Below are 53,760 nucleotides of genomic sequence, written 5' to 3' on the forward strand. Positions count from 1 at the left end.
CGATGCCGAGCCCGTGACCGAGGCGCCCGCCGTCGAGGCCGGCGAGGACAAGCCGAAAAGGGCTCGCCGCCGTCCGCGCGCCCGCAAGAAGGAAGAGGAAGAGGGCGAGGGTGCGGCCGCGCCGACCCCCGAGGCGCCGTCCGGCGAACTCGTGATCGAGCCTGTGCCGGAAATGGCCGAGGAACCCGCGCCGACGCCGAAGCGCAGCCGCCGCAAGAAGGCCGAGCCGAAATCCGAGGCGCCCACCGAAGTGGCTCCCGCCCCGGAAGCAGCGCCCCAGGCGGCCAACGACAGCGAAGAATCGGCCGAGAAGCCGAAGCGGCGGAGCCGCGCCAAAAAGGCGCCGGAGCCGTCCCCGGAAGCGCCGATGCTCGAGCGCCAGTCGGCCGACATGAGCGCGGGCGCTGGTGAGGAAATCGACGGCGAGGAAGGATCGCCGCGACGCGGCTGGTGGCAGCGCACCTTCGGCGGTTGATCGCCTGACGGTATGATCGGGTCCGCGCCTCTGCTAAGCCGGGGGCCGGCCCGTTTCATGTCGGGTTCAGGCGTGGATGAGGATAGGGCGAGCCATGGCTGACGCTTCCCAGACGTCGCGCAAGCGGGGCAATTTCCTTGGCCGGCTGCTCATGCTGCTGGCCCTGAGCTTCGCCATGGTCGTCCAGCCCGCGATGGCGCAGTCCGTGCTGCGCGACGCCGAGACGGAGGCGTTCTTCCGCGACATGTCCCGGCCCCTCAAGGAGGCCGCCGGACTTCAGCCCGACAACGTCCAGATCGTCCTGCTCCACAGCGACGACATCAACGCCTTCGTCGCCGGCGGCCAGGTTGTCTATGTTTTTTCCGGCCTGGTCACCGCCGCCGAGTCCGCCAACGAGGTGCAGGGCGTCATAGCGCACGAGCTCGGCCATATCACCGGCGGCCATGTCGTCCATTTCGGCGACAATATGAAGGTCGCCACCAGCATCACGCTGCTTTCGCTGCTCCTCGGCGCGGCGGCGATGGCGGCGGGCGCCGGCGAGGCGGGGGCCGGGATCATGGCGGCGGGCCAGCAGGCGGCGATGACCCAGTTCCTCGCCTACAGCCGCACGCAGGAATCCTCGACCGATCAGGCGGGGGCCAAATATCTGTCGAAGGCGGGCATCAGCGGCAAGGGCTCGCTCTCCTTCTTCCGCCGGCTCCAGAATATGGAGTTCCGCCTCGCCATCCCGCAGGACAACGCCTACGCCCGGACCCACCCGCTTACCGGCCAGCGCATCAGCGTGCTGGAAAGCATGTACCAGAAGGATCCGGCCTGGGACACGCCGACCGATCCCGCGCTCGAGGCGCGTTTCCAGCGGATCAAGGCGAAGCTCGCCGGCTATGTCCTCGATCCGAAGCAGACGTTGATCCGCTATCCGGAATCCGACCAGAGCATTCCCGCCCGCTATGCCCGCGCCTATGCCTGGCACAAGAGTGCCTACCCCGACAAAGCGGAGCACGAGATCGACAGCCTGCTCGCCGAGAAGCCCGACGATCCCTATTTCCTGGAGCTGAAGGGTCAGATCCTGCTCGAATCCGGCAAGCCTGAGCAGGCGCTGGCCTCGCTGCGCAAGGCGGTCGAGATCGCGCCCAGGGAACCGCTCATCTCGGCCCTCCTCGGCCACGCTCTGATCGCGACCGAGGACGGCGACAATTTCGAGGAGGCCAAGAAGGTTCTGAAGACCGCGGTGGTGCGCGACAACAGCAATCCCTTCGCCTGGTATCAGCTCGGCATCGTCTACGACCGCGAGGGCGACCATGCCCGTGCCTCGCTCGCCACCGCCGAGCGGCATAATCTCGAAGGTCGGTCGAGACTGGCGCTTGTCAGCGCGGAGCAGGCGATGCAGGGCATTCCCCAGGGCACGCCCGACTGGATACGCGCACAGGACATCGCCATGGTCTCCCGCACGGCCGTCGAGAAGGAAAAGAAGAGATAGTGGCCGAGATTTCGGGCGAGCCGCGCGGCGCGGCCGAAGGCAGTTCATCGGCATGGCGAAAGAGCCTGGGAGCAGGTCTCGTCGGCTTGCTGATCGGCGGCGCGGTGGTGGCGCTCGCGACCCAGAGCGGCAGGCTGTCCTCGGACCCGGACCGGGAGCGGGTCGAGCGGATCGTCCGCGACTATCTCCTGGCCCATCCCGAGGTCATCCCCGAAGCCATCGAAAAGCTTCAGCAGCGGCAGTTCGCGCAGGCGATCGGCGCCAACCGTGCGGCCTACGAGACTCCCTTCGCCGGCGCCTGGGCAGGCGCGAAAGACGGCGACGTCGTGCTGGTCGAATTCTTCGACTATGCCTGCGGCTTCTGCCGCCAGAGCAATCCCGATATCGAACGCCTGCTCAAAGAGGACGATAATCTGAAAGTCGTGTGGCGCGAGCTTCCGGTTCTGGGGCCGGGCAGCGAGGCGGCTGCCGCGGTCAGCCTCGCCGCGGCGAGGGGAGGCGATTTCGGCGAATTCCATGACACGCTCTTCGAGCTTGGTCGTCCCACCGAGGCCAATATCGCGAAGGCGAAAAAGGCGGTGGGCGTGACGGCGACCGTTTCACCCGCCAACGTCCGCGCCGAGCTCGAAAAAAACTACCAGCTGGCCCGCGCCGTCGGCGCGACCGGAACGCCGACCTTCGTCGTCGGCGACCAGGTGTTGCAGGGTGCCGTCGGTTACGAGGCGCTGAAGACGGCCATCGGCGAGGCGCGCGCGAAATAAACGCCGTCCTGCCGGACGGCTCTGTCGATGGAGGGATCATGGCGAGGGAGCATCGCTACGGCGTCGGGCTGACCTGGACCGGCAATGAGGGCAGCGGAACATCCTCCTATCGCGCTTATGGCCGCGCTCACCTGTTGAGCGGCGGAGGCAAGCCCGATATTCCCGGTTCGTCCGACCCGCATTTTCGAGGCGATCCCTCGCGCTGGAATCCGGAGGAGCTGCTGGTCGCGGCGCTGTCCGCCTGCCATCAGCTCGCCTATCTCCACCTCTGCGCCACGGCCGGCATCGTCGTGACCGCCTATGAAGACGCGGCCGAGGGCGTGATGATGGAGGAGCCGGGTGGGGCCGGCCAGTTTTCGAGCGTCGTGCTCCGCCCGAAGGTCACGGTCGCGGCGGGCGCCGATGCCGAAAAGGCGAACGCCCTTCATCACGAGGCGCATGCGGTCTGCTTCATCGCCCGCTCGGTGAACTTTCCGGTGACGCACGAGCCGGTGATCGAGGTCGAGGAGGTGGCATGACACGATTGCTATTGAAGGACGCGGCGACCTGCCCCTGGTCCGGTAATCCGGTCGCCGAGGATTCGCTCACCCGCTATCGCGGCCATGTGGTCGGCTTCTGCAACCCTGGCTGCCGCGACAAGTTCGAACGGGCGACGGCGGCGTTCGACAAGGTGATAGGAAGGTAGCCGTTATCCGCCCTTGAATCCCTGAGCGACCACATACCATTCCGACGAGCCCTTTCGGCTGGCTGGCGGCTTGGCATGCTTCACCGTCGCGAAGTTGCGCTTGAGCTCGGCCACCAGCGCGGAATCCGCACCGCCCGCCAGAACCTTGGCGACGAAAGAGCCGCCGGGCCGCAGCACCTCGGTCGCGAACAGCAGGCCGGCCTCGACGAGGCCCATGGTGCGCAAATGATCGGTCTGCGGATGGCCGACGGTGTTGGCGGCCATGTCGGAGAGGACGAGGTCGGCCGGGCCGCCGAGCGCTTCCTTGAGCCGATCGGGCGCCTTTTCGTCCATGAAGTCCATCTCGAGGATCGTGACACCGTCGAGTGGATCGGTGGGGAGAAGGTCGATGCCGACCACGCTCGATTGCGGAAGCCTTTGCCGCACGACCTGGCTCCAGCCCCCCGGCGCGATGCCGAGGTCGACGACGCGCTTCGCGCCCTTCAGAAAGCCGAACCGCTCATCTAGCTCGATCAGCTTGTAGGCCGCCCGCGAGCGATAGCCTTCCGCCCGGGCGCGCTTCACATAGGGATCGTTGAGCTGCCGCTCCAGCCAGCGGGTGGAGCCGACCTTTCGTCCCTTGGCCGTCTTCACGCGGGTCTTGAGGCCGCCGCTCCTTCCGGAGGCGCTCATATCTTGTGGCCGTCGCGCGCCATCAGCGAGCGCAATATGCCCTCGCGGATGCCGCGGTCGGCGACGCCCAGCGTCTTGGCCGGCCAGATGTCCATGATCGCTTCCAAGATCGCGCAACCGGCGACGACCAGGTCGGCGCGCTCATGGCCGATGCACGGCAGGCCGGAACGCTCCGCCAGCGACATGCGCGACAGCATCGTGCTGACCTCGCGCATCGAATCGGCCGGCACCATCAGCCCGTCGATCGCCTTTCGGTCGTAGCTTGGCAGGGCCAGGTGCACGCTCGCCAGCGTGGTCACCGTGCCGCTCGTCCCCATCAGGCGGATATTCTCCTTGTCGGCCGGCAACAGCTCGACGAAGCGGCGGAAGGCGTGGCGCACGCGCTCGCGCATCCGCCCATAGGCGGCGAGCCGTTCCTCGGCGTCGGTAAAATCGCGGCCCTCGCTCTCGGTCAGGGAAACGACGCCCCAAGGTGCGCTCCACCAGCATTTTATGCGGGGCGTGTGGCCGCCGTCCGTGTCGATCAGCACCAGTTCGGTCGAGCCGCCGCCTATGTCGAAGATCAGGGCCGGACCGTCCCCCGGTTCGAGGAGCCGGTGGCAACCGAGCATCGCCAGCCGCGCTTCCTCCTCGGGCGCGATGATGTCGAGCGCGATCCCTGTCTCGTTATAGACCAGTTCGACGAAATGGCGTCCGTTGACGGCGCGGCGGCACGCCTCGGTCGCCACCGACCGGGCGAGCGACACGCGTCGGCGGCGAAGCTTCTCGGAGCAGACGGACAGGGCGGAGAGTGCGCGGTCGATCGCCGCTTCGCTGATCCGGCCGCTGGCGGCGAGGCCTTCGCCGAGCCTCACGACCCGCGAAAAGGCGTCGATGACGGTGAAGCCGTTCTCCACCGGTCGCGCGACCAGAAGCCGGCAATTGTTGGTCCCCAGATCAAGCGCGCCATAGGTGTGCCGAGGGGAATACCGCCGCTGGAAAGGGCGGGCTGGGGCCGCTTGAGCCGGCACGGGTCCCGGCGTTTGCGGAGCCGTGGCGGCCATTTGCGCCATGCTCGAAACCAATCTTATGTTCTCGTTCAGGCGACGCATTGCCGCCCTTGACTTGCCGTTAAATTACATGGGTTGCCGCGTCGGGGCAAGCGCGTGGCCTATGGGCACCGGCAAGCAGCGTTGACAGCCCCCGCCGCGCCGCCTATTTCGCGCCCCTCTCTGCCCCGTCGTCTAATGGTAAGACTACGGACTCTGACTCCGTCAATCGTGGTTCGAATCCACGCGGGGCATCCAGCCATCTTCGCGTTGCCGGTGCTGGCCGATTTCTTGAGCATCGACTATCGTCCTGTCCTTCGGCAGGAGATGTGGGCGCGTGCCAATTCAGCGGTCCTGCGCCGCCTGGGCGGCGACCGACATCGGCCTTGTCAGGGCGGGCAACGAGGATGTCTGCGCCGTTCCGGGATGGCGATCGGGTCCGGAGCGGGAGCGCTGGTGCGGCTCCCTCTCCGCGAATGGCGGCTGGGCCCTGGTCGCCGATGGCATGGGCGGGCACGCGGCGGGCGATGTGGCGAGCGCGTTGGCCGTCGAGGCGTTGGCGCCGTGGATGCTTGGGCTCGCCGATCGAGACCAGGTCGCCGCCGCGCTCGATACGGCTAATGCGCGCCTCTATGGCGCGGTCGCGACGGCGCCCGCGCTCGCGGGCATGGGCACGACGGTCGCCGGTGTCGTGCTCCACGACAATGAAGTGCTGGCGTTCAATGTCGGCGACAGCCGGATATATGCGTTGACCGGTACCGGGCTCGTCAGGATCAGCGAGGATCATGCCCTCGGCGGCGGAGTTTTGACGCAATGCTTAGGCGGTTCGCGCCATCCGATACCTCTCGATCCGCTGGTCGCGAGAGTCAGATGGGAGGATGTCGACCTCATCCTCCTTTGCTCCGACGGGCTCACCAACATGGTGGACGATGCCGGCATCGCCGGGCTCCTCCTCGCCAGGCCGGAAAACCCGGCGGATGCGTTCGTCGAGGCGGCGCTGGCGGCGGGCGGGATCGACAATGTCACCGTCGTTGTCATCGAACCGCCGCGCTGACCCCCTCCACTGCACCCGAACAGCCGTTGCCGCGTTGGTGGAAGCGGAAAAGCCGTGCCGCCGCCGTTCCAATTCGCGCGCTGGGCCGCTAAGCCGCTGACAACGAACTTCGAGGAGAGAGTCCATGCGTAAAGCGATCCTGGCTCTGCTGATGGTAACGACAGCGGCCTGCACGACGACCCCGCCGGTCGAGAACCCGCCCTTGCCGCCCGCGTTCGAAGCGCAGCCGGCTCCCGAGGCGCCGCCGCCGGGCGAGGAGGCGGGATACGATCTTGCCGCGCAGCGCGCCAAGATCGCTAAGATCGAGATGAACCCGGACACCAGCTTCCTCAGTGCGGAGGAGCGGCAGGTGGTGAACCTGCTCATCCAAGCGGCCGACCTGATGAATCCCATCTATCTTCGCCAACGCTATGTCGAGAATCCGCAAATCCGGACCGCGATCGAACGAACGCGGCGCGCCGACCAGGCGCTTCTGCTCGACATGTACGACCTCCATTTCGGGCCGTGGGACACGCTCGCCGAGAACCATCCTTTCTGGGGGACGACCGAGTGGCCGGAGGGCGCGGGCTTCTATCCGACCGACCTCACCAAGGCCGAGTTCGACGCCTATCTCGCCGCGCACCCGGACCAGAAGGAGGCGCTGACCAGCGGCTACACCGTGGTGCGCCGCCAGGGCGACCAACTCGTCGCCGTGCCGTACAGCGAGGAATATAAGCAGTGGCTGGAGCCGGCGGCGAAGCTCCTCGAACAGGCGGCGGCGATCACCGGCAACGCCAGCCTCAAGAAATTCCTGACGCTCCGCGCCGAGGCGTTCCGGACGAACGAATATTATGAGTCCGAGCTCGCCTGGATGGACCTCAAGGACACGCCGATCGAGGTCGTGGTCGGGCCGTACGAGGTCTATACCGACCGTCTCTACGGCACCAAGACCGCCTTCGAGGCCTTCGTCACGGTCAAGGACCCCGAAGCGAGCGGCGACCTGGACAAATACAAGGCCATGCTTCGCGACATGGAGGCGAATCTCCCGATCGAAGACCGCTACAAGAATTTCGAGCGCGGCTTTGAATCGCCGATCATCGTCGCCGACCAGGTCCAGGGCGGCGGAGACAATGTGCCCGGCGTCCAGACCATCGCCTTCAACCTGCCGAACGACGAGCGCGTACGCGAGGCGAAGGGCGCGAAGAAGGTGATCCTGGCGAACGTGCTCGGCGCCAAATACGACCGCATCCTCGCGCCGATGGCGCCGTTCATCCTGGTGCCGGAACAGGCCAAGCTGGTCAGCAAGAAATATATGACCAACGAAACCTTGTTCCATGAGCTGTCGCACAGCCTCGGGCCGGGCACGATCACGGTCGACGGGCGCGAGACGACGGTCAACGCCGAGCTGAAGGAGGTCTATTCCGCCAGCGAGGAGGGCAAGGCGGACGTCATGGGCGTCTACAACATCCTCTACATGATGGAGCGGGGCGAGCTCCCCGCCGCCGAGCGCGAGCAGGCGCTGGCTACCTATTTCGCCGGCATCTTCCGCGCCGTCCGCTTCGGCATCGACGAGGCGCACGGGCGTGGCGCCGCCGTTCAGTACAGCTACCTGAAGGAGAAGGGCGCCTTTACCTGGGACGAGGCCCAGCAGCGCTACCGCGTCGACTATGACAAGATGGAGGCGGGCATCGGCGACCTCGTTGCCGAACTCGTCCGCCTGCAGGGCAATGGCGACTACGAAGGCACCAAGGCCTTCTTCGAACGCTACGCCCGGCTCGACGAGAATGTCGAGACAGTGCTGGCCAATACCAGCGACATCCCGGTCGACATCCAGCCCATCTATCCGGAGTCGGTGTAGCGGGTGGCCGGTTCCACGGAAGCGTTGACCTTCGACAACGGCCGGGGCGCCCGCCTCGCCGCGCGGTTGGAGAGGGCGGGCGGCGAGGTGCGGGGCGTGGCGTTGTTCGCGCCCTGCTTCACCTGCGGAAAAGACTATATCGCCGCGGTGCGGATCGCGCGGCGGCTGGCGGCGCTCGGCATCGCCACGCTGCGGCTCGACTTCACCGGACTCGGCGACAGCGAGGGCGATTTCGGCAAGGCAGGTTTCTCAGACCATGTCGAGGATTTGATCGCCGCCGCGTCATTCCTGGACTCGCGCGGTGACGCGTCGGCGCTGCTGGTCGGCCATAGCCTCGGCGGCGCGGCCGTCATCGCGGCGGCACCGCGCATCGCCTCCGCGAAGGCCGTCGTTACGATTGGCGCCCCGTTCGACGTCGAGCATGTGCTCGAGCATTTCGGCCCCGCGCTCGAGCGGATCGAGGCGGAGGGAGAGGCGGAAGTCAAACTGGCTGGCCGAGAGTTTCGGGTCAGCCAGGAGTTCCTCGCCGAGACGCGCGGGCACGACCAGGCGGCGCGGTTGGCGGAGCTGGGCCGCGCCCTCCTCATCCTCCACGCGCCGACCGACGAGGTGGTCGGCATCGACAATGCCGGCGAGATATTCCAGGCAGCGCGGCACCCCAAAAGCTTCGTCTCGCTCGATGGTGCCGACCATCTTCTGACCGGGTCGCGCGACGCCGATTATGCGGCCGACGTCATTTCGGCCTGGGCGGGGCGCTGGCTGTAGCCGTCATTCCGGCGGCGGAGGCACATCTTCATGTTGAGGCGCCGGTTCGCTAGGCTGGTCGGTGAAGCCTTCGATGCCGGCGAGCTCCTCGACGTCGCGGCTGATTTCCACGTCGCTGGCCGCGTAAAGCACCGTCAGCTCGGCCAGCGAATTGAGGGCGTGCATGTGGATGCGCTCATAGCCGTGGCTGGCGTCGATGCCGAAGGTGATGAGCGCGGTGCGAACGTCCGCGCCGCCCTCGAGCGCCGAGGCGCTGTCGGAGCGATAGTAGCGGAAGACGTCGCGCTGGTGGTGGATGTTGTTCTGCTCGCAGAGGCGAATGAGCTTGCGCGTCAGGTGATAATCGAAGGGCCCGACCTGGTCGGCCATGGCGATGGTGGCGCCGAATTCGGAGCTGTTCTGCCCCGGCGCGGTGGTGCCGTTGTCGATCGAGACCATCGAGACGACGTGGTCGAGCAGCACCGATGAGGCGCCCGAACCGACCTCCTCGGTGATGGTGAAGATGAAGTGGATGTCGACCGGCGTTTCGATCTCGCCGTCGACCATCGCCTTCAGCGCCGCCAGAGAGACCGCGCAGCCCGCCTTGTCGTCGAGATGGCGCGAGACGATGTAGCCGTTGTCGAGAAACTCCGGCTGCGGATCGATGGCGACGAAATCGCCGACATTGATGCCGAGAGCCTCGGTGCTGCCGCGATCGTAGCTGTCGGCGTCGACGCGGACCTCGACCTGGCTCCAGGCGACCGGTTGCGTGTCCACCTCGACATTGAAGGTGTGGCCGGAGGCTTTCAGCGGCAGGATGGAGCCGCGCAGGGAGCCCTCGTCGGTGAAGAGCGTGACCCGTGCCCCTTCGGCGAAGCGGGACGACCAATGGCCGATCGGCACCAGCTCCAGCCGGCCATTCTCCTTGATCCGCTTCACCGTCGCGCCGAGCGTGTCGAGATGGGCGACGACGGCGCGCGCGCCTTCAACCTGCTTGCCCCGATAGCAGGCGAGGATCGCGCCCCGGCGGGTGACGCTATGGCCGATGCCGAGCCGGTCCAGCTCCTCGCTGACATGGCGGACGATCGTGTCCGTGTAGCCGGTCGGGCTGGGAATGGAGAGGAGTTGCTTCAGCTGCTCCTTCAGATAATCGCTATCAATGTCCGGTGACGGCATCGTGCCTCCTTGCATGGTCGCGTGCGGCCGCCGGCATGCTCATCGGGAAGAGCAGGTCGATGAAGCGCTCCGCCGTCGGTTGAGGTTCGTGATTGGCGAGGCCGGGGCGCTCATTGGCTTCGATGAAGACATAGGCCGGCTCGGCGGGGTCTTTCACGATGAAATCGACGCCGACGACGGGAATGTCGATCGCGCGCGCCACCGTCACCGCCGCCTCGACGAGGCGCGGGTGGACAAGCTCGGTCACGTCGTGGATCGTGCCGCCGGTATGGAGGTTGGCCGCCTTGCGCACGGGAAAGCTTACGCCTTCGTCGGGCACATCGTTCAGCCGATAGCCCGCCTTGGCGACGCAACGCTCGGTTTCCGGGTCGAGCGGGATAGTGGATTCGCCGCCGGTCGCGGCGGAGCGCCTGCGGCTTTGACGCTCGATCAGCGCCTTCACGCTATCGCGGCCATTGCCGACGACCTCGGCCGGTCTTCGGATCGCGGCGGCAACAAGCTTGTAAGCGATGACTATCAGCCTCAGGTCATCGCCGTTGTGGAAGCTCTCGACGATGACGCGATCCGAATGGGCGGAAGCGTTGGTGATCGCGGTCTCGACGCTCTCCATCGTATCGAGATCGACGGCGACGCCGCGCCCCTGCTCGCCGCGCGCGGGCTTCACGACCAGCGAGCCCCCGCGTTCGAGGAGCGCCTGCACCGCTTCCCTGTCGTCCGCCTCGACCTGTTCCGGAACGCTCACGCCGGCGGCCTCGACGATACGCCGGGTCATGGGCTTGTCGTCGCAGATGGAAAGGGCGACGGCGCTGGTGAGTTCGCTCAAGCTCTCGCGGCATTTGATGACGCGGCCGCCCGAGGAGAGCTGGAAGAGGCCGCCGGCCACGTCGAGCACGTCGACGCCGATGCCCCGGCGCCGCGCCTCGTTGATGATGATCCGGGCATAGGGGTTCATGTCCTTGGCCGGGTCGTGGCCGACGAACAGCCGTTCGTTGATGACGTTGCGGCGCTTGACCGAGAAGAGCGGGAGGCGGGTGAAGCCGAGCTTTTCGTAAAGCGCGATGGCGCCTTCATTGTCGTGCAGCACCGAGAGGTCCATGCAGCCGGCGCCGCGGGCGATGAAATGCTCGGCCAGCCAGCGCGTCAGCGCCTCGCCGACAGCGGCGTGGCCGGTCTGCGGGTCGACCGCCAGGCACCAGAGCGATGAGCCCTTCTGCGGATCGTCGAAGGCACGGATATGATCGACGCCCGTGACGGTGCCGATCACGGCGCCGGTCTCTTCGTCCTCGGCGACGAAATAGACGAGCTCGCGCCGCTCGCCGCGGCTTTCGAAGAAGTCGGGGCGGACCTGGACCATGTTGCCGAGCGCATAGAGGCGGTTCACCGCTTCGGCGTCGGCGTCCGCGATCATCCGGCGGATGAAAAAGCCCGACGGCTTGCGCGCCCAGCGCCGGTAGGTGGCGAGGTTGAGCCGGTAAGTGTGCGAGGGATCGAGGAAGAGCTCGGCCGGCGCGGTGCCGATGAGGACATGCGGGTCGCTGACATAGATGGCGATGTCGCGCTGCTCGGGGCCCTCGGCGCGGATTTCGGAGACGAGATGATCGACATCGTCGAAGGTGTTGGCGAAGAGCAGGCGTCCCCAGCCGCAGTCGACGATGGCATTGGGCTCGGGCCGCTCGCCCTCGACATAATGATGCTGGCGGTGCACCCGCTCCAGCCGGGCTTCGCTCTTTCGCTGCCGCCGGCGCATCAGCCGACGCCCTGTTGCTGGAGCCAGAGTTCGAGCAGGCCGACCTGCCAGAGCTCCGAGCCCCGCAGCGGCGTGATGTGGCCGCTCGGATCGTCGAACAGGGTCTGGAGATAATCGCGGTCGAACAGGCCGCGCTCCTTCGCCGCCTGGCTGGTGAGGGCGTCGCGGACCAGGTCGAGATAGGGCCCCTCGATATATTTGAGCGCGGGAACCGGAAAATAGCCCTTGGGCCGGTCGATGACCTCGGCGGGGATGACCTTGCGCGCGACGTCCTTCAAAATACCCTTGCCGCCGCCGGCGAGCTTCAGGTCGGATGGAATGCGCGCGGCGAGTTCGGCCAGCTCATGGTCGAGGAAGGGCACGCGCGCCTCCAGTCCCCACGCCATGGTCATGTTGTCGACCCGCTTCACCGGATCGTCGACCAGCATCACGTTGCTGTCGATGCGAAGCGCCTTGTCGACCGGATCGTCGGCGCCGGGGCCCGCAAAATGGGTGCGCACATATTCGAGCGGCAGGGTTCCGTTCCGCCATTCCGGCCCGAGTTGCCGGTGCAGCGCGGCGGCGTCGCGATCGAAGAAGGCTTTCGCATAGGTCTCGACCGGATCGTTGGCGCCGGCCATCGGCGGATACCAGTGATAGCCGCCAAAGACCTCGTCGGCGCCCTGGCCGGACTGCACCACCTTGATGTGCTTCGCGACCTCGCGGGAGAGGAGATAGAAGCCGACATTGTCGTAGCTTACCATCGGTTCGGCCATCGCCGCGATCGCGCCGGGCAGTTCCTTCAACAAGTCGGACGAGGGGATGAAGAGCTGGTGGTGGTCGGTGCCGTAATGGTTGGCGATCAGGTCCGAATATCTGAACTCGTCGCCCTTCTCGCCATGGGCTTCCTCGAAGCCGATCGAGAAGGTGGAAAGGCCGTGCTGGCCCATCTCGGCGAGGAGGCCGACGATCAGGCTGGAATCGACCCCGCCGGAGAGCAGCACCCCCACCGGCACGTCGGCCACCATCCGCCGTTCGACGGCGGTGCGGAGGCCGGCGTGGAGCAGTTCCTCCCAATCCGCGGTCGTGCGAACGGCATCGTCCGCCGTCGCGCCGAAGGGCGGATCCCAATAGACATGCTCCTGGCTGCAGCCGTCCGCTTCGATCACGCGCACCGTGGCGGGCGCCATCTTTCGAACGCCCTTCAGGATCGTCCAGGGCGGCGGCACGACCGCGTGCCAGCTCATGTAGAATTGCAAAGCCTCGGGGTCGATCGAGGTGTCGACGCCGCCCGCCGCGACGATGCCCGGGAGGGTCGAGGCGAAGCGCAGCCGTTCCGGCGTCTCCGAATAATAAAGTGGCTTGATCCCGAACCGGTCGCGGGCGAGCACGACGCGCCCGCTCTCGCGCTCGTGGATGGCGAAGGCGAACATGCCGTGGAAGCGCTTCACGCACTCCGTGCCCCAAGCGTGAAAGGCCTTGAGGATCACCTCCGTGTCGCCGCCGGAGAAGAAGCGGTAGCCTTGTCCCTCCAGCTCGTCGCGCAGCGCCTGGTAATTGTAGATGCAGCCGTTGAAGACGATGTCGAGCAGGAGGTCCGGATCGCTCAGGGGCTGCGCCGACCGGTCGGAAAGATCGATGATCTTGAGCCGCTGGTGGCCCAGGCCCACCCGGCCCCGCATCAGCTGGCCGCAGGCGTCGGGCCCGCGACGCTCCTGGCTCGCCATCATCCGGGCGACAGCGCCGGCGTCGGCGTTGCCGCCGTTGAAATGAATCTCACCCGCTATGCCGCACATGGGCAGCGGGACTCGTCGATACTATGGAGCATGCCTTTAAGGGTAAGGATGTAGACGGTCATTACAACCGCAGGGCCCCAATTGGCTCCCGCTTTGCAAAATCGACGCGGCTCTGGGACAAGGTCGATATGGATATCGAGACCATCCTCGCCGACGTCGCCGCCGCCGTCGAACCCCATCGTGGCGCGGGCAAGGTCGCCAGCTACATCCCGGCGCTCGCCGAGGTCGATCCGCGCAAGTTCGGCATCGCGATCGTCGACGGGCAGGGGAAATGCCACGGCGCCGGCGACTGCGACGAGCCCTTCTCGATCCAGAGCATCTCCAAGGTCTTCACCTTCGGCCTGGCGCTGGAGCGCGTCGGCCCCGCGCTGTGGAAGCGGGTCGGGCGCGAGCCTTCAGGAAGCCCGTTCAACTCCATCGTCCAGCTCGAGCGCGAGAGCGGCGTTCCGCGCAACCCGCTGATCAATCCCGGCGCGATGGTCGTTACCGACCAGCTCATCGGCGATGGCGCCGCCGATGCGTTCATCGACGACTTGCTGGCGCTGCTGAGAGAGGAAGCCCAGGACGACGGTATCTTCATCGACAGCCGCGTGGCCCTGTCGGAATCGGAGACCGGCTCCCGCAACCGTAGCCTCGCCTGGTTCATGAAGGCATTCGGCCGGCTCGACAACGACGTGGAGACCGTGCTCTCCGCCTATTTCCGGCACTGCGCCCTGGCCATGTCGTGCCGCCAACTCGCCCGCGCGGCGCTGTTCCTCGCCTTCGACGGCCGCGACCCGGTGACGGGTCGGCGCGTCGTCGCCTCGCGCCGCTGCCGCCGCATCAACGCCATGATGATGCTGTGCGGCCATTACGACAATTCGGGCGAGTTCGCGTTCCGCATCGGCCTTCCGGGCAAGAGCGGCGTCGGCGGCGGCATCCTCGCCATCGCGCCGGGCAAGGGCTCGATCGCCGTGTGGTCGCCGGGCCTCAACAGTGCGGGCACGAGCCAGGTCGGCGCGCTCGCGCTCGAAAAGCTGGTCGAGCGCACCGGCTGGTCGGTGTTTGGCTAACCCGACCTACAAGCCTTGGAATTACTCTCGTTCGCCCCGAGCGAAGTCGAGGGGCGTGTGTGATGAGTTCGTGCCAGCGCCCCTCGACACGCTCGGGACGAACGGAGATGTAGCTAGCACCCCCGCTAGAAAATGATCGCTCCCGCCAGGAACGCGACGGCGGCGATGATCCAGTCCCGCTGCTGCATGCTCTTGATGAAATCCATGACACACTCCTTTTGACGGCGAAACGAAGGAGGTTGGTCATGGTTGCAGCCGCCGCAAGCGCGGCGCCGCGAATAACAGCCGATCGGGGTGGATATCCGCGCCCGATGGTTTAGGAAGCGCCGAACCGTTGGAGATCATGCACGGTGACGGACGCTGAGACGGCCCTTCTGCTGGCGCGAATCCAGTTCGCGTTCACCATCTCGTTCCACTTCATCTTCCCCGCTTTCTCGATCGGCCTCGCTTCCTATCTGGCGGTGCTCGAAGGGCTGTGGCTGAAGACGGGAAAGGAGGTTTACCTCAACCTCTTCCGCTACTGGATGAAGATATTCGCCATCGCCTTCGCGATGGGCGTCGTCTCCGGCATCGTCATGTCGTACCAGTTCGGCACCAACTGGTCGGTCTTCTCCGACAAGGCCGGACCGGTGATCGGGCCGCTCATGGCCTATGAGGTGCTGACCGCCTTCTTCCTGGAGGCGGGATTTCTCGGTGTCATGCTGTTCGGCATGAACCGTGTTGGGAAGGGTCTCCACTACTTTGCGACCCTGATGGTCGCGGCCGGCACATTGCTCTCCGCCTTCTGGATCCTGTCGGCGAACAGCTGGATGCAGACGCCGGCCGGGTGGGCGATGAACGAGCAGGGGCAGTTCGTGCCGGCCGGAAGCTGGATCGACATCATCTTCAATCCGAGCTTTCCCTACCGGCTCGTCCACACCGTCATCGCGGCCTTCCTGACGACGGCGTTGGTCGTGGGCGGAGTAGGCGCCTGGCATCTCCTCAAGGGCCGCGACCTGCCGGATGTCAGGAAGATGTTTTCGATGGCGATGTGGATGGCGGCTTTGGTGGCGCCCATCCAGATAGTCGTCGGCGACCTTCACGGCCTCAACACGCTCGAGCACCAGCCGCAGAAGGTGATGGCGATGGAGGGCCATTTCGAAAGCTATCCGAACGGCGCGCCGCTGATCCTCATCGGAATCCCGGATTCTGAGGAGGAGACGGTGCATGCCGCGATCGAGATACCGAACCTCTCATCCCTCATCCTCCACCACGGACTACACGAGCCGGTCGAGGGGCTGAAGACGATCCCGCGCGATGAGCGGCCCCCGGTGGAGATCGTCTTCTGGTCGTTCCGCGTCATGGTCGGACTCGGCTTTCTCATGCTCGCGCTCGGCCTCTGGAGCCTTCTCGCCCGCGCCCGCCGGCGCCTCTACGACTGGCGCTGGTTGCACCGCTTTGCGTTGGTGATGGGCCCGGCGGGATTCGTCGCGGTCATCGCCGGCTGGATCACCACCGAGGTCGGCCGCCAACCCTACGTGGTCTACAATCTGCTCCGCACCGAGGACGCCGTGTCGCCGCTCGCCTCGCCCGCCGTCGGTGCCTCGCTCGTCGCCTTCGTCATCGTCTATTTCACCGTCTTCGCGGCCGGGACGCTCTACATATTGAAGCTGATGGCCCATCCGCCGCACCCGGGCGAGCCCGAGCCCGCCGAGGCCCCGATCCGCACCGCCGGCATCACCCCCGCCGCCTCGGTCGGCCATGGCGGCGCGGATCAGCGTCCGGACAGAAGCGAGGGAGCGGAAGGATGAGACGGACTCTAAATCCTCCCCGGCACGGGGAAGGGGACCATGCGAAGCATGGTGGGGGGCCCCGATTGCCACGCGCGGAGCCCCCTCCACCACGCCGCTTCGCGCCGCGGTTCCCGTCCCCGTCCCGGGGAGGATTGTGGAGGCTGTGCTCATGAATCCCGACCTCACCGTCATCTGGGCTTTCATCATCGCCTTCGCCGTGGCGGCCTATGTGGTGATGGACGGATTCGATCTCGGCATCGGCATTCTCTTCCCGCGCTTCACCGTCGGCAAGGAGCGCGACCAGGCGATGAACGCCGTCGCGCCGGTCTGGGACGGCAATGAGACCTGGCTGGTGCTCGGCGGGGGCGGGCTGATGGCGGCTTTTCCGCTTGCTTACGCCATCATCCTCCCCGCCCTCTACGCGCCGCTCATCGCGATGCTGCTGGGCCTGGTCTTTCGCGGCGTCGCCTTCGAATATCGCTGGCGTGATCCCGGTCACCGCAAATGGTGGGATGCAGGTTTCTTCCTCGGCTCCCTCGTCGCGACGTTCGCGCAGGGTATTACATTGGGCGCCCTGCTCCAGGGTATCACCGTCGAGGGCCGCGCCTATGCCGGCGGCTGGTGGGAATGGCTGTCGCCCTTCAGCCTGCTGACCGGCGTCAGCCTCGTCATCGGCTACGCCCTGCTCGGCGCCACCTGGCTCATCTGGAAGACCGAAGACCGCCTGCACGAAGACGCGCGCCGCTTTGCCCGGTGGCTGATGCCGGCCCTGCTGGTCGCCATCGGCCTCGTCAGTCTGGCGACGCCGTTCGTCGAGCCGAAATATTATCTGCGCTGGTTCGATTTCCCGGGACTTTTGGTGGCGGTGCCGATGCCGCTCTTTTTCGGCGCGGCGGCGCTAACCTTGTGGTGGAGCATCGGGCGGGGGAGGGACTGGATGCCGTTCCTGTTCACGCTCGTCATTTTCGCCCTGACGATGGTCGGGCTCGCCATCTCGATGTGGCCGGACGTCATTCCGGGCCGCGTCTCGATCTGGGAGGCGGCCGCGCCGGAAAGCAGCCAGATATTCATGCTCGTAGGCTCGGTCGTGCTGATCCCGCTGATCCTCGGCTACACCGCCTGGTCCTACTGGGTCTTCCGCGGCAAGGTCGGCGAGGATGGTTATCATTGAGCGGTGCCGCGCCCGGTCCGCTGTGGAAGCGCCTCGCCTGGTTCATCGGCCTGTGGACGGCGAGCGTCGCCGTGATCGGCACGGTGGCGTGGTTTCTCAGATTGTGGATCGCCTGATCGGACTTACGCGCAGGCCCTGCGGTCGGGACTGCCCTCGCCCTGGCGCTCGCCGAATTCCGCAAGCGCGGCCGCCATGCTGTCCGCGAACTGGTCGCCGACTATCTCGGCGTAACAGGCGACGGACTCGCCGCTGCTGCGCAACTGCGCGTCGATCAGCGGCAACAGCTTCCGGCGCCGGGCTTCGTCCGTGACGAGATTCAGGATGCGATCGCGGTAGCCGGCGCGGACGGCGTCGGCCTCCAGGCGGCCATTCCGGCCTTCCCGGCCGGGCAGCCGCGATATCGCGTCGAGCGCGCCGACGCGATCCAGGATGCGCCATCCGGGGAACGGTTCCCGATCCTTGAAATCGTGCAGGATCACCGGATGCTCCGTCCCGGCCGCGAAGGCGGAAATATAGCGGCCATGATCGAAGCAATAGCACCAGTAAGGCGTCGCCCTTTCGCCCGGCGACGGATCGAGGATCATCATCATGCCGTCGCGCAACACCTCGCACAGCATGGCCAGCGGATCGGCGAACACATGATGCTGGAGCTGCGCGTAGAGGCTGGCGAAATATTCGCCGGGATCGCGGACGCAGATATGCCATTCGATCCCCTCCACGCCTGACGCGAGCGCCGCCGCCTCGATCGATGCGGCGGTCCCACGGTCGAATATCGCACCCTCAAGATCCTCGGACGACAGGATGATGGTGTGGCAGCCGGCGATGCGGGCCTCGCCCACCATGGTTTCGATCGCGGACGTGTCGCCGCGCAATATGTCCCAGGCGCCGAAGTGGTGCGCGGGATAGCCGGGCTGCTTCTGATAATAGACGCCGCGGCCGAGCAGCGCCTCGTGATTGTCGTTGAAGATGTGCTGCAGGTAGGTCGAGCCCGTCTTGTGAAGACCCATATGCACGATCAGCCGCATGTTCACTTCCCCCGCATCATTACCGTGCATCAGTGAGACAGAATAGCTAACGCGGCGTTAACCGAGAGGAGCAGAGGCCATGTCCGGAAAATCTATCCTTCTCGCCGGCGCGCTCCTCGCCGCGACCGGTGTGACGCTCGGCGCATTCGGCGCCCACACCCTTGGCGATACGCTGGGAGAGCGGCAAATGGGCTGGTGGGAGACGGCCGTCCAATATCAGATGTGGCACGCGGTGGCGCTTGTCGCGATCGCGGCCTTGCCCATGCGGCGCACGGGGCTTGCCGCCGCCTGCCTTGCGCTGGGCGCCGGCATCTTTTCGGGGACGCTCTACGTGATGGCGCTGACCGGATTCCGCTGGCTCGGCATGATCACGCCCCTCGGCGGCATCCTGATGATCGCGGGCTGGCTGCTGCTCGCCTGGCGTGGCTTCTTCACTCGGCGGTAGTGGGATCGATCGTCGCGCGCACCTGGGCGATGCTGTTGGCGGGGAAGCCCGCGGTCTCGGCATGCCGCCGGATGAGATCCTCGCTCGGCGCGCGGTAGATGCAGTAGATCTTGTCGTCGGTAACGTAGCTATGGACCCACTGGATTTCCGGGCCCAGGTCCCGCAGCACGCTGCACGAGCCCTGCGACGCGCCCTTGAGGTCGTCCTGGCTCAATTGTCCGGCGCCCGGCATCTCTCGTTCAATCACGAACTGCGGCATCGTTTTCGCTCCCTTTCCGAAGGAGCGCCAGACTTGCGCCCGTTCGCGTCCCGAGTCCATAATGTCTATTCGCGCCCGAAACGTGCCCTTGTTGCGGCGCAATATCGCGCGTATAGGCGCGCGATATTTCGCTCCATCGGGAATTTTTGAATGAGCCTCCGCAACGTGGCGATCATCGCCCACGTCGATCATGGCAAGACGACGCTTGTCGACCAGCTTTTCCGCCAGTCCGGCACCTTCCGCGACAACCAGCGCGTGGAAGAGCGCGCCATGGATTCGAGCGACCTGGAAAAGGAGCGCGGGATCACCATCTTGGCCAAATGCACCTCCGTCGAGTGGGAGCATGACGGCCAGACGACCCACATCAACATCGTCGACACGCCCGGCCACGCCGATTTCGGCGCCGAGGTGGAGCGGATCCTGTCGATGGTCGACGGCGTCATCCTACTCGTCGACGCGGCCGAGGGGCCGATGCCGCAAACCAAGTTCGTCACCGGCAAGGCGCTGGCGCTGGGCCTGAAGCCGATCGTCGTCGTCAACAAGATCGACCGCCCCGACGCGCGGCCGGCGGAAGTGCTCGACGAATGTTTCGAGCTGTTCCTCAGCCTCGACGCCAATGACGAGCAGCTCGATTTCCCGACCCTCTACGCGAGCGGCCGCAACGGCTATGCCGGCCTCACCGACGACGTCCGCTCGGGCGACCTGACGCCGATGTTCGAGACCATCGTCAGCCACGTCCCCGCGCCCGGCCTCGATCCGAAGGGCGAGTTCAAGATGCTCGCGACCCTCCTCGACCGCGACCCGTTCCTCGGCCGCATCCTCACCGGCCGGATTGAGAGCGGCAAGCTCGACGTCAACATGCCGATCAAGGCGATCGACGTCGACGGCAACCCCGTAGAGGACGGCCGCGCCACCAAGGTCTTCGCCTTCCGCGGCCTCGACCGCGTGGCGGTGGAAAGCGCCCAGGCGGGCGACATCGTCGCCATTGCCGGCCTCACCAAGGCTACGGTCTCAAACACTATCGCGTCGCCGACCGTCACGGTCCCGCTCCCGGCCCGCCCGATCGATCCGCCGACCCTGGCGATGAGCTTTTCGGTCAACGACAGCCCCTATGCCGGCCGCGACGGCGACAAGGTGCAGAGCCGCGTCATCCGCGACCGGCTGGAGCGCGAGGCCGAGGGCAATGTCGCCATCCGCATCACCACCGCGCACGATAATGACAGCTTCGAGGTCGCCGGCCGCGGCGAGCTTCAGCTGGGCGTCCTTATCGAGACGATGCGCCGAGAGGGCTTCGAGCTGTCGATCAGCCGCCCCCGCGTCCTCTTCCGCGACGGCCCCAATGGCCGCGAGGAGCCCTACGAGACGGTCGTCGTCGACGTCGACGACGAGCATTCGGGCACGGTCGTCGAGAAGATGGCCCAGCGCAAGGGCGAGATGACCGACATGCGTCCCTCGGGCGGCGGCAAGACGCGCCTCACCTTCTCCGCGCCCAGCCGCGGCCTCATCGGCTATCACGGCGAGTTCCTCAGCGACACGCGCGGCACTGGCATCATGAACCGCCTGTTCGAGAAATACGGCCCCTACAAGGGCCCGATCCAGGGCCGCCAGAACGGCGTCCTCATCTCGATGGAGCAGGGCGAGGCGGTCGCCTATGCCCTCAACGCGCTGGAGGATCGCGGCATATTGTTCATCTCCCCCGGCGACAAATTGTACGAGGGCATGGTGATCGGCGAGAACGCCAAGCCGCAGGACCTGGAGGTCAACCCGCTCAAGTCCAAGCAACTCACCAACTTCCGCGCCTCGGGCGGCAAGGACGACAGCATCCGCCTGACTCCGCCCAAGCGCATGACCCTGGAACAGGCCATCGCCTACATCCAGGACGACGAGCTGGTCGAAGTGACGCCGAAGGTTATTAGGATACGGAAGCGATATCTGGATCCGCATGAACGCAAGCGCGCGTCGCGGAAGTCGGAGGCGGCTTAGGCTCAGGATCTATTAGGGGATTCTGCTGGGCGCGATGATCTGATTCAATGGCGGCGTCAGGAGGCGTTGCCATGAGTGATCTGTTTTGGTTGTCGGAGGCGCAGATGCGCCGGATCGAGCCGCATTTTCCGTTGTCGCATGGAGTGCCGCGGGTCGACGATCGGCGGGTGATCAGTGGGATCATCTTCGTGATCCGTAACGGGCTGCGCTGGCGGGATGCGCCCAAGGATTACGGCCCGCACAAGACGATCTACAATCGCTTCGTCCGCTGGAGCCGGCTGGGCGTGTTCAACAAGATCTTTGCTGCGCTCGCGGCCAAGGGCGGCAAGCCGGATCGGCTGATGATCGACGCCACCCACCTCAAGGCGCACCGCACCGCCGCCAGCCTGTTAAAAAAGGGGTTGTTGCCCGACGTATCGGGCGCACCAAGGGGGGCTGAACTCGAAGCTGCACGCGATCTGCGACGGCCACGGCCGACCGCTGGTGATGTTGCTCAGCGAAGGCCAGATGAGCGACTACACGGGCGCCGCGCTGATGCTCGACGCGCTGCCCAAGGCCAGGGCACTGCTCGGCGACCGGGGTTACGATGCCGACTGGCTGCGGCAAGCCCTGGCTGATCGTGGGATCGAGCCGTGCATCCCGTCCAAGACCAACCGCAAAGCGCCGATCCCTACAGCCGCTCTCCTGAGTCATATCCTGGCCGATTCGCCACCAAGCCAGGAGACTCGCCATGCCTGTCCTGAGCAGCGCCGGACCGCAGACGACCGCAGGTCGCTGGCCAGTTCCGGCGAGCCTCCGGAAATCTCCCTTCGCGGCTTTGCGTCTTCGCGTGCCGAAAAAGGGAGTTTGTCTCACGCAAAGACGCGAAGACGCCAAGAAGGACGGGGTTGCAGCTTCGCTGAAAGGCGGGCGGTGCTAGCCCGCCATCTTGAGGATCGCCTGCCATTCCTCATCGCGTACCGGGCTCACCGACAGACGGGACTGGCGGACGAGCTCCATCTTGGCCAGGCTGGGCTCGGCCTTGACCTGCTTCAGCGTCACCGGAACGAGCGGCTTTACCGGCTCGACGGGGACCTTGACCCAGGCGCCGTCCTCGCCGTCGGGCTTGCCCTCGCCGGCGATGCGCATGATGCCGACGACGGCGCGCTCGTTGCCGCTATGGTAGAAGAAGGCTTCGTCGCCCGGCTTCATGGCGCGCAGGTGCAGGCGGGCGGCGTTGTTGCGGACGCCGTCCCAGTCGGTCGCGCCGTCGCGGACGAGGTCGTCCCAGCTGTAGACGTCAGGCTCCGATTTCATCAGCCAGTAGGCCATGCGTGTCCTTTAGTTGACGGGGACGGTGGGCGTGCCGTCGCGTTCGCGCAAGGGCGGCATGCGGCCTTCGGCGCGGGTGCGGTCGAAGAACTGGTGCTTGAGCGCGGCCGCCACGTGGAGGACGATGAGGGCGATGGTGATCCTGACCAGCGCCTCGTGGATGCCGCCGATGGTCTCGCCGAGCGCTTCGGAGATGCCGGGGATGAGCGGGAGCGGGATTCCGCCGACGAGGCTTGTCGTCGCCTCATCCGCGCCGCCCGAGACGGCGAGGAGGCCGGTCAGCGGCAGGACGATGAGCAGGAAGTAGAAGATACGGTGGTTCCAGACCGCCGCGATGCGCTCCCAGCGCGGCAGCTCGATCGGGAAGGGCGGCGGCTTGTGGGCCAGCCGCCAGGCGAGGCGGATGAGGGAGAGAATGAGGATCGTCGCGCCGATCGTCTTGTGCCAAGTGAACCACTCGCCGCGCTCGGGGCCGGGCTCCATGCCGTGGAAGGTGAAGCCGACATAGACCTGGGTCAGCAGCAGGACGACGGTGGTCCAGTGGATGGCGACGGCGACATTGTTGTAGCGCAGAATGGTGTCCGGCTGCGGGACGGCTTCGGGCACGGTCGTGGTCATGGACGAATCCTTTCGCCTCGTTGCGTGGACAGAACATTCATCGGGCGCGGTCGTTCCGCAAGGGTAGATCTGGCCGCAAGCCCCGCACTGGATTTCCGCCGCCGTACCCGCCAGAGTGCGGGCATGCGCCGCTTTCTCCTCCTGTCCCTGGTCGGCCTTTCCGGCTGCGGCGAGCCGGTCGAGGACAATCACTTCGCCAACAGCATCGAGCTGGAGCGGCCGGAGCCGTCGCCGGTGACGGTGGACACGGTGCCGGTGCGGATCGGCGAGCTGGGCGCCAGCTTCAACGCCTGCAACGCCGCCGGCACGACGCGCAACCTGGCCGAGGGCGGCAGCCTCCCGGTGCGGGCGGCGCCGTTCGACGCGGCGGAGGAAACGGGGGCGATCCCGGCCAGCGCCCGCTTCTTCGTCTGCACGCGCTCGCACGACCAAGGGTGGATGGGGGTCGTGTTTCATGAGGGCGGCACGCTCGATCCTTCCTGCGGCGTCTCCGGTCCGGTGACGACGGCCCGAGCCTATGACGGCCCCTGCCGCTCCGGATGGATCGCCAGCGCCTTCGTGAAGCTGGTGGCCGGCTAGTCGGCGAGGCGCCGCAAAGCATCGACAAATCAAATAGTTCCGTCGAGTCACCGCAGGATTCGGCTCGACTCGCCGATTAGTGGGTCTAGGCCGATTGATATATTATGCCCGCCCGGCCAAATGATGCTCACAGCACTTGACTGAAAGAGCGGGGGCCGCCGGTAAGACCTTTTGGGGCACGCGGCCATGCAAGTCGGGGGGTGGATCCGGATGCGTCCTGCATCCAGCGGGTCGGCCGACCGCACATATTAGAGAATTGATGATCAATATGCTTCGTGCCGGCGGCACCGCCGCGGCCGCGTTCGTCCTTGTCGCGACCGCCACCTTCGCCGGCCCCTCGTTGGCTTCGCGTGTCGATGCGGCGCCGACGGTCCATCCGGTCGCCGCCCACACCGAGGCCACGATCGAGGCCGGCGCTTATCGCGCCGACGCCGTCGCGGCGGCGCAGCAGATGGTGCAAGTCGCCGGCACCGCGGTGCCGCGTCCGCGCGGCCTGGAGGAACTGGTGAGGGCCTATGCCAGCGCCGAGACGTCGGACGCGGAGCAGGAATGTCTCGCCGGCGCCGTCTATTTCGAAGCCCAGGGCGAGCCGCTCACGGGCCAGTTGGCCGTCGCCGAAGTGGTGCTGAACCGCGCCGCTTCCGGCCGGTATCCAACCACCCTGTGCGAGGTCGTCATCCAGCCCTGGCAATTCTCGTTCGTCAACGCCACCGGCCGAATCCCCGAGGTCAACCGGGGCAGCGAAGCCTGGCGCGACGCCGTGGCGATCGCCCGCATCGCGACCGACAAGCTGGCGGGCAACCTGGACGAGGATGTCCTGTGGTATCACGCCGATTATGTCGCGCCCTCTTGGGGCCGTCGGCTCGACCGCGTCGACAAGATTGGGGCGCATATCTTCTACAGCTAGAAGACCGGCTACATTCAACCGGTCGGTTTACAGTGACCCTCCCGGCGGTTAGCCTGTCACCATGGTCGTTCAAAGCTCCGCCTCCCTCGACGCCATCTTTCACGCGCTGTCGGATCCGACCCGCCGGGTGATGCTGCGCAGCCTGGCGCTGGGCGAGCGCACGATCGGCGAGCTTGCGGCGCCCTTCAGCATGTCCTTCGCCGCCGCCTCAAAGCATGTGCGGGTGCTGGAGCGGGCGGGGCTGGTCAACCGTCGCAAGATGGGACGATCCTATATCTGCCGACTCGAACCGGCTCCGTTACGGGTTGCCGATCAGTGGATCAGCTTTTACGAAGGCTTCTGGGACGGGCGATTCTTGGTGTCGAGCGATTGACGCGAAGGCGGCCTGATCCGCTGGGGCGATCCGAAATAGGCGCGACTGCCGTACTCACGGCACCCGGTCGTTAACCTAACGATAACTTTGCCACGGCACCGTGGTTTTCTGCAGTGGTCCGTTGGGGGTAGAGTCAATGGAGTCCAATCAAAGCTATTACGCGCGCAGAGCCGTCCAGGAAGCCAAGGCGGCAGCGCGCGCGATGACGCCCACCGCCCAGGCGTGGCACCGGCAGCTCGCCGAGGAGTTCAGCAAGCGAGCGTACGAATCGGAACAGATGACCGCGACCGCCTGACGGCGACGGGTTATCAGCCCGCGGGTGCAAGGTAAGCACCCGCCAAGTCCTTCTACCCAACCCCATTTCCCGACATTTCGTGGGAGCCGTTCGGCCCGCCGGCGCGTTGTTGCACCGTGTCCGCAACGCCAGATCGTTCCTTGCTTTGGCGCCGATTGAAAAGCTTCGGCGCGCTGGCCATCCTGACGCTCGCCACCGGCATTCCCGCCCACACTGAACGCGAACTCGATTACGCCTCCGCCCGTGCCCGGCTGGTGGACTCGATCCGCGGCTATGCCCGATCGATGGGCGCGCGCGCCGATCCGCGTGTGCTCGCCGCCATGCGGACAGTGCCCCGGCACCAGTTCGTGCCGGCGGGGCAGCGCGACGAAGCCTATCGCGATTATCCGCTGCCGATCGGCGAAGGGCAGACGATTTCGCAGCCGACCATCGTCGCGATGATGACGCATCTGCTGAAGCCGGAGCCCGGCGACGTGATGCTCGAGGTCGGGACCGGCTCCGGTTACCAGGCGGCGGTGCTGTCGCGGCTGGTGGACCATGTCTATTCGATCGAGATCGTGGAGCCGTTGGCGCGGCGGTCGGCGAAGCGGCTCGATGCGCTTGGCTATGACAATGTCACGGTTCAGCATGGCGACGGCTATGCCGGGTGGCCGGCCCATGCGCCGTTCGACGGCATCATCGTCACGGCGGGAGCGAAGCATGTGCCGCCGCCGCTGGTCGAGCAATTGAAGCCCGGCGGGCGGATGGTGATTCCGGTGGGCTCGTCGCTCGGCACGCAGGAGCTGAAGCTCATCATGAAGGACGGAAAGGGGCGCGTGACCTCGCGGACTATCACGCCCGTCCGCTTCGTGCCGCTGACCCGGGAGGAACGGGATTGAGCGCCTGAACGGCAGGTTAATAGGGCGTTTTCAGGCGGTTCATTCGTGGAGGAGAGATTCGTCTTTCAGGAGTCGGAAATTCGAAGGAGCGGGTCGACAGGAAAGGAGCACGGCCCATGAGAAACTGGATCAGCAAAGGCATTCTTGGCGCGGCCGCGGTGGTGACCATAGCGGCCACGGCGGCACCGGCCGAGGCGCGGCGCTGGCGTCACCGCGACGATGACGACATCGGTTGGGCGATCGGCGCGGGAATCCTCGGTCTCGGCATCGGCGCCGCGATCGCCTCTTCATCGCGTGGCCGCTATTACGACCGCTACTATGATCCTTATTATGGCGGCGGATATTATGGCGACCCCTATTATGGCGGGCCCTATTATCGGGGCCGGCCCTATTACCGGGGATATGGCGGCTATTATCGACCGCGCTGCTATACCCGCCGGGTGTGGGATCCCTATTGGGGCCGCCGGGTGAGGGTGCGCTATTGCCGCTGAGGCTCAGCGGGTGAGCTTTTCACCCGCTTCGGCCTTGTTCGTGAGCAGCTTGGACAGCGAGAAGTCGCTGCCGAGCCGCTCCCTCTGGCGCTCCAGGCCGGCGACGATTTCCTTGAGGCCCACCGTGTCGGCCCAGAACATCGGGCCGCCGCGATAGACGGGCCAGCCATAGCCGTAGACCCAGACGACATCGATGTCGGAGGCGCGCTGGGCCATGCCTTCCTCCAGGATTTTCGCGCCCTCGTTGACCATCGTGTAGATCGTGCGCTCCATGATCTCCTGGTCGGTTATCTCGCGCTTCTCAATGCCGGCCTTCTGCCGGAATTCCTCGATCACCTCGGCGACGACGGGCGAGGGGGAGGGGCGGCGCTTGTCGTCATAATCGTAGAAGCCGGCGCCCTTCTTCTGGCCCCAGCGTTCCATCGCGCAGAGCTTGTCGCGGATATTCTCGATGCGATTGGGATCGCGGTGCCAGCCGATGTCGATGCCGGCGAGGTCCGCCATCTGGAACGGCCCCATTGGCATGCCGAACTCGACATGGACCTTGTCCACCTGTTCCGGGGTGGCGCCTTCGAGGAGGAGCTGCATCGCCTGCATCTGGCGCGGGATCAGCATGCGGTTGCCGATGAAGCCGTAGCAGACGCCCGCGACGACGGCGACCTTGCGGATCTTCTTGGCGAGCTGCATGGCGGTGACGAGGACGTCCGGCGCGGTTTTGGCGCCTCGCACGATTTCCAACAGCTTCATGATGTTGGCCGGCGAGAAGAAGTGGAGGCCGAGCACATCCTGCGGGCGCGAGGTGGCGGCGGCGATCTCGTCGATGTTGAGATAGGAGGTGTTGGAGGCGAGGATGGCGCCGGGCTTGGCGATCTTGTCGAGGCGGGTGAAGACGTCCTTCTTGACGTCCATATTCTCGAACACGGCCTCGATGATGAGATCGCACTCGGCCAGCGTCCCGAAGTCGAGCGTCGGGTTCAGGAGGCCCATCGCGCCCTCGACCTGCTCGGCCGTCACCTTCCCCTTGGAAGCGGTCGCCTCGTAATTCTTGCGCATGATGCCGGTGCCGCGATCGAGCGCGGCCTGCTCCATCTCGACGATGGTGACCGGGATGCCGGCGGAGAGGAAATTCATCGAGATGCCGCCGCCCATCGTGCCGGCGCCGATGACGCCGACGCGCTTGATGTCACGCGGCTTCGTATCTTCGGGCAGCCCCTCGATCTTGGAGGCCTTGCGTTCGGCGAAGAAGAAATATTGCTGGGCGCGGGCCTGGGTGCCGGTCATCAGCTCCATGAACAGGCGGCGCTCGTCGAGCACGCCCTCGGCATAGGGCTTGGCGACGGCGGCCTCGACGGCCTTGATCGTGGCCTCTGGCGCGTCGAAGCCGCGGAATTTCTTCGCGTTGGCCTTGCGGAACTCGTCGAACAGGGCCGGGTTGGCGCGCGCCTCGGCGAGCTTGTCGTCGCGCTCGCTGCTCCTGGGGATGGGGCGGACGTCGCGCACTTCTTCGGCGAAGGCTACGGCATGCTGCGTGAGATCGCCTTCGATCAGTCGGTCGACCAGACCGAGATCGTGGGCCTCCTTGGCGCCGATCGGATTGCCGGTGGCGACCATCTCAAGCGCCTTGGGCACGCCCACTACGCGCGGCAGTCGCTGGGTGCCGCCGGCGCCGGGGAGGATGCCGAGCTTCACCTCCGGCGTGCCGAGCTTCGCGTCCGGAACGGCGACGCGATAGTGGCAGGCCAGCGCCACCTCCAGCCCGCCGCCGAGCGCGGTGCCGTGAATGGCGGCGACGACCGGCTTGGTGCAGGCCTCGATCCGGTCGACCACCATCGGCAGCATCGGCATCTGCATGGGCTTGCCGAACTCGCTGATGTCGGCGCCGGCGAAGAAGGTGTTGCCCTCGCAGATGACCACCACCGCCTTTACCGTTTCGTCCGCGTCCGCCTCGTCCATCGCCTTCACCAGCCCCTCGCGCACCGCATGGCCGAGGGCGTTCACCGGCGGGTTGTTGGACGTGACGATCAGGATGTCGCCGTGACGCTGGGTGGTGATCGGGCTCATCAGGGTCTCCGGGTTTGGCGGTTCGGCCTCCGGATAGGCGTTAGTTTACGTGAACGTCAACTGGGGCGCTTCCGTCTTCTCCGTTGGGCTCGTGAGCTTTCTGGTCTCACGCGAAGACGCAAAGACGGACGGACGTGCCGTTCAATCATCTCCATGCGACTGTTCTGCCATCCGAGTTTTGCGGAACCCAAAGTCCTTATTCCGGTCCGCCTCCGTCTTGTAGTAGCCCTCCGCCGGGTAAATGGCCCGGAAACATCTCTCGACGTCTCCTCGCGGCAATATGCCAAGCACGCGGGCAAGGGCATCCGACCTGTTCTCGACCTTCATCCACGTGCCCGGCGGGATGAAAGCCGTTCCTCCAGCCCCGACAGTGTGGACTTCGTCGTCGAGAGTAAGGGTGATCTCGCCCTCGAGAACATAGAGCACCTCTTCGTCGACCTCGTGGAGGTGCGCCGGGGTCTCGGTCCCCGGAGGTACGATCCCGCTGCCCACATATAACTGCGAGGCGCCGGTCGAGATGGAGCCTACCTTGATGAGGGTGATAAACCCGTTCTCCCCGACGCTGCCAACGCCTCCTCGGCCGCGATCACGCGCGGCTGCGGCTCCGTCGTCTGGCTCATGGCAATGCTTGGTGTCAGGAGCGAGGCCAAGACAAGCGGTGTCGCGACAGCCTGGAATATTCTTCCGGTTCTCATGTGCCCACCGTTGCTTGGCAAGGTACGCACAACCACTGAGACAAGACGCTATACCTCCACTGGAAGGCCGTCCACCTGGCCGCTGCCCTCCGGCCATCCGCATTTAGCGGACCTGCGATCGGAGTGAGGGACGGTCCCTCGTGACCGTTTTCACAGCTATGCTGAGGTGATGCCCCAGCCTTGGCGGTTGTAGGGGTGCGACACTGAAAGGCCGCCGTCCACCACCAGCGCTTGACCGTTGACGTAGCTGCTCTCCTCTGACGCCAAGAAGAGGGCGGCTTGGGCGATTTCGTGGGGCTCGCCGCCGCGCCTCAGGGGGTTGAGGTGGCCGAGGCGGTCTTGCTGGCCGTTGGCGCGGGCGTGGTCGTAGAAGGGCTGGGTCATACCGGTTTCGATGAGGCCGGGGCAGAGGGCGTTGACCCGGACGTTGGAGCCGGCGAGCTGGGTGGCGGTGACCTGGACGAGGTTGATGAGACCGGCCTTGGAGGCGGAATAAGCCGGGCCGCCGGCGCCGGCGCGGAGGCCCGCGACCGAGGCGGTGCAGATGATGGAGCCGCGCCCTCGTTCCCTCATCAGCGGCGCGGCGTGCTTGATGGCGAGGAAGGGGCCGATGAGGTTGACGCGGAGGATTTCCTGCCAGTCCTCCGGCGTCTGCTCGAAGATCGAGGCGAGGCCGCCGGAGATGCCGGCATTGGCGAACACAATGTCGAGGCCGCCGAAGCGGGCGGCGGCGCCGCGGACGAGGTGGGCGACGTCCTTCTCCTGGCCGGCGTCGCAGCGCATGGGGATGGCGGCGGGGCCGATACAGGCGGCGGTTTCCTCCACGGCTTCGGCGGTGTCGGCGAGGATGAGGTAGGCGCCTTCCCTGGCGAACAGCTCGGCGGCGGCGCGGCCGATGCCGGAGCCCGCGCCGGTGATGATGGCGATTTTGTTGGCGAGGCGCTGGGTCATGCGTGTTCCCCGGCGGAAGCCCGGGTCCAGTACGGACTCCGAATCTGGGCCCCGGCTTTCGCCGGTGAGCAGCAGGTCACAGTCCCACTCCGATCGTGCTGCCGCCATCCACCACCACCGTCTGCCCGGTCATAAAGGTGGAGGCAGGGGAGGCCAGGAACACGGCGGCGCCGGCGATTTCGTGGACTTCGCCGATGCGTTGCATGGGGGTGTGGCGGGTGACGGCCTTGAGGGTGTCGGGATTTTCCCAGATGGCGCGGGCGAAATCGGTGCGGATGAGGCCGGGGGCGATGCAGTTCACGCGAACGCCCGCGGCGCCGAACTCGGCGGCGAGATTGCGGGCAAGCTGGAAGTCGGCGGCCTTGGAGATGTTGTAGGCGCCGATCATCGTTGACCCGGTCATGCCGCCGATCGACGAGATGAGGATGATCGAGCCGTCCTTCCGCTCCAGCATCCCCGGGGCGACCATCGAGATCAGCCAGTGGTTGGCGATGACGTTGTTTTCGAGGATCTTGCGGAACTGGTCGTCGCCGATGCCGGCCATCGGGCCGTAATAGGGGTTTGAGGCGGCGTTGCAGACGAGGATGTCGATGCGGCCGAGCTGGCGGTGGGTTTCGTCGACGAGGTGCTGGAGATCGTCCTTCGACGAGATGTTGGCGGGGATGGCGATGGCGGTGCCTTCGCCGTGCTTGGCGTTGATGGCCTGGGCGGCTTCGGCGCAGGCGTCGGCCTTGCGGCTGGAGATGACGACCCTGGCGCCCTGATCGGCCATCGCCTCGGCGATGGCGCGGCCAATGCCTCGGGAGGAGCCGGTGATGACGGCGACTTTGCCGGTGAGGTTGAAGAGGTTGCTCATGCCTAGCCTCATTCGTCCCGAGCGTAGTCGAGGGGCGTGTGTGATGAGGTGGTGCCAGCGCCCCTCGACTTCGCTCGGGACGAACGGATCAGGTTGTCAGGTCGCAGGCGCATATTTGGCGAACTCCATGAGGGCGATGCTGCGGTTGTGGACCTCATCTGGACCATCGGCGAGGCGGAGGGTGCGGATGCCGGCCCAGCTGGCGGCGAGGTTGAAGTCCTGGGAGACGCCTGCACCCCCATGAGCCTGGACCGCGTCGTCGATGATGCGTAGCGCCATGTTGGGCGCCTGGACCTTGATCATGGCGATCTCCAGCTTCGCGGCCTTATTGCCGGCCTTGTCCATCCTGTCGGCGGCCTTCAGGCAGAGGAGGCGCGACATCTCGATGTCGATGCGCGCCTGGGCGACGCGCTGCTCCCAGACGCTGTGGTCGGAGAGGTGCTTGCCGAAGGCGGTGCGGGACTGGAGGCGCCTGACCATGGCTTCCAGCGCCTCCTCGGCCGCGCCGATGGTGCGCATGCAATGATGGATGCGGCCGGGGCCGAGGCGACCCTGCGCGATCTCGAAGCCGCGCCCTTCACCGAGCAGCATGTTGGAGGCGGGGATGCGGACATTGTCAAGCGCGATCTCCATGTGGCCGTGGGGGGCGTCGTCATAGCCGTAGACGGTAAGCGCCCGCTCGATGGTGACGCCCGGCGCGTCGAGGGGCATCAGGACCATGGACTGCTGCTGGTGCTTGCCCGCGTCCGGATCGGTCTTGCCCATGACGATGGCGACCTTGCAGCGCGGATCGCCGGCGCCGGAGGACCACCATTTGCGGCCATTGATGACATATTCGTCGCCGCCTGCCCCGGACCCCGATCCGGGGTCGCGGCGGATTTCGCACTGGATGTTGGTGGCGTCGGACGAGGCGACCGCCGGCTCGGTCATCAGGAAGGCGGAGCGGATTTCACCGTTCATCAGCGGGCGGAGCCATTGTTCCTTCTGCTCGCGCGTGCCGTAGCGGTGGAGAACCTCCATGTTGCCTGTGTCGGGGGCGGAGCAGTTGAAGACTTCCGCCGACCAGAGGATGCGACCCATCTCCTCGGCACAGAGGGCATATTCGAGATTGGTAAGCTGGGTGCCTTCGAACTCGAACGTGTCGTCGACATGGGCCAGCGCCTGGCCGGGCGGCATGAAGAGGTTCCAGAGGCCGGCCGCCTTCGCCTTCGGCTTCAACTCCTCGATGATGGGAAGCGGCTGCCAGCGATCGCCGGCCGCGAGCTGGTCCTTATAGTCCTGGAGCCGAGGGCGAATCTCGGAATCGATGAAGGCGCGCACGCGGTCGCGGTGGAAGGCCTCGCGTTCCGTAAGGTCAAAGTCCATGCCGGCGGTTTCCCCTTGTGCGGCTGCGTCCCTTCCCTGTCAGAAACGGCGGTTTCTCGCCAGTGTTCTTCCCTTTCGTCGGAGCCGTTGTTACCAACCCCGCCGGGAGACAGTATCGATGCGTTCTTTGCCTTTCGCCCTGCTGGCCGCGGGCCTCCTCGCCGGATGCGCCGGGGGCAATATCGCCGACCGGATCGGCCCGACCGCCGGCATCGTCACTGAGCAGCTAACCCGCTACGGCCTCGATCTTGGCCAGACCCGCTGCGTCAGCGAGGCGCTGGCGGACCGGCTGACGCCGCTGCAGATGCGGCGGCTGGAGCGGCGGGCGCGGTCGGTGACGCAGGGTTATTACGACCCCAGCCGGCTGACCGTGCGCGACCTCACCTATGTCGCCAGCACGATGCAGGACGCGGTGGTGGAGCGCGAGCTGGTGCGGGCGACCGTCGCCTGTGATGCGATCCCGAAGGTGGTCGTGGCGGTCCCGGCGCCCGTGCCCGAGCCCGAGCCGCGTCCGGCTGTGTGGCTCAATTTGGGCTCGGCGCTTTCGGGGCAATCGATCGCGATCGATGCCTCGACGCTCGAGGAGGATGAAGGTCTTCGCCAGGCCTGGTTCCGGATGACCGATCCGGGAGGGGAGGGCCCCAGTGAGGACATCTTCCTGCTCAAGGTCAATTGCGCGGGCAAGACGATCAACGCGACGGAGCGGCGCAAGCTTGGCGCGGACGGCGAAGTAGTCGAGAAAGTCGAATATCCCGACAACCCGCTTCCCGCGGAGGACGGGACAGTGATGCAGATCGCCTATCTCGCGCTCTGCACCTGAGGCGCGGGAGGCGGTTGACCCCACTGGCCGACTCCTGCCATTGACGTTTACGTAAAGGAGAGGAGCCGCATGGCCGACCTGGAGACTTTCCGTCGCGAAACCCGCGCCTGGCTGGCGGCCAACTGCCCCGCCGAAATGCGCGAGCCGGTGCGGGACGAGAGCGACTATTGCTGGGGCGGGCGCAACCCCGCCTTCAAGACCGACGCGCAGAAAAGCTGGATGGAGTTGATGGGGGCACGCGGATGGACCGTGCCCGAATGGCCGAAAGAATATGGCGGGGGCGGACTCTCTCCGGCCGAAACCAAGATCCTGCGTCAGGAGATGGCCGCGATCGACGCACGCAATCCGCTCATGAGTTTTGGGATTTCCATGCTGGGGCCGGCGCTCCTCAAATACGGCACCGAGGAGCAGAAGAAGCGGTTTCTCCCAGAGATCGCGCGGGGGGAGATACGCTGGTGCCAGGGCTATTCGGAGCCCAATGCCGGCTCCGACCTCGCTTCGCTCCAGACGAAATGTGAGGACAAGAGCGACCATTGGCTCGTCAACGGCCAGAAGGTCTGGACCAGCTACGCCGACAAGGCGGACTGGATCTTCTGCCTCGTACGAACCGATCCGGCCGCGCCCAAGCACAAGGGCATAAGCTTTCTCCTCTTCGACATGGCCTCGCCCGGCGTCTCGACGAAGCCGATCCTGCTCATTTCCGGCTCCTCGCCTTTCTGCGAGACCTTCTTCGATGACGTGAAGGTGCCGAAGGAGCAGGTGGTCGGCGAGGTGAATAGGGGCTGGGACGTCGCCAAATATCTCCTGGGTCACGAGCGCGAGATGATCAGCGGCATGGGGCTGGGCGGCACCGGCGAGAGCCTGGGGGCGGCGCTGGCGGCAAAGCTGAAGGACGATCCGGTCCTCCGCGCCGATGTCGCCCGGTTCGATGTCGATGCGATGGCGTTCCGGGCAATGTCGGAGCGGTTCATCGACGAGCTGAAGGCGGGGCAGGCGCATCCGGCCCAGCCGTCGATGATGAAATATGCCGGGACCGAGCTCAACAAGGCGCGGCACGAGTTGATCATGGCCGCGGGCGGCTCCGGCGCGCTCGAATGGGAGAGCGAGCGTTCCAAAGCCGGCAAGGCGGCGCGGGAGTGGCTGCGCACCAAGGCCAATTCGATCGAGGGCGGGACCAGCGAGATTCAGCTCGGCATCATCGCCAAGCATATCCTGGAGCTGCCGGGGACGTGAGTGGGAGCCCCGATCTCGTTCGTCCCGAGCGTAGTCGTGGGGCGCAAGTGATGACTCGGTGCCAGCGCCCCTCGACTACGCTCGGGACGAACGGATTCTTCAGTTAGGATATACGGATGCCGCTCTACCTTACCGACGATCAGGTCATGCTCCGCGACAGCGCGCGGGAGTTCATGGCGGCTGAAGGGTCGATCGCGAAACAGTATCGCAAATATCGCGACATGAATTGCAAGGACGGCTTCGGGCATGGCTTGTGGAAGCAGTTCGCCGAGATAGGCTTTACCGGCATTCTGGTCGACGAGGCGGATGGCGGAGTGGGCCTCGGCCATGTCGAGGCCGGGATCGTGCTGGAGGAGGTCGGGCGGAACCTGACGCCTTCGCCCTTCCTGATCACGGCGGTGGCGGTGGTCGAGGCGCTTCGGGATACGAGGCATAGGGAGCGCTGGTATCCCGGCATATTGGCCGGCGACACGGTGGCGGCCCTTGCCATCGACGAAGGCTCGAAGCATCGGCCGGAATCGATCGCCATGATCGCCGAGCGGTCCGGCAACGGGTTCCGCCTCAGCGGCCGCAAGCAGTTCGTCGTGCAGGGCGCGTCGGCCGATTTCTTCGTCGTCGCCGCCGCGACTCCCGACGGGCTGACCCTGTTCGCGGTCGAGAAGGGGGTGAAGGGGCTGGAGGTCGAAGGCGTGCGGCTGGCCGACGCCAGCATCGGCGCGCGGCTGGAATTCGATCGGGTGGAGTTGGACGCCGATGCGGTGATCGGCGAGGTCGGGCAGGGCGGGCCCTTGCTCCACCGGGTGCTGAACGCGGGGCGCGTGGGCGCGGCGTCGGAGCTGGTCGGCGTCGGATCGGCGGCGACGGGGATGACCGTCGACTATTTGAAGCAACGCAAGCAGTTCGGGCGGCTCATCGGCGAATTCCAGGTGCTGCAACACCGGGCTGCGCACCTCTATTCCGAGCTGGAGATCGCGCGCGCGGCAACCCTCAAGGCGCAGCAGTTGCTGGACGAAGATGCCGACGAGGCCGACATGATGGTGTCGGTCGCCAAGGCCAAGGCCGGGTCGGCCTCTGCCCTCGCCGTGCGGGAAGGCGTCCAGATGCATGGCGGTATCGGCATGACCGACGAATATGACATCGGCCTCTACATGAAGCGCGATCGGGTGCTGAGCGAACTGTTCGGCGACGCCGCTTATCATGCCGACAGGGTGGCTCGGCTCAACGATTATTGAGGCGCGTCAAAGGCGCGGGCGTCAGGTGATCCCGGCCCCCGGATCGCTGTTCAGCGGCGGACTCTCGCCATTGCCGTGCTTGATGAAACTGATCTTGCCTTCGGGTTCCAGGATCGCCCAGGCGACCTTGTCCATGTGGGAGATACCCGCCAGGCGCATCTCGGATTCCACTTCCGCGCGGGTCATGCGGTCGCGGCGCAGATTGCCCTCCAGAAGCTCGCCGTCGCGGATGATGATGCGGGGCGCTCCTTCGATATAATCCTGGAGCCGGGGAAACAGATAGCCCGACCAGGCCAGAAGCAGGCTCCAGAACGCGAAGGTCACGACCGCCAGGATCGCGCCGGTGACGCTGAAATCATTGTGCGTCACGCCCTGCTGGATGAGGTCGCCCATCACGATCAGCACGACGAGCTCGAACGGCGTCAGCTGGCTGAGCTCGCGCTTACCGAGCAGGCGGAGCAGCCCGTAGACCACGAAGAACATCGCGGTGGCGCGAAGGACTATGTCCATCAGGGACGAACCTTGGTGCTCAGCGGCAGCCGGACCAGCTCCCTGTCGCCATCGAACACGGCCACCACGCCCCGGTTGGTGCCGATCATTGACGGATTGATCTGGAAGTCGATCTTGACAACGAGCGGCTTGCCGGGCTCGGCGGGTCCGTAGGAATAGCGGAAGAAGCCGTTCTCGAAGCTCTCCTCGGCCGCCGCCGGGATCATCGTGTTCTGGGTAAAGTCCCGCCATAGCGAAGGCGTCACGGCGAGCGTGAGATCCGAGACGGGCCGCTTCGGCATGATCGCGATCTCGGCTTCGAAATACATGCCGGTGCGGATGACGTCGGGACTTTTGACCGACAGGCTGGCTTCGTCCGACGTGGCGGTGAATTCCGGGCGCGGTCCGCCACCGAAGAATCCGGCGAGCGCGACCGCCAGGAACGCGCCCAGCAGGATGACCGAGACGGGACTGGCGTGACGGCCGAGCACCCCTCTTTCCGAGAGGTGGGCGTGTTCCAGCCCGTCGGGAAAGCGCTGTCGGTGCTTGCGCAATGTCATGAATCGATCTTTGATCGAAGTGCCGGAACTCGTCAACGCGGCCCGCCGGGTCCCTCCCGCCGCAGCAGCAGGTTCATGTGGGCGGCCGCGATCGGCTTTTCACGGTCCTGCTGCCAGGCATGGGCCTCGACATTGGCGACGCGGTTGCCGAGGCGGGTAACGACCGCGGAAGCATAGGTTTCGTGGTCGATGCCGCCGCGCATGAAATCGACGGTGACGTTGATCGGCTTCACGATGACGCCCTCGCGAGATCCGAGTGCGTCATAGAGCGTTCCCAGCGCGGCGAATTCAAGAAGGCCTGCGATGGCGCCGCCGTGGAGATAGCCGGGGCGGCCGACGACCTGCTCTCGGAAAGGCATGACCCAGACGAGTTCGCCGCCGTCGCCGCGGTTCATGCTGAGGCCGAGCAGCCGGGCGTAGGGCGGGAGTTCGTCGGTCACGGACGCGCTTATAGCCGGCCGCGCCGGCCGCGCTAGCTTTGGCAGGGTGTGCCGCGGGGAACGAAGTGAAGGTCGGCGAAGGCGGCGCGGGCGCTGCCGTTGGTGTTGTCGGTATCGGTGGCGATGGCGATCCGGGTCGGCTTGCCGGGTTTCCCTTCGAAACCGCGGGCGAAATCGGCGGCGACGTCGGCGCGCTCTTCGACCCATTTTCCGGCGCCGGCCGCGCCGGTTTCGGCGACGATCATCTGGGCGCGGTCGGTGTAGGCGCTCTTGCGGCGGGTGCCGACGGGGTTGCGATTGTCCCAGACATAGGTGACCGCCGCGTCGGGCACATCCCGGCCGAACAGGCGGCGGGCGATGCCCAGCTTGAAGCGGGTGCCGGCGCTGAGAGCGCTGCTGGGCATGTCGAAGGCGACATAGACCCGGGCGGCGTAATCGTCGCCGCTCTTCTTGCGCATGTCGGCGTTCGCGACCGGCGCGTCGACATACCAGCGCCAGCAGAGGATGGGCGTGGCGGCTAGATCGATCGAGATGGGGCGGGCAAGGATGGCCATGCTGTCCTTCGACCGCGCCTCGACCGACGTGACGCCGGCCGTGGTCGTCACTTGGTAGCGCGTGGGCGCCACATCATCGTCGAGCCGCACGACCCGCCAGGGCGAGGGCGGCGCGCCCGGCCCGTTGAACCTGCCAACCCAGATTGGCCCGCCGGCGGCGAGGGCTGCGGCAACGAGGGCGGTGATCATGGCGGCGTGTCTCCCAGGATGGAGAGGTCGGCGGGCTCGTCTATGTCGCGCAAGGTCTCGCCGATGTGCAGCGACCAGTCCAGCGCCTTGATACGCTCGATGGTCTGCCGGGCGACCGCGTCGGTGCTCCAGGCGATATCGGTGAAGAGCGATCGATCGAGCCTGTTCAGCCCGAGCAGCGCATAGCCGCCATCTTCGGCCGGGTGGAGGATGGCGTCGTGGTCGCGCAACTGCTCGGCGGCGGCTTTTAAGCGCTTACGGTCGAGATCAGGACAATCTGTGCCGATAAAGAGAAGCGGGGTCTCGGCCCGACGAGCGGCGCGCCAGAGGCGGTCTCCGAGGTCGCCTGCGCCCTGGTCGGTCAATTCCACGCCACGCGGGATTTCCTCGTCCCAGTCGAGATGATGGGCGAGGCAGAGCTCCACCGGACCAACCCCGGCCGCCAGGGCTTCGCGGCAGGTATCGAACAGCATGCGCCGGGCCAGTTCGGCGGCGCCTTCGGGGCCGAGGGCGGGGATGAGGCGGGTCTTGGCGTGGCCCGGTACGGGCGCCTTGGCGAAGATGATGATGCGGGCCCCGGTCATCCGCGTCTCCAGCCATGATAGCGCTCGACCCAGCGCAGCAGCCGCTCGGGCTTGCGGGCCTTTTTCCACTCGCCGGCGGCATATTTGTTCGCCTCCGCCATGGTCGGGTAGGCGTGGATCGTGCCGAGCAGCTTGTTGAGGCCGATGCCGTGCTTCATCGCCAGCACGATCTCCGCGATCGTCTCGCCGGCATTGTGCGCGACGATGGTGGCACCGAGAATGCGGTCCTTGCCGGGTGCGACCAGCAGCTTCACGAAGCCGCGGTTCGCGCCCTCGGCGACGGCGCGGTCGAGGTGGCCAAGATCGTGGCGGGCGATTTCAAAGGCGACGCCCGCCTCTCTCGCCGACTGCTCATTGTGGCCTACATGGGCGACCTCGGGATCGGTGAACGTGACGCGAGGAATGATCGAGTAGTCGGCGCGGTAGCGGCGGAGCGAGCCGAACAGCGCGTTGACGGCGGCATACCAGGCCTGATGCGCGGCGAAGTGGGTGAACTGGTAAGGCCCGGCCACGTCGCCGACGGCGAAGATGTTGGGATAGAGCGTTTCGAGATAGTCGTTGGCGACGACGGCCTTGTCGGTTTCGATGCCCAGGTCTTCCAGCCCGTAGCCGGTGAGCCGGGCCTTGCGGCCAACGGCCAGGATCAGGTCGTCGAATGGGATTGAAACCTCTCCGCCGGCCGCGCGGGCGATCAATGTCTTGCCCTCGATGCCGATGGCTTCGTGACCGGTGAGGATGTCGACACCTTCCTGGCGCAGCTGTCCGGCGACGAAGTCGGAGACCTCCTCATCCTCCTTGAGCAGGATGCGCGGGCCGTACTCGACCTGTGTGACCTTTGAACCAAGGCGAGCGAACGCCTGCGCCATTTCGGTGCCGATCGGGCCGCCGCCGAGAATGACGAGCCGTGCGGGCATCTCCTCTCGGTGGGCGAGTTCGTCCCACATCGTGTCGCTGGTGAGATAGCCCGACTCCGAAAGGCCGGGGATGTCGGGGATGTCGGGTTCCCCGCCGGCGGCGATGACGATGGCGCGGCCGGTGAGGCGTTCCGCGCCGTCTATTTCTACCGTCCAGGGATCGACGATTTTAGCGTAGCCGAGGCGGACGTCGACGCCGAGGCTTATATAGCGCTCGACGCTGTCGGCAGGCTCGATGACCTTGATGATGGTTTGGATACGCTTCATCAGCGCCTTGAAGTCGAAGGCGGGCTCGCGCGGATCGAGACCGTACCAGTCGGCGGTGCGGATTTCGTGGGCGAGGCGGGCGGTGCGGATCAGCGCCTTGGAGGGGACGCAGCCGGTGTTGAGACAGTCGCCGCCCATCTTGTTCGCCTCGATCAGCGTCACCTTGGCGCGGACGGTGGCGGCTATATAGGCGGTGACGAGCCCGCCGGCGCCGGCGCCGATGACGATAAGATTGCGATCGAAGCGGCGGGGGCGTTTCCAGCGGCGATAGACGCGTCGCCGCTTCCACCATCCCACCGCCCATTTGGCGATCAGCGGGAACAGGCCGAGCAGGACGAACGAGCCGATCAGCTCGGGCGAAAGAATGTCGGCGGTACTGTCGATCGTCGCGAGCTGGGTGCCGGCGTTCACATAGACGATGGTGCCGGGCAGCATTCCGACCAGGCTGACGAGGGCAAAGGGCAGGACGCGCATCGCGGTGAGGCCCATCGCCAGGTTGACCAGGAAGAAGGGGAAGAGCGGCACCAGCCGCAGGGTCAGCAGGTAGAAATTGCCGTCGCGCTCGACGCCGCGGTCTACGGCGCCCACGGCCTTCGGAAAGCGCGCCCGAACCCAGTCCCGCGCGACGAATCGCGACGCCAGCATCGCCAGGGTCGCGCCGATGGTCGAGGCCAGGCTGACGATAAGGGTGCTTTCGACCAGCCCGAACAGTGCCCCGCCGGCCAGCGTCATCGCGGCCGCGCCCGGCAGCGACAGGCCGGTGACGGCGATGTAGGCGAGGGCGAAGGCCAGAGCCGAGGCGATCGGCCAGGCAGCGACGACGCGCAACAGGGCATCCCGATCTTCCTTGAGCCCGCTTAGGCTCAGGCGATCCGCGCCGCCCGACCAGAGGAACAAGGCGACGGCGGCGACGATCAGCAGCAGCAGGCCGAGCTTGCCGAGCTTCATCGCTTTCGTCTCCGCGGGATCGTCCTCACGCCAGGTTCAACTGCCACGACACGCCGAAGCGGTCGTTCAACCATCCGAAGCGGCGAGAGAAGCCGTAATTGTCGAGTGGCATCAGCGCCTGCCCGTCTTCCATGAGGCCCGCGTAGAGCCGCTCCAGCTCCGCTTCATCCTCGCATTCGACGAACAGCGAGACGGAGGGCGTGAAGGTGAAGGCATGGTGCACCGGACTGTCGATGCAGATAAGCTCCTGGCTGGAGAGGCGGAGCGTCGCGCGCCTTACCGATCCTTCGGTGCCCGCCTCGTCGGGCCCATATCGGTCTATGGCGGTGATGGCGGCGCCTTCGAACAAGGAGGCATAGACGCCCATCGCTTCCTCTGCTTTGCCTTCGAACATCAGGAATGGGGTGACGCTATGAGCCATGCTGTTGCCTCTCCTCTGGCGGAGGTGTGGCGAGAGGCGTAGCATGACCTTGTCGCCGCGCCGAGGGAGAAGCGCCATCGCCACCGTCATAGAGGAACCGCCCTCTCCCTTCCTCGATCCAGAAGCGCGTCCGGTCGACCCGGGCAAGTTTCGCGATCCGCTGGTGACGGCCAAGGACGAGCCGAGGGCGCATGTGGGACTGGAGCGGCTGGAGACGTTGTGGATCAACACCGGCACGCTCTGCAATCTCACCTGCAAGACCTGCTATATCGAAAGCTCCCCGACCAATGACGCGCTGGTCTATCTGACCTTGGCCGAGGCCGAAGGCTATCTCGACGAGGCGGAGCGGATGGGCACGCGCGAGATCGGCTTTACCGGCGGCGAGCCCTTCATGAACCGCGACATGATCGCGATGATGCAATCGGCGCTGCGACGCGGTTTCGACGTGCTGGTGTTGACCAACGCGATGCGGCCGATGCGGCGGTTCGAGGCCGAGCTGGTCGAGATGGCACGGGCATCCAGGGATCGGCTGACGATGCGGGTCAGCCTCGATCATTACACCAGGGGCACCCACGAGGCGGAGCGTGGCACCGGAACTTGGGACAAGGCAGTCGACGGATTGAAATGGCTGTCCCGCAACGGCTTCAGGCTGGCCGTCGCCGGGCGTCTGCTTCCCGGCCAGAGCGAGGCCGAGGAACGCGCCGGCTATGCCCGGCTGTTCGACGAGCTGGGCGTAATGGTCGAAGGGGGGTTGGTGCTTTTCCCGGAAATGGACGCCGCCGCCGACGTTCCAGAGATCAGCGAGGCCTGCTGGGGGATATTGGGCGTGTCGCCTTCCACCATGATGTGCGCGACCAGCCGGATGGTGGTGAAGGCAAAGGGCGCGGCCCGGCCGCACGTCGTCGCGTGCACGCTCCTTCCCTATGACGAGCAGTTCGCGATGGGCGAGACGCTGGCGGAGGCGCGGCGCGAGGTCAGGCTCAATCATCCCCATTGCGCCCGTTTTTGTGTGCTCGGCGGAGCGAGCTGCTCCGGCTGATGCTGTCCATCGTCATTCCAACCCTGAACGCGGACGATCATCTTCCCGCCTGCCTGGACGCGGTGCGGGGCGATAACGAGATCGTCGTGGTCGATGGCGGATCGGCGGACGCCAGCGCTGTGGTCGCCGAAGCGGCCGGAGCCCGCGTCGTGCGGACGGCGAGGGGGCGCGGCACGCAGCTCAGGGCCGGCGCGGAGACCGCGCGGGGAGACTGGCTGCTGTTTCTTCATGCGGACACACGTTTGGGTGCGGGTTGGCGCGAGACAGCGGCAATGTACATGGCTTCGCGACCGGGCGCGCCAGCCTGCTTCCGCTTCCGGCTCGACGACGATGCCTGGCAGGCGCGGATCATCGAACGAGGCGTAGCGGCGCGGGCGCGGCTATTGGGCCTGCCCTACGGCGATCAGGGCCTGCTGGTTTCACGAGAACGTTATGAGGCGGCGGGGGGCTACCGGGACCTGCCCCTGATGGAAGATGTCGATCTGGTGCGCCGGCTTAGGCGCGTGCGGGTGCTGGATGCGGACGCCATCACCAGCGCGGCGCGATGGCGGCGGGACGGCTGGTTCAGGCGGTCGGCGCGCAATGCAGTGTGTCTGGGGCTGTATCGTGCCGGGGTGCCCGTCCATCGGATCGCGCGGGTCTATTCGCCCTCCTGACGGGCCAGCACTCTCCGGCAGACCGCGTCCAGCTTCGCCATCAATGTCGCACCGCGCGCGTCGGGCGGGGTGATGAGGGCCGTGTCGAGCACCGTGTCGATCGGGGAGGGCGGACGCTCTCCTGGAAGAGCCTTGGCGAGTTCGACAATCAGTCGTTGCGCCGTGGCCGCATTGGCCTGGAGCTGGGCGAGGATTTGGGTGATGTCGACATCGTCGCCGTCGCTTCGCCAGCAATCATAGTCGGTGACCATGCCGATCAGGGCGTAGGGAAGCTCGGCTTCGCGGGCGAGGCGGGCTTCGGGCATGGCGGTCATGCCGATCACGTCGGAGCCCCATTGGCGGTAGAGGCGGCTCTCGGCGCGGGTGGAAAGCTGCGGGCCCTCCATGGCGAGATATGTGGCGCCGCGGGCGACGTCGGCGCCGGCCACCTCGGCTGCGTTCGCCGCCAGGTCGGAGAGACGGGGGCAGACCGGGTCGGCCATCGGGACGTGAGCGACGACGCCGGGCCCGAAGAAGCTCCGATCCCGCGCGAAGGTGCGGTCGATGAACTGGTCGACGACGACGAAAGCGCCGGGCGTCAGCTCCTCCTTCAGCGAGCCGATGGCGGAGAGGGCGAGGATGTCGGTGCAGCCGGCGCGCTTCAAGGCGTCGATATTGGCGCGGGCGTTGACGTGGCTCGGCGGCAGGCGGTGGCCGCGCCCGTGGCGGGGGAGGAAGGCGAATTTGACGCCGTGGATGCGACCGACGAGGAGTTCGTCGGAAGGCTTGCCCCAGGGCGTGTCGACGGCGATCCACTGCGCGCCCTCGAGCGAATCCGTTGCGTAGAGGCCGGAGCCGCCGATGATGCCGATCGTCCATTCGCTCATATGGGGTCCTTAGGGATCGACGAGGATGACGCGCAAGTCGTTGACGTTGGTGCCGGTGGGGCCTGTGACGAAGGCGTCGCCCAGGACGGCGAAAAAGGGGCCGCTGTCGTTGGTGGTGAGCACGGAGGCGGGGTCCAGCTTCAGCGCCCTGGCACGGGCGAGGGTGGTGGGATCGATGAACGCTCCGGCGGCGTCGCCCATACCGTCGATGCCGTCGGTATCGGCGGCGAGGCCGGTGATGCCGGGAGCGCCGCCCAGCGCCAGGGCCACGGCGAGCGCATATTCGCGATTGGGGCCGCCCCGCCCGTGGCTGCTCACCGTCACCGTCAACTCGCCGCCCGAAATGAGGGCGGTGCGGCGATCGATCCGCTTGGCCAGCTCCGCATGTTGGGCCGCGACCAGCCGGGCTTCGCCTGTCGCATGGACGTCGATCACCTGAGGTTCCCAGCCGAGCCCTGCCGCCTCGGCCGCGGCGGCTTCGATCGCGCTCCGGCCGCCGGCGATGAGGCGGTAGTCGGCGTTCCATTCCGCCGCCTCGTCCGGCTTTACCGTTTCGCTCCAGCCCGAGCGAGGCGCGGCTATCCCGTATCGGTCGAGGATCGCGCGGGCGTCGGCGAGGGTGGTCGGGTCCGCGACCGTCGGTCCGGAGCCAATGTCTTCGGGCCGGTCGCCGACCACGTCGGAGATGGCGAGCGTAACGATCCGCGCTGGCTGGGCGGCGCGGGCGAGGCGGCCGCCCTTGATGCGGGAGAGGTGGCGGCGGACGGTGTTGATCTCCTCGATCGGCGCGCCGGAGTGGAGGAGGGCGCTCGTGAGGGCCTGCTTGTCGGCGAGCGCCAAGCCTTCACCGGGGAGACAGGCGAGGGCCGAGGCGCCGCCGCTCAGCAGGACAAGGACGAGGTCTTCGACACCCGCCTCTTCTGCGAGGGCGAGAAGGTGTCCGGCGGCGGCGACGCTGGCCTCGTCCGGCACCGGGTGGCCTGCTGTGATGCATTCGATCCGCTCCAGCGGCTCGGCGGCGCCGTGCGGAACGACGGCCAGGCCGGAGAGCGGCGCCTCCCAGTTCTCCACCACAGCGCGGGCCATGCCGCAGGCGGCCTTGCCCAACGCGAGGACGAAAGTGCGGCCTCTCGGCGGCTCGGGCAGTTGCGCCGGGACGACGCGCGAGGGATGGCAGGCCGCGAGGGCCGCGAGGAAGATGCTCTCAAGGTCCTGGCGCGCCGTCACACGCCGATGATGAGGGCAAGCGGGCGCTTGCTCAACCCTGTTCCCCGGCTTTCGCCGGGGAACAACTGGCTCTACTCTCGCGCCGATGGCGATGCGGGCGAAATGGCGACGGGTGGGACGACCGCTCCTCAAGGGGCTGGGCGCGCTGGTGCTCGTACCGCTGCTCTACTTCCTGGCGGTAGCGATCGGAGGGACGCTGACCGCCAATGCCGACTGGCGGGAGCCTGACGAAGGCGTCACCCTCTTCATCCGCACCAACGGCGTCCACACCTGGATCATGGTGCCGACGGTGACGGCTGAGATGGACTGGCGGCCGCTCGCCCCGGCCAGTCACATCAAGGAGCCGCGCCTCGCCGGCACCTACCTCGCCTTCGGCTTCGGCAACCGCGACTTTTACCTGACCACCCCAACCTGGGCGGACCTCACCTTCAAGACCGCCTTCGCCGCGGCGATAGGCGGCGGGCCGAGCCTGATTCATGTCGACCATGAGACCGATCCTGTGGAAGACGAATATACAAGGCGGATGGTCGTGACGCCGGAGCAGTATCGGCGGCTGGCGCGCTATATCCGGGAGAGCTTCCAGCTCGACGAGGCGGGCCGGTCGATGCCGCTGATCGGGCGCGGCTATGGCTGGTCCGACGTCTTCTACGAATCCCGCCGCGCCTATAATTTCGTGCGCACCTGCAACGAGTGGACCGGCGAGGCGCTGCGGACCGCGGGCATTCGCGCCGGCGTCTGGACGCCTCTGGCGCAAAGCATCATGTGGCGGCTCGAAGCCGCGCCGGCCGAATCCGCTACCTAGGCTTCCGGTTCCGCGCAGATGGCAAGACCGGCCCGGTCGAAGTCGTCTGCCAGCGCATTGGTCAGCACGGTCAGATTTCCCTGGATCTCCGGCACCCATTTGAAGGTGAAGTCCACGGCCGGATCGTCATCGTTGTAGGGAATGCGGTTTGCCCCGGAAATGAGCGCCGTTGCCAGGGCGGGCATGCCCATGCGGTCCACCCTTACATAGGCCGACGCCGGATCGGTTCGGATATCGAAATTCCGGCCCAGTCCCTGGTCGAGGGGCGGATTGCCCTGCGGAGGAGCCAGCCACGGAAATTGGGATCGGAACGGGCGATCGTTGGCGGGCGGACCGAGAGGAATGCTGTGCAGGGTAGTAATCGGATGCACGGTCAAGTCGAGGAACAGCGCCGCCAGCGTGTAGTCGATCACCGGATCGGGCAGGGCGCGGCCGTTCGGGAAGAGAGACGGCTGGGAAAAGTCGAGCTTGAGCGTGTCGGGAATGAACAGGATCGCGACGGTGACGCCGGGACGCACCATCTGCGTGAGGCAGGGCTCGACGTTGAAGGTCGCGCCGGTGGGAGGTGGTGTGGGTGTAGGCGTGGGGGTCGGTGTCGGCGCGGAGGTGAAGCTGCTCCCCTCCTGGCAGGAGGCGAGGGCGATGGCGCCGGCGAACACCAGGGCCAGCGTGGAAGGGCGCGACATCATTCGAGCTGCCCACCGAAACGGGCCGTTTCCGACCAGACGTCGATCTGCCGGTTTCCGTCCTGAATCATCGGCCTTGGAATCTGGACGACGACGCCGGTGATATTCTGGTTGGCGAAGAAGTTGCGCTGGTTATCGAACGATAGGGTCCCCGTCTGACGGGTTTCACTCAGGCCCTGGAGATCGAAGAAGAACGGGTCGTCGAACAGGCCGGCGCGGGCGAGAATGCCATCCTTTTCGAGATTGGTTTCGACCGGTCCCACCATGGTTACGCCATTAGGCAGGCCGGTGACCGAAAAGCCGGCGCTTGTCCCATCATGGCCGAAGCGGAATTCGATCGGAAATTCAGTGGTTCTGGGGTCGCCGTCGTTCGACACGTTGAGCCGATAAAGAACGTCGCGGTCGTAGGTGGCGGGAAGGCCGGTCCCCTGCGGTCCCGAGAAGGTCAGCGCCAGGACGAGATCGGTATCGGTATAAAAGAGGTAGACGTCGGCGATATCGGCGGCCGCATCGGGCAACGGATCGACTTTGGGATCCGTCAGCGTCGGAGGATCGAAATGGTCGGCCGCGTCGATCGCTCGCTGAGCGACAAGGAACAGCGCACCGAAGGCGGCGAGCGACGTTATGGCGATCGCGGCTGTACGGACGTCGAACGCCACCTGCGTTCCCCCCATGACCGATGCCATCCTAGCATCGATGTCCATATTAAGGAAGGGGCGCCTCCTCGATCCGGATCGCCACGGCGCGAGTCCGGGCGGTGCGCCACGGCGAAGCCAGGACCTGGTCGATGGCTTCGCGCGCTTCGGCCAGGCGGCCCGAGCGGAACAACGCTTCGGCGAGCAGGACTTTGGCCTCGCCATAGGAGCGGTTGGCGTGATTCCGGCGGGCAAGATCGAGAGCGCAGTCCCATTTTTCGGTGGCGAGGCAATGGTCGATGGCATGGCCGTAAGCCGCCTCCGGAAGCAGGCGGAGCCGCCGCGTCCATTCTCCGGCGGCGCGGTGGCTCCATCGCCGGGCGCCGGCGGTGTCGCCTTGCCCGCGGGCGAGGCCCGCCAGGGCGTCCATGAACTCGGGATGGCCGGTGCTGCCGACTATGTCGCGGTAGAGCCGTTCGGCGGTCTCGATGTCACCCTTCAGCGCCAGGACTTCGGCGATATGTTCCTCGATCAGCCAATGGCCGGGGAAGAGGCGATCGGCGGCGCGAAAACGGATTAGCGCCGCGTCCCAATGGCCCCGGTCGAGATCCAATATGCCGCGTTGAAGTTCGATATACGCCGCCGCCTGTGGCGTGCGGAACGGCGTACCGGCCGCGGCCCGCTCGAAATAGCGGTCGGCGAGGTCGGGACGGCCGGTCATCGAATGATAGACGGCGCGGCGAAAATCGGCGGAGCCGGGCGCGATCACGTCCGCTTCGGCATAGGCCGCCAGTGCCTCGGCATAGCGGCCGCGATAGAAAGCGATGTCGCCGCGCATGGCGATCATCTCCGCCCGCTCGATCCGTCCAGGCGGGACGGCGTAAGCATCCATGCTGTCGAGCGCACGTTCGGCGCCGGCGAGCCGGTGGAGCGTGAAATCGAGCATCGCCTGCGTTGCATGCGGACCGGTGCCGGGCCGCGCGACCGCGAATGCTCGGGCGAGGGCGGCGTCGGCGGCGGCGTAATCGTCGAACGATCCGGTGAGACGGGCCCGCGCGAGATAGCGCCGTGCGAGAACCGCGTGCATGAGCCATTCGCCGCTCCGCTCCTCGGCGCGCTGACGGGCACCGGCGAGGGAAGCATCGATTCGCGACAGGGCTTCTTCGTAGCTTTTCGGCCCCCCGACGAAGATCGGCGGAGGCGCCGGGGCGCGGGGCACGTTCGGGGCGCCGGGGCCGAATGTCCGTTCGAGGGCTAGCAGCGCCAGTGCCGCCAGCACGAAGGGGAAGAGCCATCGGATCAAGCTCGCCCGGGATATCGTTCGATCGGTCGCCATGCCGCCCCCGACTCTATCCCGGACCATAGGCCGACAAGGGAACATTCGCCAGACGGTTCCCCACGGAAGCGCCGCGATGCTAAGGGGGAGCCATGACATCGAAACTCGCCGAGCGGCGCACCAGCATTTTCGAACGTATTTCCGGCCTCGCGCGGGAACATGGCGCGGTGAACCTGGGGCAGGGCTTTCCCGATTTCGGCTGGCCCGAGGATGTCGTCGAGAAGGCGGCGGAGGCCTTGCGGACCGGGTCAAATCAATATCCGCCGATGCGCGGGCTGCCGGTGCTGCGGGAAGCGGTGGCGGAGCATTATGGGCGGCATCAGGGGCTGGCTGTGGCGCCGGACGCGGTGACCGTGACCTCGGGCGCGACCGAGGCGCTGGCGGCTTCGATCCTGGCGCTGGTGAAGCTCGGCGACGAGGTGCTGCTCTTCCAGCCGCTCTACGACGCCTATCTGCCGCTGGTGCAGCGCGCGGGCGGCGTGGCGAGGCTGGCGCGGCTGTCGCCACCGGACTGGCGGCTGACGGCGGAGGTGATCGACGAAGGCTTCACCGAGCGGACGCGGGCGGTGGTCTTCAACAATCCGCACAATCCGACGGCGCGGGCGTTCGATGCGGAGGAGCTGGGCCTGCTCGCCGAGGCCTGCGTTCGCCGCGACGTCGTCGCGATCAGCGACGAAGTCTGGGAGCATGTGCTGTTCGACGGCCGCCGGCACATCCCGCTGTCGTCGCTGCCGGGCATGGCGGAGCGCACGGTGAAGATCGGCTCGGCGGGCAAGATATTCTCGCTCACGGGCTGGAAGGTCGGCTGGACGATCGCGCCGCCGCCGCTGTCGGAGGCGATCGCCGACGCCCATCAGTTCCTCACCTTCACCACCGCGCCCAACCTCCAGGCCGCGGTCGCCTACGGCCTCGGCAAGGAAGACGCCTATTTTGAAGCCATGCGCACCGACTTCGCCCGTTCGCGCGACCATCTGGCGGGGGGCCTCGCGGACGCGGGCTTCGCCGTGCTCCCGGCCGAGGGCACCTACTTCCTCTCCATCGACCTCGCCGCCTCAGGCATCCCCCTAGATGACGTCACCTTCTGCGAACGCGCCGTCCGCGAAGCCGGCGTCGCCGCCATCCCCGTCTCCGCCCTCTATGCCGAAGAGCCGGCCCGCAACGTCATCCGCCTCTGCTTCGCCAAGCGCGCGGAGACGCTGGAGGCTGGTATCGAACGGTTGAGAAATGCGCGGCGGTTGTTCGTGTAAAGAGGCCGGACCGAAGGTCCACTTGCCACCCATTTTGAAACTTAAGGCCTCTTAGAGGAAGTAACGCCTTGCTGAGTTCCAGGTGAGCTCGGCCCCGCTCCATCCCGCCACGCCAGCGTGATCGATATCCGCCTGTTCCTCGGATCGTAGCGGTCCGCCGGCACATAGGGTTCCCTATCCGCCACGCCTTCGATGCGGGCGAAGCGTTCCGGGGCGACGCCGGCGGCGCCGAGCTGGGCGCGGGTGGCTTCGGCCCGGGCCGTCGACAGCATCCAGTTGTTCATCACGCGGCCGGCGGCATAGGGCAGGGAATCAGTATGGCCGCGGACCATGATCTCGTTGGGGACGCCCTCGATAACCTCGGCGACCGTGCCGATCAGGCGCGCGGCGGCCGGGAGTAGCCGGTCGGTGCCCAAGGCGAACATCGAGAAATCGGCTTCCTCGACGAGGTCGATGCGCAGCCCCTCCTTGGTCTCGGTGAAGCGGACATGGGGCTTCAGGTTGCGAAGCTCGGGCGTGCGTTCCATCCGATCCTCGAGCGTCTTCTTGAGCTGCTCGAAGCGGCGCCGGTCCTCGGAGCGGCTGGCGGCGCTCTGCTGAGTGCCGCCGACGGTCGATTCCGGGATGACGATGGCCTTGGTGCCGGTCTGGGTCGGCTTGTGGGGATAATTCTCCGCCGCGATGATGGACGCGCCTCCGAGGAGGCCGTTCGACCCGGCGCTGTTGTCCCTGAGCTCGACCAGGGTCGGCGTGAAATAGTCGGCGAGGCCCTTGCGCTTGGCCTCGTCGGTCGCGCCCAGGATCCAGAGCAGCAGGAAAAAGGCCATCATCGCCGTCACGAAATCGGCATAGGCGACCTTCCAGGCGCCGCCGTGATGACCGCCATGGCCTTCCTCGACGATCTTCTTGACGATGATCGGGCGCGGCTCGGGCTCGTTCTTGCCGCGTTTGTTCGCAGCCGTCGCCATCGCTCAGCGGCCCCGCATGCCGTCGAACACGTCGGCGAAGGCCGGCTGGTTGGTGTGAGTGATGCTGGAACGCGCGGCCTCGATCACCAGCGGCAGCGGGTGGCCGTGGAGCGAGGCGACGATGATCTGCTTCACCACATGATAGATGGCGGCGTCGCTCTCGATCACCTGGCGGGCGCGGCTCGCGAATGGGCCGACGATGCCATAGGACAGTAGCACGCCGAGGAACGTGCCGACCAGCGCCGAGCCGATCATGGCGCCGAGGATGGCGGGCGGCTGGTCGATCGAGCCCATGGTCTTCACCACGCCCAGCACGGCCGCGACGATGCCGAGCGCGGGGAGGGCGTCGGCGAGGGTCTGCAGGGTGTCGGCGGGACGGATGGAATCGTGGTGATGGGTCTTGAGGCTGTTGTCCATCACCTCCTCGACCGCGTGCGGATCGAGGGTCCCTGAAGAGACGACCACCAGCCGCAAGGTGTCCGCGATGAGGTGGATCAGCGTGTCGTCCTTCAGGAGCTTGGGATATTCGGCAAAGATGGAGCTCGTCTTCGGGTCCTCGATATGCGGCTCGACGGCGACGGGGCCGTCGGTGCGCAGCATCTTCATCAGCTTGGAGACGAGGAAGATGGTGTCGAGGAAATCCTGCTTGTTGTAGCGGGGGCCCTTGAAGATCTTGGCGATGCCGCCGCCGAGCTGCTTCAGCTCCTTCATGGAATTGCCGGCGATGATGGCGCCGGTGGCGGCGCCGCCGATGATCAGCATCTCGTGCGGCAAGGCGTGCATGACGGCGCCGAGGTCTCCCCCGGTGATGAGGAAGCCCCCGAACACCATGACGAGAACGACGATCACGCCGATCGCTGGAAACATAACTCAATCCCCGCCTTGCACGCTGGAACGATAAGAGACTCGCGTTCCGATGTGATTAACGGCGGCGGCGAGGAGTCTTTATGGTGAACGGAAAATTAGGGAAGCTGGAAGCGATCCCCTGTTCCCCGGCTTTCGCCGGGGAACGGAATGGCCTGCGTGGATCGCGCCCTAGCGCAGCAGGTCGAACAACGTATTCTGGTTGACGCGGGCGAAGACGGCCTGGGCGGCCTCCAGCGACAGCTTCTTGGCCTCGAGACTGGCGATGACCTTGACGAGATCGGCCCCCTCTATGTCGGTGCGGACCTCGTTGAGCTGAAGCTCGGATTCGGTGAGCCGCTCCTTGATGTTGTCGACGCGGGCGCCGCGGACGCCCTGTTCGCCGCGCTCGGCGGTGATGTGCGCGGTGCCGGCATTGACCGCCTCGAGCGAGGCCCTCATCGCCGCTTCCCGAAGGCCAGGATCGGGCTCGGTCACCGCGGCGGCGGCGTTGGCGACGATAGCCACGAGGTCCATCGGCCCGCCGGGCGTGTCGATACCTTCGAAAATATCCGCCCGGCTCGCCACGGGCGCGACCCGCAGACCAGCATTGACGGGAATTTCAAGGGCGTCGCCTGGACTGAACAGCAGGGCTCCGCGCGAATCGCGGGTGTCGATCAGGGTCGCTATGTCCTCCGCGATGCCGGCCAGCTCGGCCGCGATCGTGGCGCGGTTCTGGTCCGACATCGTGTCCGACGAGGCGGCGACCATCAGCTCCTTGGCGCGGACCATCACGGCCTCGACCGACGCCAGGGTCGTGTCGGCGCGCGACGCCAGCGCCGCGGCGGTCTCGACATTGCGCCGCCAGGCCTCCTCGTTCGCCTGGGTGCGGTCGATCTCCGCGACGCGGGCCGCGCCGATCGGGTCATCGGACGGGTTGAGTATCCGCTTCTGCGTCGAAATCTCCATCTGCGCGCGGGCGATCTCGCGGGCAAGGTCGGACTGGCGGTTGATTTCGGCGGTAAGGCGGTAGCGGGTGCCGCTGATCATGGGATTGGGTTCCTTACAGGATGTCGAAGATGGCCTGCATCGTCTCGCGGGCGATCTGGATGATCTTGGCCGCACCGTTATAGGCCTGCTGGAAGCGAAGCAGCTCGGCCGCTTCATGGTCGAGGTCGATGCCGGTGATCTCGTCGCGGGAAGCGAAGCTGTTGTCGCGGCGGGTCGACGCGGCGGCGGTTTCCGAACGGGCGGCGGCGAGCGCCTGTGACTGGGCCGCGACCAGTGCCGCCCAGCGGGATTCGGCACCGCCCTCGGCGCGCAGGGCGTTGAGGGCGAGCAGGTTGCCGTTGGGCGTACCGTCGGCCGACGCGGCGGCGATGTCCGCCGGGTCGGAGGTGAGGACGCGGAGCGACAGCGCGCCCGTCGTGATCACCAGCAGGTCGGTGCCGGGATTGCCGTTCTCGTCGATGCCCTGGGCGGACCAGGCGTTGAGGTCCGCCGCGAAATCGGCCGCGATGCCGTCGAGCTCGCGGCGCTTGTCCGCGGTGGACGAGGCGACGTCGACGAGGGCGGAGAGGCTGCCTCCCGTCGCGGGCAGGGGCACGGTCGTGCCGTTGGCCCGAAGCTCCAGCGAAAGGCGTCCGTCGGCAGCGGGGGTCAGCGTGACCAGCGCGCGGCTGACCGGATCGATGAGGGCGACGCCGGTCGCGCGGGCGAGGGTGAGGGCCGCCGTGCCGTCGTCGGCGATGGCCGCGGTGACGTCGATCCGTTCGGCGATCGCGTCGATCAGCCGGTCGCGCTCGTCCTCGATCGCGGCCTTGGCGGTGCCGCCGGTCGAGGCCTGGCGGAGCGCGGTGTTGACCTTGGTCAGCGCCTCCAGGTCGTCGTTGAGCGCCTCGACGTCGAGATAGGCCGACTTGGTGATGCCTTCGGAGACGCGGGCGAGCGATTCCGCGGTGGTGCGGATGGCGCCCGCCGCCTGCTCCAGCGCCATCAGCATGGCCGAGCGGCCGAGCCGTTCGTCCGGCGTCGCTGCCAGCGATACGGCTTCGTTGAAGAAGCCGCCGAGAAGCGATCCGACCCCGCTCGGACCGTCGGCCAGCGAGGTTTCGACTGCGGTCAGCCACCGCTCGCGCGTTTCGGCGCGGCTGGCGGCGGCGGCGGAATAGCGGGCGTCGGCGGCGCGGAACGCGTCCCAGGCACGCTCGACGCTGTTCGCCTCGACACCGGAAAAGAGCAATGCCTCGCGGTAGATCGGGCTTTCCGAGCCGGCGTTGGTTGATT

The 53,760-nt window shown here is 66.5% G+C and carries 56 protein-coding genes, 1 tRNA gene and 2 pseudogenes (1 of these 59 only partly in view); 29 read left to right on the forward strand and 30 right to left on the reverse strand.

Going from position 1 to position 53,760, the window contains the following annotated elements:
• The 5 genes and pseudogenes from VIR62_RS10315 to VIR62_RS10335 all read left to right on the forward strand — a co-directional run.
• Window positions 1–475: pseudogene (locus VIR62_RS10315) on the forward strand (ribonuclease E/G); the annotation flags it as partial.
• A 94-nt stretch (window positions 476–569) separates the two neighbouring features.
• Window positions 570–1,952, forward strand: coding sequence for a M48 family metalloprotease (locus VIR62_RS10320; RefSeq protein WP_431871017.1), 1,383 nt, complete (start codon window positions 570–572; stop codon window positions 1,950–1,952).
• Window positions 1,952–2,713 carry a DsbA family protein gene (locus VIR62_RS10325; protein WP_431871018.1) on the forward strand — a complete coding sequence of 254 codons (762 nt, stop codon included), beginning with the start codon at window positions 1,952–1,954 and terminating at the stop codon, window positions 2,711–2,713. The genes VIR62_RS10320 and VIR62_RS10325 overlap by 1 nt, the downstream gene beginning before the upstream one ends.
• A 38-nt stretch (window positions 2,714–2,751) precedes the next feature.
• Entirely contained in the window at window positions 2,752–3,231 is a 480-nt protein-coding gene (locus VIR62_RS10330) for an OsmC family protein (RefSeq protein ID WP_431871019.1), read from the forward strand.
• Window positions 3,228–3,398, forward strand: a complete 171-nt coding sequence (locus VIR62_RS10335) for a glutathione S-transferase (protein ID WP_431871021.1) — start codon at window positions 3,228–3,230, stop codon at window positions 3,396–3,398. Before VIR62_RS10330 ends, VIR62_RS10335 begins: the two co-directional genes overlap by 4 nt.
• A 3-nt stretch (window positions 3,399–3,401) precedes the next feature.
• On the opposite strand, the gene VIR62_RS10340 is transcribed toward VIR62_RS10335, so the two are convergent.
• The gene (locus VIR62_RS10340) at window positions 3,402–4,070 is read right to left on the reverse strand and encodes an RlmE family RNA methyltransferase (RefSeq protein ID WP_431871022.1); all 669 of its coding nucleotides are present in this window, start codon (window positions 4,068–4,070) and stop codon (window positions 3,402–3,404) included.
• Window positions 4,067–5,122: a Ppx/GppA phosphatase family protein gene (locus VIR62_RS10345; RefSeq protein ID WP_431871024.1), complete on the reverse strand. Its 1,056-nt coding sequence runs from the start codon at window positions 5,120–5,122 to the stop codon at window positions 4,067–4,069. Before VIR62_RS10345 ends, VIR62_RS10340 begins: the two co-directional genes overlap by 4 nt.
• A gap of 160 nt (window positions 5,123–5,282) precedes the next feature.
• Here VIR62_RS10345 and VIR62_RS10350 point away from each other — a divergent pair.
• The 4 genes from VIR62_RS10350 (at window position 5,283) to VIR62_RS10365 (ending at window position 8,754) form a co-directional block, all read left to right on the forward strand.
• A tRNA-Gln gene (locus VIR62_RS10350) sits at window positions 5,283–5,356 on the forward strand.
• 79 nt (window positions 5,357–5,435) lie between these two features.
• On the forward strand, window positions 5,436–6,152 hold the full coding sequence (locus VIR62_RS10355) for a PP2C family protein-serine/threonine phosphatase (RefSeq protein ID WP_431871026.1): 717 nt from the start codon (window positions 5,436–5,438) through the stop codon (window positions 6,150–6,152).
• Window positions 6,153–6,276: 124 nt separating this feature from the next.
• On the forward strand, window positions 6,277–7,989 hold the full coding sequence (locus VIR62_RS10360; protein ID WP_431871028.1) for a dipeptidyl-peptidase 3 family protein: 1,713 nt from the start codon (window positions 6,277–6,279) through the stop codon (window positions 7,987–7,989).
• Window positions 7,990–7,992: 3 nt separating this feature from the next.
• Window positions 7,993–8,754: an alpha/beta hydrolase family protein gene (locus VIR62_RS10365; protein ID WP_431871030.1), complete on the forward strand. Its 762-nt coding sequence runs from the start codon at window positions 7,993–7,995 to the stop codon at window positions 8,752–8,754.
• Between the two features lie 3 nt (window positions 8,755–8,757).
• Here the strand turns inward: VIR62_RS10365 and VIR62_RS10370 are convergent, their stop codons facing one another.
• The 3 genes from VIR62_RS10370 to VIR62_RS10380 are packed head-to-tail and all read right to left on the reverse strand — an operon-like array spanning window position 8,758 to window position 13,431.
• Window positions 8,758–9,909: an osmoprotectant NAGGN system M42 family peptidase gene (locus tag VIR62_RS10370; protein ID WP_431871032.1), complete on the reverse strand. Its 1,152-nt coding sequence runs from the start codon at window positions 9,907–9,909 to the stop codon at window positions 8,758–8,760.
• Window positions 9,890–11,656, reverse strand: a complete 1,767-nt coding sequence (gene ngg / locus VIR62_RS10375) for an N-acetylglutaminylglutamine synthetase (protein WP_431871033.1) — start codon at window positions 11,654–11,656, stop codon at window positions 9,890–9,892. Before ngg ends, VIR62_RS10370 begins: the two co-directional genes overlap by 20 nt.
• The gene (locus tag VIR62_RS10380; protein WP_431871035.1) at window positions 11,656–13,431 is read right to left on the reverse strand and encodes an N-acetylglutaminylglutamine amidotransferase; all 1,776 of its coding nucleotides are present in this window, start codon (window positions 13,429–13,431) and stop codon (window positions 11,656–11,658) included. The genes ngg and VIR62_RS10380 overlap by 1 nt, the downstream gene beginning before the upstream one ends.
• Window positions 13,432–13,559: 128 nt before the next feature.
• Between VIR62_RS10380 and VIR62_RS10385 the strand changes: the two genes are divergently transcribed.
• The 4 genes from VIR62_RS10385 (at window position 13,560) to VIR62_RS10400 (ending at window position 17,542) form a co-directional block, all read left to right on the forward strand.
• A complete protein-coding gene (locus VIR62_RS10385) occupies window positions 13,560–14,483 on the forward strand; it encodes a glutaminase (protein WP_431871037.1) in 924 nt (307 codons plus the stop codon).
• Window positions 14,484–14,833: 350 nt separating this feature from the next.
• Window positions 14,834–16,273 carry a cytochrome ubiquinol oxidase subunit I gene (locus VIR62_RS10390; protein WP_431871039.1) on the forward strand — a complete coding sequence of 480 codons (1,440 nt, stop codon included), beginning with the start codon at window positions 14,834–14,836 and terminating at the stop codon, window positions 16,271–16,273.
• A 151-nt stretch (window positions 16,274–16,424) separates the two neighbouring features.
• Complete coding sequence (cydB, locus tag VIR62_RS10395; protein ID WP_431871040.1) at window positions 16,425–17,426, forward strand: cytochrome d ubiquinol oxidase subunit II; 1,002 nt, start codon at window positions 16,425–16,427, stop codon at window positions 17,424–17,426.
• Window positions 17,423–17,542, forward strand: coding sequence for a DUF2474 family protein (locus tag VIR62_RS10400; RefSeq protein ID WP_431871042.1), 120 nt, complete (start codon window positions 17,423–17,425; stop codon window positions 17,540–17,542). Before cydB ends, VIR62_RS10400 begins: the two co-directional genes overlap by 4 nt.
• A gap of 6 nt (window positions 17,543–17,548) precedes the next feature.
• Here the strand turns inward: VIR62_RS10400 and VIR62_RS10405 are convergent, their stop codons facing one another.
• Window positions 17,549–18,451 (reverse strand): hypothetical protein, encoded by a 903-nt coding sequence (locus VIR62_RS10405; protein ID WP_431871044.1) that lies wholly within the window; start codon window positions 18,449–18,451, stop codon window positions 17,549–17,551.
• Between the two features lie 79 nt (window positions 18,452–18,530).
• On the opposite strand from VIR62_RS10405, the gene VIR62_RS10410 reads away from it, so the two are divergent.
• Window positions 18,531–18,896: a DUF423 domain-containing protein gene (locus VIR62_RS10410; RefSeq protein ID WP_431871045.1), complete on the forward strand. Its 366-nt coding sequence runs from the start codon at window positions 18,531–18,533 to the stop codon at window positions 18,894–18,896.
• Here the strand turns inward: VIR62_RS10410 and VIR62_RS10415 are convergent.
• Entirely contained in the window at window positions 18,883–19,155 is a 273-nt protein-coding gene (locus VIR62_RS10415) for a DUF4242 domain-containing protein (RefSeq protein ID WP_431871047.1), read from the reverse strand. The genes VIR62_RS10410 and VIR62_RS10415 overlap by 14 nt on opposite strands.
• 150 nt (window positions 19,156–19,305) lie before the next feature.
• Between VIR62_RS10415 and typA the strand changes: the two genes are divergently transcribed.
• Both typA and VIR62_RS10425 read left to right on the forward strand, forming a co-directional pair.
• Entirely contained in the window at window positions 19,306–21,138 is a 1,833-nt protein-coding gene (typA, locus tag VIR62_RS10420) for a translational GTPase TypA (protein WP_431871049.1), read from the forward strand.
• 71 nt (window positions 21,139–21,209) lie between these two features.
• Window positions 21,210–21,807, forward strand: a pseudogene (locus tag VIR62_RS10425) (IS5 family transposase); the annotation flags it as partial.
• A gap of 246 nt (window positions 21,808–22,053) precedes the next feature.
• On the opposite strand, the gene VIR62_RS10430 reads toward VIR62_RS10425, so the two are convergent.
• Both VIR62_RS10430 and VIR62_RS10435 read right to left on the reverse strand, forming a co-directional pair.
• The gene (locus VIR62_RS10430) at window positions 22,054–22,449 is read right to left on the reverse strand and encodes an EVE domain-containing protein (RefSeq protein ID WP_431871051.1); all 396 of its coding nucleotides are present in this window, start codon (window positions 22,447–22,449) and stop codon (window positions 22,054–22,056) included.
• A gap of 9 nt (window positions 22,450–22,458) precedes the next feature.
• Window positions 22,459–23,067, reverse strand: coding sequence for a cytochrome b (locus tag VIR62_RS10435; RefSeq protein WP_431871053.1), 609 nt, complete (start codon window positions 23,065–23,067; stop codon window positions 22,459–22,461).
• A gap of 123 nt (window positions 23,068–23,190) precedes the next feature.
• On the opposite strand from VIR62_RS10435, the gene VIR62_RS10440 reads away from it, so the two are divergent.
• The 6 genes from VIR62_RS10440 (at window position 23,191) to VIR62_RS10465 (ending at window position 26,590) form a co-directional block, all read left to right on the forward strand.
• The gene (locus VIR62_RS10440; RefSeq protein ID WP_431871135.1) at window positions 23,191–23,646 is read left to right on the forward strand and encodes a hypothetical protein; all 456 of its coding nucleotides are present in this window, start codon (window positions 23,191–23,193) and stop codon (window positions 23,644–23,646) included.
• Window positions 23,647–23,905: 259 nt separating this feature from the next.
• The gene (locus VIR62_RS10445; RefSeq protein ID WP_431871055.1) at window positions 23,906–24,553 is read left to right on the forward strand and encodes a cell wall hydrolase; all 648 of its coding nucleotides are present in this window, start codon (window positions 23,906–23,908) and stop codon (window positions 24,551–24,553) included.
• A gap of 61 nt (window positions 24,554–24,614) precedes the next feature.
• Window positions 24,615–24,926, forward strand: coding sequence for an ArsR/SmtB family transcription factor (locus tag VIR62_RS10450; protein WP_431871057.1), 312 nt, complete (start codon window positions 24,615–24,617; stop codon window positions 24,924–24,926).
• 136 nt (window positions 24,927–25,062) lie between these two features.
• Window positions 25,063–25,221 (forward strand): hypothetical protein, encoded by a 159-nt coding sequence (locus VIR62_RS10455; protein ID WP_431871059.1) that lies wholly within the window; start codon window positions 25,063–25,065, stop codon window positions 25,219–25,221.
• Between the two features lie 155 nt (window positions 25,222–25,376).
• Window positions 25,377–26,099, forward strand: coding sequence for a protein-L-isoaspartate(D-aspartate) O-methyltransferase (locus VIR62_RS10460; protein ID WP_431871061.1), 723 nt, complete (start codon window positions 25,377–25,379; stop codon window positions 26,097–26,099).
• Between the two features lie 116 nt (window positions 26,100–26,215).
• Window positions 26,216–26,590 (forward strand): hypothetical protein, encoded by a 375-nt coding sequence (locus tag VIR62_RS10465; protein ID WP_431871063.1) that lies wholly within the window; start codon window positions 26,216–26,218, stop codon window positions 26,588–26,590.
• 3 nt (window positions 26,591–26,593) lie between these two features.
• On the opposite strand, the gene VIR62_RS10470 is transcribed toward VIR62_RS10465, so the two are convergent.
• The 5 genes from VIR62_RS10470 to VIR62_RS10490 all read right to left on the reverse strand — a co-directional run bounded on the left by VIR62_RS10470 (window position 26,594) and on the right by VIR62_RS10490 (window position 32,518).
• Window positions 26,594–28,651, reverse strand: coding sequence for a 3-hydroxyacyl-CoA dehydrogenase NAD-binding domain-containing protein (locus tag VIR62_RS10470; protein ID WP_431871065.1), 2,058 nt, complete (start codon window positions 28,649–28,651; stop codon window positions 26,594–26,596).
• A gap of 141 nt (window positions 28,652–28,792) precedes the next feature.
• Complete coding sequence (locus tag VIR62_RS10475) at window positions 28,793–29,143, reverse strand: cupin domain-containing protein (protein WP_431871067.1); 351 nt, start codon at window positions 29,141–29,143, stop codon at window positions 28,793–28,795.
• A 359-nt stretch (window positions 29,144–29,502) separates the two neighbouring features.
• Window positions 29,503–30,297 carry an SDR family NAD(P)-dependent oxidoreductase gene (locus tag VIR62_RS10480; RefSeq protein ID WP_431871069.1) on the reverse strand — a complete coding sequence of 265 codons (795 nt, stop codon included), beginning with the start codon at window positions 30,295–30,297 and terminating at the stop codon, window positions 29,503–29,505.
• 76 nt (window positions 30,298–30,373) lie between these two features.
• Window positions 30,374–31,153 carry an SDR family NAD(P)-dependent oxidoreductase gene (locus VIR62_RS10485; protein WP_431871071.1) on the reverse strand — a complete coding sequence of 260 codons (780 nt, stop codon included), beginning with the start codon at window positions 31,151–31,153 and terminating at the stop codon, window positions 30,374–30,376.
• 96 nt (window positions 31,154–31,249) lie between these two features.
• On the reverse strand, window positions 31,250–32,518 hold the full coding sequence (locus VIR62_RS10490; protein ID WP_431871073.1) for an acyl-CoA dehydrogenase family protein: 1,269 nt from the start codon (window positions 32,516–32,518) through the stop codon (window positions 31,250–31,252).
• Between the two features lie 118 nt (window positions 32,519–32,636).
• On the opposite strand from VIR62_RS10490, the gene VIR62_RS10495 reads away from it, so the two are divergent.
• The 3 genes from VIR62_RS10495 (at window position 32,637) to VIR62_RS10505 (ending at window position 35,803) form a co-directional block, all read left to right on the forward strand.
• On the forward strand, window positions 32,637–33,338 hold the full coding sequence (locus VIR62_RS10495; RefSeq protein ID WP_431871075.1) for a hypothetical protein: 702 nt from the start codon (window positions 32,637–32,639) through the stop codon (window positions 33,336–33,338).
• Window positions 33,339–33,407: 69 nt separating this feature from the next.
• Window positions 33,408–34,571 (forward strand): acyl-CoA dehydrogenase family protein, encoded by a 1,164-nt coding sequence (locus VIR62_RS10500; protein WP_431871077.1) that lies wholly within the window; start codon window positions 33,408–33,410, stop codon window positions 34,569–34,571.
• Between the two features lie 116 nt (window positions 34,572–34,687).
• The gene (locus VIR62_RS10505; RefSeq protein WP_431871079.1) at window positions 34,688–35,803 is read left to right on the forward strand and encodes an acyl-CoA dehydrogenase family protein; all 1,116 of its coding nucleotides are present in this window, start codon (window positions 34,688–34,690) and stop codon (window positions 35,801–35,803) included.
• A 21-nt stretch (window positions 35,804–35,824) separates the two neighbouring features.
• Here VIR62_RS10505 and VIR62_RS10510 read toward each other — a convergent pair whose 3' ends face one another.
• From VIR62_RS10510 to VIR62_RS10540, 7 genes are read right to left on the reverse strand one after another with little or no spacing between them, the layout of a single operon-like run.
• Window positions 35,825–36,313, reverse strand: coding sequence for a DUF421 domain-containing protein (locus VIR62_RS10510; protein ID WP_431871081.1), 489 nt, complete (start codon window positions 36,311–36,313; stop codon window positions 35,825–35,827).
• Window positions 36,313–36,852: a hypothetical protein gene (locus tag VIR62_RS10515; RefSeq protein WP_431871083.1), complete on the reverse strand. Its 540-nt coding sequence runs from the start codon at window positions 36,850–36,852 to the stop codon at window positions 36,313–36,315. The genes VIR62_RS10510 and VIR62_RS10515 overlap by 1 nt, the downstream gene beginning before the upstream one ends.
• Before the next feature lie 32 nt (window positions 36,853–36,884).
• On the reverse strand, window positions 36,885–37,292 hold the full coding sequence (locus VIR62_RS10520) for a PaaI family thioesterase (RefSeq protein ID WP_431871085.1): 408 nt from the start codon (window positions 37,290–37,292) through the stop codon (window positions 36,885–36,887).
• 32 nt (window positions 37,293–37,324) lie between these two features.
• Window positions 37,325–38,035 carry a DUF3047 domain-containing protein gene (locus VIR62_RS10525; RefSeq protein ID WP_431871087.1) on the reverse strand — a complete coding sequence of 237 codons (711 nt, stop codon included), beginning with the start codon at window positions 38,033–38,035 and terminating at the stop codon, window positions 37,325–37,327.
• Window positions 38,032–38,619 (reverse strand): TIGR04282 family arsenosugar biosynthesis glycosyltransferase, encoded by a 588-nt coding sequence (locus VIR62_RS10530; RefSeq protein WP_431871089.1) that lies wholly within the window; start codon window positions 38,617–38,619, stop codon window positions 38,032–38,034. The genes VIR62_RS10525 and VIR62_RS10530 overlap by 4 nt, the downstream gene beginning before the upstream one ends.
• Window positions 38,616–40,748, reverse strand: coding sequence for an FAD-dependent oxidoreductase (locus VIR62_RS10535; protein ID WP_431871091.1), 2,133 nt, complete (start codon window positions 40,746–40,748; stop codon window positions 38,616–38,618). Before VIR62_RS10535 ends, VIR62_RS10530 begins: the two co-directional genes overlap by 4 nt.
• Before the next feature lie 25 nt (window positions 40,749–40,773).
• Entirely contained in the window at window positions 40,774–41,169 is a 396-nt protein-coding gene (locus tag VIR62_RS10540) for a VOC family protein (protein WP_431871093.1), read from the reverse strand.
• 43 nt (window positions 41,170–41,212) lie between these two features.
• Here VIR62_RS10540 and VIR62_RS10545 point away from each other — a divergent pair, with 43 nt between their 5' ends.
• On the forward strand, window positions 41,213–42,208 hold the full coding sequence (locus VIR62_RS10545; RefSeq protein WP_431871094.1) for a radical SAM protein: 996 nt from the start codon (window positions 41,213–41,215) through the stop codon (window positions 42,206–42,208).
• Complete coding sequence (locus VIR62_RS10550) at window positions 42,208–42,864, forward strand: TIGR04283 family arsenosugar biosynthesis glycosyltransferase (RefSeq protein WP_431871096.1); 657 nt, start codon at window positions 42,208–42,210, stop codon at window positions 42,862–42,864. The genes VIR62_RS10545 and VIR62_RS10550 overlap by 1 nt, the downstream gene beginning before the upstream one ends.
• On the opposite strand, the gene mtnP is transcribed toward VIR62_RS10550, so the two are convergent.
• Entirely contained in the window at window positions 42,849–43,730 is an 882-nt protein-coding gene (mtnP, locus tag VIR62_RS10555) for an S-methyl-5'-thioadenosine phosphorylase (RefSeq protein WP_431871097.1), read from the reverse strand. The genes VIR62_RS10550 and mtnP overlap by 16 nt on opposite strands.
• A gap of 9 nt (window positions 43,731–43,739) precedes the next feature.
• Window positions 43,740–44,957, reverse strand: a complete 1,218-nt coding sequence (locus VIR62_RS10560; RefSeq protein WP_431871099.1) for a glycerate kinase type-2 family protein — start codon at window positions 44,955–44,957, stop codon at window positions 43,740–43,742.
• A 112-nt stretch (window positions 44,958–45,069) separates the two neighbouring features.
• On the opposite strand from VIR62_RS10560, the gene VIR62_RS10565 reads away from it, so the two are divergent.
• Window positions 45,070–45,759 carry a TIGR02117 family protein gene (locus tag VIR62_RS10565; RefSeq protein WP_431871100.1) on the forward strand — a complete coding sequence of 230 codons (690 nt, stop codon included), beginning with the start codon at window positions 45,070–45,072 and terminating at the stop codon, window positions 45,757–45,759.
• Here the strand turns inward: VIR62_RS10565 and VIR62_RS10570 are convergent.
• Genes VIR62_RS10570 through VIR62_RS10580 form a run of 3 tightly spaced genes read right to left on the reverse strand, consistent with a single transcriptional unit; the run spans window position 45,756 to window position 48,416 of the window.
• Window positions 45,756–46,448 (reverse strand): DUF4331 family protein, encoded by a 693-nt coding sequence (locus VIR62_RS10570; protein WP_431871102.1) that lies wholly within the window; start codon window positions 46,446–46,448, stop codon window positions 45,756–45,758. The genes VIR62_RS10565 and VIR62_RS10570 overlap by 4 nt on opposite strands.
• A complete protein-coding gene (locus tag VIR62_RS10575; protein WP_431871103.1) occupies window positions 46,445–47,131 on the reverse strand; it encodes a DUF4331 family protein in 687 nt (228 codons plus the stop codon). The genes VIR62_RS10570 and VIR62_RS10575 overlap by 4 nt, the downstream gene beginning before the upstream one ends.
• A 19-nt stretch (window positions 47,132–47,150) precedes the next feature.
• Complete coding sequence (locus VIR62_RS10580; RefSeq protein WP_431871105.1) at window positions 47,151–48,416, reverse strand: tetratricopeptide repeat protein; 1,266 nt, start codon at window positions 48,414–48,416, stop codon at window positions 47,151–47,153.
• A 92-nt stretch (window positions 48,417–48,508) separates the two neighbouring features.
• On the opposite strand from VIR62_RS10580, the gene VIR62_RS10585 reads away from it, so the two are divergent.
• Window positions 48,509–49,663 carry an aminotransferase gene (locus tag VIR62_RS10585; RefSeq protein ID WP_431871106.1) on the forward strand — a complete coding sequence of 385 codons (1,155 nt, stop codon included), beginning with the start codon at window positions 48,509–48,511 and terminating at the stop codon, window positions 49,661–49,663.
• Between the two features lie 41 nt (window positions 49,664–49,704).
• Here the strand turns inward: VIR62_RS10585 and VIR62_RS10590 are convergent, their stop codons facing one another.
• The 4 genes from VIR62_RS10590 to flgK form a co-directional block, all read right to left on the reverse strand.
• Entirely contained in the window at window positions 49,705–50,631 is a 927-nt protein-coding gene (locus VIR62_RS10590; RefSeq protein ID WP_431871108.1) for a flagellar motor protein MotB, read from the reverse strand.
• Between the two features lie 3 nt (window positions 50,632–50,634).
• Window positions 50,635–51,498 carry a flagellar motor stator protein MotA gene (gene motA / locus VIR62_RS10595; protein WP_431871110.1) on the reverse strand — a complete coding sequence of 288 codons (864 nt, stop codon included), beginning with the start codon at window positions 51,496–51,498 and terminating at the stop codon, window positions 50,635–50,637.
• A 168-nt stretch (window positions 51,499–51,666) separates the two neighbouring features.
• Window positions 51,667–52,524: a flagellin gene (locus VIR62_RS10600; RefSeq protein ID WP_431871112.1), complete on the reverse strand. Its 858-nt coding sequence runs from the start codon at window positions 52,522–52,524 to the stop codon at window positions 51,667–51,669.
• A 13-nt stretch (window positions 52,525–52,537) separates the two neighbouring features.
• Window positions 52,538–53,760, reverse strand: the 3' portion of a protein-coding gene (gene flgK, locus VIR62_RS10605; protein WP_431871114.1) for a flagellar hook-associated protein FlgK. Its footprint extends 127 nt past the window's final position; only the last 1,223 of its 1,350 coding nucleotides appear in the window; the start codon falls outside the window, past its right edge; the stop codon is at window positions 52,538–52,540.

The organism is Allosphingosinicella sp. (assembly GCF_036570505.1).
In the GTDB taxonomy this organism is placed as follows: Bacteria; Pseudomonadota; Alphaproteobacteria; order Sphingomonadales; family Sphingomonadaceae; genus Allosphingosinicella.

Bases quoted from the DNA above. Each gene is read 5' to 3' on its own strand.
- VIR62_RS10330 (WP_431871019.1), top strand. From the start codon at position 2,752: ATGGCGAGGGAGCATCGCTACGGCGTCGGGCTGACCTGGACCGGCAAT.
- VIR62_RS10380 (WP_431871035.1), bottom strand. From the start codon at position 13,431: ATGTGCGGCATAGCGGGTGAGATTCATTTCAACGGCGGCAACGCCGAC.
- VIR62_RS10385 (WP_431871037.1), top strand. From the start codon at position 13,560: ATGGATATCGAGACCATCCTCGCCGACGTCGCCGCCGCCGTCGAACCC.
- VIR62_RS10440 (WP_431871135.1), top strand. From the start codon at position 23,191: ATGCGCCGCTTTCTCCTCCTGTCCCTGGTCGGCCTTTCCGGCTGCGGC.
- VIR62_RS10530 (WP_431871089.1), bottom strand. From the start codon at position 38,619: ATGACCGGGGCCCGCATCATCATCTTCGCCAAGGCGCCCGTACCGGGC.
- VIR62_RS10590 (WP_431871108.1), bottom strand. From the start codon at position 50,631: ATGGCGACGGCTGCGAACAAACGCGGCAAGAACGAGCCCGAGCCGCGC.
- VIR62_RS10405 (WP_431871044.1), bottom strand. From the start codon at position 18,451: ATGCGGCTGATCGTGCATATGGGTCTTCACAAGACGGGCTCGACCTAC.
- VIR62_RS10495 (WP_431871075.1), top strand. From the start codon at position 32,637: ATGCGTTCTTTGCCTTTCGCCCTGCTGGCCGCGGGCCTCCTCGCCGGA.
- VIR62_RS10345 (WP_431871024.1), bottom strand. From the start codon at position 5,122: ATGGCGCAAATGGCCGCCACGGCTCCGCAAACGCCGGGACCCGTGCCG.
- mtnP (WP_431871097.1), bottom strand. From the start codon at position 43,730: ATGAGCGAATGGACGATCGGCATCATCGGCGGCTCCGGCCTCTACGCA.
- VIR62_RS10550 (WP_431871096.1), top strand. From the start codon at position 42,208: ATGCTGTCCATCGTCATTCCAACCCTGAACGCGGACGATCATCTTCCC.
- VIR62_RS10480 (WP_431871069.1), bottom strand. From the start codon at position 30,297: ATGACCCAGCGCCTCGCCAACAAAATCGCCATCATCACCGGCGCGGGC.
- VIR62_RS10525 (WP_431871087.1), bottom strand. From the start codon at position 38,035: ATGATCACCGCCCTCGTTGCCGCAGCCCTCGCCGCCGGCGGGCCAATC.
- VIR62_RS10505 (WP_431871079.1), top strand. From the start codon at position 34,688: ATGCCGCTCTACCTTACCGACGATCAGGTCATGCTCCGCGACAGCGCG.
- VIR62_RS10535 (WP_431871091.1), bottom strand. From the start codon at position 40,748: ATGAAGCTCGGCAAGCTCGGCCTGCTGCTGCTGATCGTCGCCGCCGTC.
- VIR62_RS10370 (WP_431871032.1), bottom strand. From the start codon at position 9,909: ATGCCGTCACCGGACATTGATAGCGATTATCTGAAGGAGCAGCTGAAG.
- VIR62_RS10585 (WP_431871106.1), top strand. From the start codon at position 48,509: ATGACATCGAAACTCGCCGAGCGGCGCACCAGCATTTTCGAACGTATT.
- ngg (WP_431871033.1), bottom strand. From the start codon at position 11,656: ATGCGCCGGCGGCAGCGAAAGAGCGAAGCCCGGCTGGAGCGGGTGCAC.
- VIR62_RS10340 (WP_431871022.1), bottom strand. From the start codon at position 4,070: ATGAGCGCCTCCGGAAGGAGCGGCGGCCTCAAGACCCGCGTGAAGACG.
- VIR62_RS10490 (WP_431871073.1), bottom strand. From the start codon at position 32,518: ATGGACTTTGACCTTACGGAACGCGAGGCCTTCCACCGCGACCGCGTG.
- VIR62_RS10510 (WP_431871081.1), bottom strand. From the start codon at position 36,313: ATGGACATAGTCCTTCGCGCCACCGCGATGTTCTTCGTGGTCTACGGG.
- VIR62_RS10435 (WP_431871053.1), bottom strand. From the start codon at position 23,067: ATGACCACGACCGTGCCCGAAGCCGTCCCGCAGCCGGACACCATTCTG.
- VIR62_RS10430 (WP_431871051.1), bottom strand. From the start codon at position 22,449: ATGGCCTACTGGCTGATGAAATCGGAGCCTGACGTCTACAGCTGGGAC.
- VIR62_RS10445 (WP_431871055.1), top strand. From the start codon at position 23,906: ATGATCAATATGCTTCGTGCCGGCGGCACCGCCGCGGCCGCGTTCGTC.
- VIR62_RS10410 (WP_431871045.1), top strand. From the start codon at position 18,531: ATGTCCGGAAAATCTATCCTTCTCGCCGGCGCGCTCCTCGCCGCGACC.
- VIR62_RS10580 (WP_431871105.1), bottom strand. From the start codon at position 48,416: ATGGCGACCGATCGAACGATATCCCGGGCGAGCTTGATCCGATGGCTC.
- VIR62_RS10540 (WP_431871093.1), bottom strand. From the start codon at position 41,169: ATGGCTCATAGCGTCACCCCATTCCTGATGTTCGAAGGCAAAGCAGAG.
- VIR62_RS10335 (WP_431871021.1), top strand. From the start codon at position 3,228: ATGACACGATTGCTATTGAAGGACGCGGCGACCTGCCCCTGGTCCGGT.
- typA (WP_431871049.1), top strand. From the start codon at position 19,306: ATGAGCCTCCGCAACGTGGCGATCATCGCCCACGTCGATCATGGCAAG.
- VIR62_RS10450 (WP_431871057.1), top strand. From the start codon at position 24,615: ATGGTCGTTCAAAGCTCCGCCTCCCTCGACGCCATCTTTCACGCGCTG.
- VIR62_RS10600 (WP_431871112.1), bottom strand. From the start codon at position 52,524: ATGATCAGCGGCACCCGCTACCGCCTTACCGCCGAAATCAACCGCCAG.
- VIR62_RS10515 (WP_431871083.1), bottom strand. From the start codon at position 36,852: ATGACATTGCGCAAGCACCGACAGCGCTTTCCCGACGGGCTGGAACAC.
- VIR62_RS10320 (WP_431871017.1), top strand. From the start codon at position 570: ATGGCTGACGCTTCCCAGACGTCGCGCAAGCGGGGCAATTTCCTTGGC.
- cydB (WP_431871040.1), top strand. From the start codon at position 16,425: ATGAATCCCGACCTCACCGTCATCTGGGCTTTCATCATCGCCTTCGCC.
- motA (WP_431871110.1), bottom strand. From the start codon at position 51,498: ATGTTTCCAGCGATCGGCGTGATCGTCGTTCTCGTCATGGTGTTCGGG.
- VIR62_RS10465 (WP_431871063.1), top strand. From the start codon at position 26,216: ATGAGAAACTGGATCAGCAAAGGCATTCTTGGCGCGGCCGCGGTGGTG.
- VIR62_RS10485 (WP_431871071.1), bottom strand. From the start codon at position 31,153: ATGAGCAACCTCTTCAACCTCACCGGCAAAGTCGCCGTCATCACCGGC.
- VIR62_RS10500 (WP_431871077.1), top strand. From the start codon at position 33,408: ATGGCCGACCTGGAGACTTTCCGTCGCGAAACCCGCGCCTGGCTGGCG.
- VIR62_RS10575 (WP_431871103.1), bottom strand. From the start codon at position 47,131: ATGGCATCGGTCATGGGGGGAACGCAGGTGGCGTTCGACGTCCGTACA.
- VIR62_RS10545 (WP_431871094.1), top strand. From the start codon at position 41,213: ATGACCTTGTCGCCGCGCCGAGGGAGAAGCGCCATCGCCACCGTCATA.
- VIR62_RS10455 (WP_431871059.1), top strand. From the start codon at position 25,063: ATGGAGTCCAATCAAAGCTATTACGCGCGCAGAGCCGTCCAGGAAGCC.
- VIR62_RS10415 (WP_431871047.1), bottom strand. From the start codon at position 19,155: ATGCCGCAGTTCGTGATTGAACGAGAGATGCCGGGCGCCGGACAATTG.
- VIR62_RS10470 (WP_431871065.1), bottom strand. From the start codon at position 28,651: ATGAGCCCGATCACCACCCAGCGTCACGGCGACATCCTGATCGTCACG.
- VIR62_RS10570 (WP_431871102.1), bottom strand. From the start codon at position 46,448: ATGATGTCGCGCCCTTCCACGCTGGCCCTGGTGTTCGCCGGCGCCATC.
- VIR62_RS10360 (WP_431871028.1), top strand. From the start codon at position 6,277: ATGCGTAAAGCGATCCTGGCTCTGCTGATGGTAACGACAGCGGCCTGC.